At 69.7% G+C, this 56479-nt stretch carries 48 protein-coding genes and 1 tRNA gene; 17 read left to right on the top strand and 32 right to left on the bottom strand.

Annotation, left to right across the window (positions count from 1 at the left end; translation table 11 throughout):
* Nucleotides 1-118: 118 nt before the first annotated feature.
* On the bottom strand, nucleotides 119-1393 hold the full coding sequence (locus tag WAT24_RS10900; protein ID WP_336807893.1) for a nucleotide sugar dehydrogenase: 1275 nt from the start codon (nucleotides 1391-1393) through the stop codon (nucleotides 119-121).
* Nucleotides 1394-1596: 203 nt separating this feature from the next.
* Here WAT24_RS10900 and WAT24_RS10895 point away from each other — a divergent pair, with 203 nt between their 5' ends.
* From WAT24_RS10895 to WAT24_RS10885, 3 genes are all read left to right on the top strand, one after another.
* The gene (locus WAT24_RS10895) at nucleotides 1597-2631 is read left to right on the top strand and encodes an aminoglycoside phosphotransferase family protein (RefSeq protein ID WP_336807892.1); all 1035 of its coding nucleotides are present in this window, start codon (nucleotides 1597-1599) and stop codon (nucleotides 2629-2631) included.
* Nucleotides 2628-3365: an N-acetylmuramate alpha-1-phosphate uridylyltransferase MurU gene (gene murU / locus WAT24_RS10890; RefSeq protein ID WP_336807891.1), complete on the top strand. Its 738-nt coding sequence runs from the start codon at nucleotides 2628-2630 to the stop codon at nucleotides 3363-3365. The genes WAT24_RS10895 and murU overlap by 4 nt, the downstream gene beginning before the upstream one ends.
* Nucleotides 3366-3498: 133 nt before the next feature.
* Nucleotides 3499-4938: a sensor histidine kinase gene (locus WAT24_RS10885; protein ID WP_336807890.1), complete on the top strand. Its 1440-nt coding sequence runs from the start codon at nucleotides 3499-3501 to the stop codon at nucleotides 4936-4938.
* A gap of 3 nt (nucleotides 4939-4941) precedes the next feature.
* On the opposite strand, the gene motB is transcribed toward WAT24_RS10885, so the two are convergent.
* The 7 genes from motB to WAT24_RS10850 form a co-directional block, all read right to left on the bottom strand.
* The gene (gene motB, locus WAT24_RS10880) at nucleotides 4942-6003 is read right to left on the bottom strand and encodes a flagellar motor protein MotB (protein ID WP_336807889.1); all 1062 of its coding nucleotides are present in this window, start codon (nucleotides 6001-6003) and stop codon (nucleotides 4942-4944) included.
* Nucleotides 6000-6869, bottom strand: coding sequence for a flagellar motor stator protein MotA (motA, locus tag WAT24_RS10875; RefSeq protein ID WP_336807888.1), 870 nt, complete (start codon nucleotides 6867-6869; stop codon nucleotides 6000-6002). The genes motB and motA overlap by 4 nt, the downstream gene beginning before the upstream one ends.
* A 218-nt stretch (nucleotides 6870-7087) precedes the next feature.
* The gene (secF, locus tag WAT24_RS10870; protein WP_336807887.1) at nucleotides 7088-8059 is read right to left on the bottom strand and encodes a protein translocase subunit SecF; all 972 of its coding nucleotides are present in this window, start codon (nucleotides 8057-8059) and stop codon (nucleotides 7088-7090) included.
* A 13-nt stretch (nucleotides 8060-8072) separates the two neighbouring features.
* On the bottom strand, nucleotides 8073-9953 hold the full coding sequence (secD, locus tag WAT24_RS10865) for a protein translocase subunit SecD (protein WP_336807886.1): 1881 nt from the start codon (nucleotides 9951-9953) through the stop codon (nucleotides 8073-8075).
* A gap of 73 nt (nucleotides 9954-10026) precedes the next feature.
* On the bottom strand, nucleotides 10027-10359 hold the full coding sequence (gene yajC, locus WAT24_RS10860; RefSeq protein ID WP_336807885.1) for a preprotein translocase subunit YajC: 333 nt from the start codon (nucleotides 10357-10359) through the stop codon (nucleotides 10027-10029).
* A 267-nt stretch (nucleotides 10360-10626) separates the two neighbouring features.
* Nucleotides 10627-11751, bottom strand: coding sequence for a tRNA guanosine(34) transglycosylase Tgt (gene tgt, locus WAT24_RS10855; protein ID WP_336807884.1), 1125 nt, complete (start codon nucleotides 11749-11751; stop codon nucleotides 10627-10629).
* 95 nt (nucleotides 11752-11846) lie between these two features.
* The gene (locus tag WAT24_RS10850) at nucleotides 11847-14666 is read right to left on the bottom strand and encodes a S8 family serine peptidase (RefSeq protein WP_336807883.1); all 2820 of its coding nucleotides are present in this window, start codon (nucleotides 14664-14666) and stop codon (nucleotides 11847-11849) included.
* 215 nt (nucleotides 14667-14881) lie between these two features.
* On the opposite strand from WAT24_RS10850, the gene WAT24_RS10845 reads away from it, so the two are divergent.
* The 5 genes from WAT24_RS10845 to WAT24_RS10825 all read left to right on the top strand — a co-directional run bounded on the left by WAT24_RS10845 (nucleotide 14882) and on the right by WAT24_RS10825 (nucleotide 21687).
* A complete protein-coding gene (locus tag WAT24_RS10845; RefSeq protein WP_336807882.1) occupies nucleotides 14882-16060 on the top strand; it encodes a thiolase family protein in 1179 nt (392 codons plus the stop codon).
* Nucleotides 16061-16229: 169 nt separating this feature from the next.
* Nucleotides 16230-16646 (top strand): hypothetical protein, encoded by a 417-nt coding sequence (locus WAT24_RS10840; protein ID WP_336807881.1) that lies wholly within the window; start codon nucleotides 16230-16232, stop codon nucleotides 16644-16646.
* Between the two features lie 187 nt (nucleotides 16647-16833).
* On the top strand, nucleotides 16834-18441 hold the full coding sequence (locus WAT24_RS10835; RefSeq protein ID WP_336807880.1) for a carboxyl transferase domain-containing protein: 1608 nt from the start codon (nucleotides 16834-16836) through the stop codon (nucleotides 18439-18441).
* A 121-nt stretch (nucleotides 18442-18562) separates the two neighbouring features.
* Nucleotides 18563-20251, top strand: a complete 1689-nt coding sequence (locus WAT24_RS10830; protein ID WP_336807879.1) for an Hsp70 family protein — start codon at nucleotides 18563-18565, stop codon at nucleotides 20249-20251.
* On the top strand, nucleotides 20251-21687 hold the full coding sequence (locus WAT24_RS10825) for a J domain-containing protein (protein ID WP_336807878.1): 1437 nt from the start codon (nucleotides 20251-20253) through the stop codon (nucleotides 21685-21687). The genes WAT24_RS10830 and WAT24_RS10825 overlap by 1 nt, the downstream gene beginning before the upstream one ends.
* 1 nt (nucleotide 21688) lies before the next feature.
* Here the strand turns inward: WAT24_RS10825 and WAT24_RS10820 are convergent, their stop codons facing one another.
* Genes WAT24_RS10820 through WAT24_RS10810 form a run of 3 tightly spaced genes read right to left on the bottom strand, consistent with a single transcriptional unit; the run spans nucleotide 21689 to nucleotide 24080 of the window.
* Nucleotides 21689-21994, bottom strand: coding sequence for a DUF6587 family protein (locus tag WAT24_RS10820; RefSeq protein ID WP_336807877.1), 306 nt, complete (start codon nucleotides 21992-21994; stop codon nucleotides 21689-21691).
* A complete protein-coding gene (gene feoB, locus WAT24_RS10815) occupies nucleotides 21991-23841 on the bottom strand; it encodes a ferrous iron transport protein B (protein ID WP_336807876.1) in 1851 nt (616 codons plus the stop codon). The genes WAT24_RS10820 and feoB overlap by 4 nt, the downstream gene beginning before the upstream one ends.
* Nucleotides 23838-24080, bottom strand: coding sequence for a FeoA family protein (locus WAT24_RS10810; RefSeq protein WP_336807875.1), 243 nt, complete (start codon nucleotides 24078-24080; stop codon nucleotides 23838-23840). Before WAT24_RS10810 ends, feoB begins: the two co-directional genes overlap by 4 nt.
* A gap of 153 nt (nucleotides 24081-24233) precedes the next feature.
* Here WAT24_RS10810 and WAT24_RS10805 point away from each other — a divergent pair, with 153 nt between their 5' ends.
* Nucleotides 24234-25028, top strand: coding sequence for an enoyl-CoA hydratase/isomerase family protein (locus WAT24_RS10805; protein WP_336807874.1), 795 nt, complete (start codon nucleotides 24234-24236; stop codon nucleotides 25026-25028).
* Nucleotides 25029-25063: 35 nt separating this feature from the next.
* On the opposite strand, the gene WAT24_RS10800 is transcribed toward WAT24_RS10805, so the two are convergent.
* From WAT24_RS10800 to WAT24_RS10780, 5 genes are read right to left on the bottom strand one after another with little or no spacing between them, the layout of a single operon-like run.
* Nucleotides 25064-25666, bottom strand: a complete 603-nt coding sequence (locus WAT24_RS10800; protein WP_336807873.1) for a response regulator transcription factor — start codon at nucleotides 25664-25666, stop codon at nucleotides 25064-25066.
* On the bottom strand, nucleotides 25663-26847 hold the full coding sequence (locus tag WAT24_RS10795) for a sensor histidine kinase (RefSeq protein ID WP_336807872.1): 1185 nt from the start codon (nucleotides 26845-26847) through the stop codon (nucleotides 25663-25665). The genes WAT24_RS10800 and WAT24_RS10795 overlap by 4 nt, the downstream gene beginning before the upstream one ends.
* Complete coding sequence (locus tag WAT24_RS10790) at nucleotides 26844-28040, bottom strand: sensor histidine kinase (protein WP_336807871.1); 1197 nt, start codon at nucleotides 28038-28040, stop codon at nucleotides 26844-26846. Before WAT24_RS10790 ends, WAT24_RS10795 begins: the two co-directional genes overlap by 4 nt.
* Nucleotides 28041-28078: 38 nt before the next feature.
* Nucleotides 28079-28858, bottom strand: coding sequence for an ABC transporter permease (locus tag WAT24_RS10785; protein WP_336807870.1), 780 nt, complete (start codon nucleotides 28856-28858; stop codon nucleotides 28079-28081).
* 1 nt (nucleotide 28859) lies between these two features.
* Entirely contained in the window at nucleotides 28860-29786 is a 927-nt protein-coding gene (locus WAT24_RS10780; protein ID WP_336807869.1) for an ABC transporter ATP-binding protein, read from the bottom strand.
* A 259-nt stretch (nucleotides 29787-30045) separates the two neighbouring features.
* Between WAT24_RS10780 and WAT24_RS10775 the strand changes: the two genes are divergently transcribed.
* Nucleotides 30046-31542: an aminotransferase class III-fold pyridoxal phosphate-dependent enzyme gene (locus WAT24_RS10775; protein ID WP_336807868.1), complete on the top strand. Its 1497-nt coding sequence runs from the start codon at nucleotides 30046-30048 to the stop codon at nucleotides 31540-31542.
* 79 nt (nucleotides 31543-31621) lie between these two features.
* Nucleotides 31622-32260: a uracil phosphoribosyltransferase gene (gene upp, locus WAT24_RS10770; protein ID WP_336807867.1), complete on the top strand. Its 639-nt coding sequence runs from the start codon at nucleotides 31622-31624 to the stop codon at nucleotides 32258-32260.
* Between the two features lie 113 nt (nucleotides 32261-32373).
* On the opposite strand, the gene pip is transcribed toward upp, so the two are convergent.
* On the bottom strand, nucleotides 32374-33330 hold the full coding sequence (pip, locus tag WAT24_RS10765) for a prolyl aminopeptidase (RefSeq protein ID WP_336807866.1): 957 nt from the start codon (nucleotides 33328-33330) through the stop codon (nucleotides 32374-32376).
* Between the two features lie 73 nt (nucleotides 33331-33403).
* Nucleotides 33404-34789, bottom strand: coding sequence for an FAD-binding oxidoreductase (locus WAT24_RS10760; RefSeq protein WP_336807865.1), 1386 nt, complete (start codon nucleotides 34787-34789; stop codon nucleotides 33404-33406).
* 120 nt (nucleotides 34790-34909) lie between these two features.
* Here WAT24_RS10760 and serA point away from each other — a divergent pair, with 120 nt between their 5' ends.
* Complete coding sequence (gene serA / locus WAT24_RS10755) at nucleotides 34910-36142, top strand: phosphoglycerate dehydrogenase (protein ID WP_336807864.1); 1233 nt, start codon at nucleotides 34910-34912, stop codon at nucleotides 36140-36142.
* Nucleotides 36143-36248: 106 nt separating this feature from the next.
* On the opposite strand, the gene WAT24_RS10750 is transcribed toward serA, so the two are convergent.
* From WAT24_RS10750 to thrS, 10 genes are all read right to left on the bottom strand, one after another.
* Nucleotides 36249-39257 (bottom strand): TonB-dependent receptor, encoded by a 3009-nt coding sequence (locus WAT24_RS10750; RefSeq protein ID WP_336807863.1) that lies wholly within the window; start codon nucleotides 39255-39257, stop codon nucleotides 36249-36251.
* Nucleotides 39258-39591: 334 nt separating this feature from the next.
* A tRNA-Pro gene (locus WAT24_RS10745) sits at nucleotides 39592-39668 on the bottom strand.
* A gap of 99 nt (nucleotides 39669-39767) precedes the next feature.
* Entirely contained in the window at nucleotides 39768-40124 is a 357-nt protein-coding gene (locus WAT24_RS10740) for a MerR family transcriptional regulator (RefSeq protein WP_336807862.1), read from the bottom strand.
* Entirely contained in the window at nucleotides 40105-40404 is a 300-nt protein-coding gene (ihfA, locus tag WAT24_RS10735; RefSeq protein WP_091333672.1) for an integration host factor subunit alpha, read from the bottom strand. The genes WAT24_RS10740 and ihfA overlap by 20 nt, the downstream gene beginning before the upstream one ends.
* A gap of 1 nt (nucleotide 40405) precedes the next feature.
* A complete protein-coding gene (gene pheT / locus WAT24_RS10730) occupies nucleotides 40406-42784 on the bottom strand; it encodes a phenylalanine--tRNA ligase subunit beta (protein WP_336807861.1) in 2379 nt (792 codons plus the stop codon).
* A 21-nt stretch (nucleotides 42785-42805) separates the two neighbouring features.
* Nucleotides 42806-43801, bottom strand: coding sequence for a phenylalanine--tRNA ligase subunit alpha (gene pheS, locus WAT24_RS10725; RefSeq protein WP_336807860.1), 996 nt, complete (start codon nucleotides 43799-43801; stop codon nucleotides 42806-42808).
* A gap of 291 nt (nucleotides 43802-44092) precedes the next feature.
* Nucleotides 44093-44452: a 50S ribosomal protein L20 gene (gene rplT / locus WAT24_RS10720; protein ID WP_209618427.1), complete on the bottom strand. Its 360-nt coding sequence runs from the start codon at nucleotides 44450-44452 to the stop codon at nucleotides 44093-44095.
* Between the two features lie 15 nt (nucleotides 44453-44467).
* Nucleotides 44468-44665 (bottom strand): 50S ribosomal protein L35, encoded by a 198-nt coding sequence (rpmI, locus tag WAT24_RS10715; RefSeq protein WP_026635107.1) that lies wholly within the window; start codon nucleotides 44663-44665, stop codon nucleotides 44468-44470.
* A gap of 250 nt (nucleotides 44666-44915) precedes the next feature.
* On the bottom strand, nucleotides 44916-45455 hold the full coding sequence (gene infC, locus WAT24_RS10710) for a translation initiation factor IF-3 (RefSeq protein ID WP_425605297.1): 540 nt from the start codon (nucleotides 45453-45455) through the stop codon (nucleotides 44916-44918).
* A gap of 31 nt (nucleotides 45456-45486) precedes the next feature.
* On the bottom strand, nucleotides 45487-47388 hold the full coding sequence (gene thrS, locus WAT24_RS10705; RefSeq protein WP_336807859.1) for a threonine--tRNA ligase: 1902 nt from the start codon (nucleotides 47386-47388) through the stop codon (nucleotides 45487-45489).
* 244 nt (nucleotides 47389-47632) lie between these two features.
* Between thrS and WAT24_RS10700 the strand changes: the two genes are divergently transcribed.
* Both WAT24_RS10700 and WAT24_RS10695 read left to right on the top strand, forming a co-directional pair.
* Entirely contained in the window at nucleotides 47633-48643 is a 1011-nt protein-coding gene (locus WAT24_RS10700) for an NAD-dependent epimerase (RefSeq protein ID WP_336807858.1), read from the top strand.
* 76 nt (nucleotides 48644-48719) lie between these two features.
* A complete protein-coding gene (locus tag WAT24_RS10695; protein WP_336807857.1) occupies nucleotides 48720-50066 on the top strand; it encodes an alpha/beta hydrolase family protein in 1347 nt (448 codons plus the stop codon).
* Nucleotides 50067-50112: 46 nt separating this feature from the next.
* Here the strand turns inward: WAT24_RS10695 and WAT24_RS10690 are convergent, their stop codons facing one another.
* The 3 genes from WAT24_RS10690 to WAT24_RS10680 form a co-directional block, all read right to left on the bottom strand.
* A complete protein-coding gene (locus WAT24_RS10690; RefSeq protein WP_336807856.1) occupies nucleotides 50113-50982 on the bottom strand; it encodes a hypothetical protein in 870 nt (289 codons plus the stop codon).
* 556 nt (nucleotides 50983-51538) lie between these two features.
* Nucleotides 51539-51988: a CopD family protein gene (locus WAT24_RS10685; protein ID WP_336807855.1), complete on the bottom strand. Its 450-nt coding sequence runs from the start codon at nucleotides 51986-51988 to the stop codon at nucleotides 51539-51541.
* 325 nt (nucleotides 51989-52313) lie between these two features.
* Complete coding sequence (locus WAT24_RS10680) at nucleotides 52314-52772, bottom strand: helix-turn-helix transcriptional regulator (RefSeq protein WP_336807854.1); 459 nt, start codon at nucleotides 52770-52772, stop codon at nucleotides 52314-52316.
* Between the two features lie 111 nt (nucleotides 52773-52883).
* Here WAT24_RS10680 and WAT24_RS10675 point away from each other — a divergent pair, with 111 nt between their 5' ends.
* The 3 genes from WAT24_RS10675 to WAT24_RS10665 all read left to right on the top strand — a co-directional run bounded on the left by WAT24_RS10675 (nucleotide 52884) and on the right by WAT24_RS10665 (nucleotide 55174).
* The gene (locus tag WAT24_RS10675) at nucleotides 52884-53525 is read left to right on the top strand and encodes a class I SAM-dependent methyltransferase (protein ID WP_336807853.1); all 642 of its coding nucleotides are present in this window, start codon (nucleotides 52884-52886) and stop codon (nucleotides 53523-53525) included.
* 119 nt (nucleotides 53526-53644) lie between these two features.
* Nucleotides 53645-54040 carry a cupin domain-containing protein gene (locus WAT24_RS10670; RefSeq protein WP_336807852.1) on the top strand — a complete coding sequence of 132 codons (396 nt, stop codon included), beginning with the start codon at nucleotides 53645-53647 and terminating at the stop codon, nucleotides 54038-54040.
* A 159-nt stretch (nucleotides 54041-54199) separates the two neighbouring features.
* Nucleotides 54200-55174 carry a lysylphosphatidylglycerol synthase transmembrane domain-containing protein gene (locus tag WAT24_RS10665; RefSeq protein WP_336807851.1) on the top strand — a complete coding sequence of 325 codons (975 nt, stop codon included), beginning with the start codon at nucleotides 54200-54202 and terminating at the stop codon, nucleotides 55172-55174.
* A gap of 12 nt (nucleotides 55175-55186) precedes the next feature.
* Here WAT24_RS10665 and WAT24_RS10660 read toward each other — a convergent pair whose 3' ends face one another.
* Entirely contained in the window at nucleotides 55187-56254 is a 1068-nt protein-coding gene (locus WAT24_RS10660; protein ID WP_336807972.1) for an RNA polymerase sigma factor, read from the bottom strand.
* Nucleotides 56255-56479 lie beyond the last annotated feature (225 nt).

Raw genomic sequence — 56479 nt, 5'->3', positions numbered from 1 at the left:
CGGACACGGCAAGCCGGCCGGCACCTGCAGGAGCGAGCTTGCCGGCGTTGCTCTTGCTTGGTTCCATGCCCATCAGCAAAGGCGTCGCGAGCAAGCTCGCCCCCACCATGCTGCCGCCCTACAGCCGGCCGTCGACCGCCTCCTGCGGCAGCACCGACTTGACGTCGTAGATCACCGCCCCGGGCCGGCCCAGCGCACGAATGCGCTCGGCGCCCATGTCGCGGAACTGGCGGTGCGCCACGGCGACGATGATCGCGTCGTAGCCCTCGCCCGGCTGCTCCACCAGCCGCACGCGGTAGGCGCGCTCGGCCTCGACCGGGTCCACCCAGGGGTCGTACACGTCCACCTGCGCGGCGGAGGACTCCAGCTCGCGCACGATGTCGATCACCCGCGTGTTGCGCAGATCCGGGCAGTTTTCCTTGAAGGCGAAGCCCAGCACCAGCACGCGCGCGTCGACGATGTGCAGGCGCCGCTCGCTCATCAGGCGGATCACGCGGTCGGCCACGTAGCTGCCCATGCGGCTGTTGATGCGCCGCGCGGCCAGGATCAGCTCCGGGTGGTAGCCGGTCACCTCGGCCTTGTGGGTGAGGTAGTACGGGTCCACGCCGATGCAGTGGCCGCCGACCAGACCCGGGCGGAACGGCAGGAAGTTCCACTTGGTGCCGGCCGCGGTGAGCACCTCCTCGGTGTCGATGCCGAGCCGGTGGAAGATCAGCGCCAGCTCGTTGACCAGCGCGATGTTGACGTCGCGCTGCACGTTTTCGATCACCTTGGCCGCCTCCGCCACGCGGATCGACGAGGTCTTGTGCGTGCCGGCGCGGATGATGGTGCGGTAGAGCGCGTCGACCCGCTCGGCCGCCTCGGGGGTGGAGCCGGAGGTCAGCTTGACGATGTCGGTCACGCGCCGCGCGTGGTCGCCCGGGTTGATCCGCTCCGGACTGTAGCCGCAGAAGAAGTCCACGTTGAAGCGCAGCCCCGAGCCGGCGGCCAGCAGCGGCACGCAGACCTCCTCGGTGGTGCCGGGATACACGGTGGATTCGAAGACCACCACGTCGCCGCGCCCGAGCAACGGCCCGAGCATGCGGCAGGCCGCCTCCAGCGGCTTGAGGTCCGGCCGCTGTGCCTCGTCGATGGGCGTGGGCACGGTGACGATGTAGACGTTGCAGCCGGCCAGGTCCTGCGCCCGCTCCGTGAAGCGCAGCCGGGTGGCCGCGCGCAGCTGTTCCGGGCTGGTTTCCAGCGTGTGGTCGCTGCCGCCGCGCAGCTCCGCGATGCGCGCCGCGTCGATGTCGTAACCCAGCGTGTCGAAGTGGCGGCCGAACTCCACCGCCAGCGGCAAGCCGACGTAGCCCAGTCCGATGATGCCGATGCGCGCGGGGGTGTGGGATTCCATGGAACCTGGATGCAGCCGAAATGCGTTGAGGGTACAGGAAGCCGGGTGGCTTGAGCCCCTCGCCGGTCGGGAGTGGGATGGATGAGGGTCGGGTCAGCCTCCGCGTGCTGCATCGCCGCCTTGGGCGCCCCTCCCGGAGGGAGAGGGAACAGCAGACGCGTTGGCCGCGCTAAGCTTTGGCCTTCCCCCTCGTTACCGTGCCCATGACCGTCCCCGACCGCGCCGCCGAACGCCTCGCCTGGACCCGCGCCACCCTCGGCGATCCCACGCTGGTCCTCGCGCCGGCCTCGGCCGACGCCAGCTTCCGCAGCTACTGGCGCACGCGGCACGGAGAGCGCAGCTGGATCGTGATGGACTCCCCGCCGGCGCTGGAGGACCCCGCCCCCTGGCTGGCGATCGGCCGGCGCCTGCATGCCGCCGGGCTGCACGTGCCGGCGGTGCACGCGCACGACCTGGCGCAGGGCTTCCTGCTGATCGAGGACCTCGGCAACCGTCCGTACCTGCCCGCCCTGGACGAACGCAGCGCCGACGCGCTGTACGGCCGGGCGATGGACGCGCTGCTGCGCATCCAGACCGCCGTCGACGGCGCCGACCTGCCGCCGTACAACCACGCCTTCCTGCAGCGCGAGCTCGAGCTCATGCCCGAGTGGTTCCTGCAGCGCCACCTAGGCTACACGCCCGCGTGCGAGGCATGGGACGTGATCGAGGGTGCGTTCACCACGCTGCTGCACAACGCCGCGGAACAGCCACGGGTGTTCGTGCACCGCGACTTCCACAGCCGCAACCTGATGCTGGTCGATCCGCCGGCCGGCAGTGAACCGCCGTGGTGGAACCCGGGCATCATCGACTTCCAGGGCGCCCTGCACGGCCCGCTGGCCTACGACCTGGCCTCGTTGCTGCGCGACTGCTACATCGCCTGGGACGAGGCGCGGGTGGCCCGCTGGGTCGAGGCCTACCGGACCCGCGCAGTCGCGGCAGGGCTGCTGGATGCCTCGCTGGACCCCGCGCGCTTCACACGCTGGTTCGACCTGATCGGCCTGCAGCGGCACCTCAAGGTGCTCGGCATCTTCTGCCGCCTGTGGTACCGCGACGGCAAGCGCGGCTACCTGGCCGACCTGCCGCGCGTGCTCGACTACGTGCTCGCCGTGGCGCGACGCTACCCGGAGCTGGCCGACCTCGCCGCGCTGATCGACCGCGCCGTGGGGCAGCGCGACCTCACCGTGCCGGCCGCCGCATGAGGCACGCATTGATCTTCGCCGCGGGGCTGGGCGAGCGCATGCGCCCGCTCACCGAGCACACGCCCAAGCCGCTGCTCGAGGCCGGCGGCAAGTCGCTGATCGTGTGGCATCTGGAAAAACTCGCCGCCGCCGGCGTGCACTACGTGGTGATCAACACCTCGCACCTGGCCGAGCAGTTCCCGGAGCGGCTCGGCGACGGCAGCCGATGGGGGCTGCGCATCCGCTACGCCTACGAGGGTCCCGCGCCACTGGAGACCGGCGGCGGCATGCTCAATGCGCTGTCCCTGCTCGGCGAGGGGCCGTTCCTGGCGATCAACGGCGACATCCACAGCGACGTCGACTACGCCGCCCTGCCGGCAGCGCCGCAGGGCCTCGCACATCTGGTAATGGTGGACAATCCCGCCCATCATCCGGACGGCGATTTCATGCTCGACGGCGACGGTCGCCTGCACGCGACCGGCACCCGGCGGCTGACCTTCAGCGGTATCGGCGTCTACCGGCGTGAGTTGCTACGTGACTGGCCCGCACTGGTCGGGGACGCGCCGGGCGCCGCCGAGCGCCCGCCCCGATTCCGGCTCGCGCCGCTGCTGCGCGCGGCGATGGATGCCGGGCTGGCGCACGGTACGCACCACCGCGGCGCCTGGACCGATGTGGGCACCCCCGCCCGCCTCGCCGAGCTGGATCGCCACCTTCGCGGCGAGCTGGCGCGCACGCGTCGCCCCGGGGGCGCCTGACCGGGGGGCCGGACCTGCCTGGCGCCGGCATAACGAGCCATACATGGATGGCTTTCTACAGTGGAAAGAATAGAGTCACCCGAGAAGCGCCCCACGCATGGATCACGACGAACGGACGCAGGATCGGCCCAGGATGATCGAACGCGTGCGCGCGTACGACTGGTCGTCCACGGCCCTGGGGCCGATGGCACAGTGGCCGCAGGCGCTGCGCACCGCGGTGGACATCACGCTGGCGTCCAACCTGCCGATGACGATGGTCTGGGGGCCGGATGCGCAGATCATCTACAACGACGCCTACGCCGGATTCGCCGGTGCCCGCCATCCGTACCTGCTGGGCCTCAACGTGCTCGCCGCCTGGCCGGAAGTGGCCGATTTCAACCAGCACGTGCTGGACGTGGCGCTGACCGGCCGCTCGCTTTCGTACAAGGACAAGCCGCTGGTGCTGTTCCGCAACGGCCATGCCGAGACCGTCTGGCTGGACCTGGAGTACACGCCGCTGCGCGACGCCGACGGGACCCCGCGCGGCTTCCTCGCCATCGTGGTGGAGACCACCGCGCGCGTGCTGGCCGAGCGCGCCTACCGCCGCGCGCGCGAGCAGGTCGAGCTGGCGCTGGACTCCGGCGCGGTCATCGGCACCTGGCTGTGGGACGTGCAGACCGGCAAGGTCACCGCCGACAGCCGCTTCGCGCGCAGCTTCTCGCTCGACCCGGCCGAGGCCGCCGCGGGGCTGCCGGCACGCACCTTCCTCGAGCGGGTCCATCCGCAGGACCTGCCCGAACTGGAGGTGCGCATCGACGAGACCATGCGCCGCAAGGCGCCGTTCCGCTGCCAGTACCGCATCCGCCAACCGGACGACGGCTACCTGTGGGTCGAGGCGTCCGGGCGCTGCGAGCACGACGAGCAGGGCCACCCGACCTGCTTCGCCGGCGTGATGGTCGACGTGCAGGAGCGCAAGCTCGCCGAACAGCAGCAGCGCACCATGATCAACGAGCTCAACCACCGGGTGAAGAACACCCTGGCGATCGTGCAGTCGCTGGCGGCGCAGTCCTTCAGCGGGGCCGACTCGGTGGAGAGCGCCGCGGAGGTCTTCAACGCCCGCCTGATCTCGCTTTCCCACGCCCACGACGTGCTCACCCGCGAGCACTGGCAGAGCGCCCTGCTGAGCGACCTGGTGGCGCAGATGGCGCGCTCGCACAACTTCCGCGGCAGCGAGCGCTTCGAGATCGACGGACCGCGCGTGCGGCTGTCGCCCCAGCACGCGCTGTCCTTCGCGCTGGCCTTGCACGAGCTGGCCACCAACGCGATCAAGTACGGCGCGCTGGGCGACCGTGGCGGCGGCGTGCGCATCCACTGGCGGGTCGGCGAGGATTCCACCGGCCGGCGCATCCTGCACCTGGCCTGGATCGAGCACGACGGCCCGCCGGTGCGTCCGCCCACCCGCAAGGGCTTCGGTACCCGGTTGATCGAACGCAGCCTCAATCCGGCGAGCAACGGCGCCGTGAGCATCGATTACCGCGAGAGCGGGCTGGTGTGCCGCATCTCGGTGCCGCTGCCGGAGCTGGACGAGGAGTAACCCTCAACGGCCGGCCGGCTTCAGGGTCGGCGGCACCGGCAGGGCCGTGGCGGCGACCGGCGTCGCCCGCGCCGCCGCTGGCCCGGGTTCGCCGGCCGGAGCGGCCGATGGTGCATCCGCGCCGGACGCCTGGGGCGCCTGGCTCGCGGTCGGTGCGGCGGCGCCGGCCGGATCGGTGCGGGTGTCGACCACGTCCTGCGAGAGCGCGGCCGCTTCCGCCTCCTTGGTCATCACGATGATGCTGATGCGCCGGTTGATCGGGTTGTCCGGATGGGCCTTGTCCAGCGGCACCGACGCGGCCAGGCCGACCACCCGCGCGGTCTTGCCCTTGAGCATGCCGCCGGCCAGCAGCGCGCGGCGCGCGGCGTTGGCGCGATCGGTGGACAGCTCCCAGTTGCTGTAGTCGCGATCGTTGGCGTAAGGGGCGTCGTCGGTGTGGCCGGTGATGCTGATGTGGTTCGGCACGCGGTTGATGAAGCCGCCCAGCTCGCCGAGGATCGCGCGCGTGTAGTCCTTCAGCTGCGCGCTGCCCAGGTCGAACATCGGCCGGTTCAGCTTGTCCACGATCTGGATACGCAGCCCCTCGGACGTGATGTCGAGCAGCAACTGGTCCTTGAACGGAGCCAGCGCCTGGCTGTTCTGGATCGCCGCGTGCAGCTGCTTCATCAGCTCCTGCAGGCGCTCCTTCTCCCGTTCGCGCGCCTGCCTGTCCAGTTCGGCCTTGGTGGCGGTACGCGGTGGCCCATTGTGACGGTCCTTGCCGGGACCGTGCGAGAGATCCATTGCGCCGCCCAGCTTGATGGCGGCGTCGCTGGCGCCGCCGGGGCCGACCTTGCCGGGCGGGGCGATGGTCGCCGTGCCGGGCGTGCCGCTGGGGTTGCGGAAGTACTGCGAGATCGCCGCCTTCTGCTCGCGCGTGCCCGCGCCGATGATCCACATCACCAGGAAGAAGGCCATCATCGCGGTCACGAAGTCGGCGTAGGCCACCTTCCAGGCGCCACCGTGGTGGCCGTGCGGGCGCTTCCTGACCCGCTTGATGACGACCGGGGCGCCGCCCTCGCTCATGCACCGGCCCCCGCTCGGGCACCCTTGAGGTGGTCTTCCAGGTCCTGGAAGTTGGGACGCGAATGCGCGGACAGCACCTTGCGCGCGAACTCGACGGACACCTTGGGGTTGTAGCCGCGCAGGTTGGCCAGCAGGGCGACCTTGACGCACTCGTAGGCCTTGCCGTCCTCGCGCACGCGGCTCTCCATTGCCGCCGCCAGCGGGCCGATGAAACCGTAGCAGAGCAGGATGCCCAGGAACGTCCCCACCAGCGCGCCGGCGATGTGCTCGCCGATGCGCGAGGTATCGCCGCCCAGGTTGGACATGGTGGTGACGATGCCGAGCACCGCCGCGACGATGCCGAAGCCCGGCAGGCCGTCGGCCATCTTGGCGACCGCGACCGAGGGGGCCTCCGCCTCGTGGTGATGGGTTTCCACCTCGGCGTCGAGCAGCGCCTCCAGTTCGTGCGCCTCCATGTTGCCGCCCACGATCAGGCGCAGGCAGTCGGTGATGAACTCGACCAGATGGTGCTCGCGGAGCAGCCGCGGATAGGCGGAGAACACCGAGCTGGCCTGCGGGTCCTCGATGTGCGACTCCATCCCGAGCACGCCTTCCTTGCGCATCACGCCGAAGATGTCGTACAGCAGGGCGAGCAGGTCGACGTAGTCCTGCCTGCGGTATTTCGGTCCCTTGATCAGGCCGGCCGCGTCGCGCAGCGCGCCCTTGACGATCTTGGCGGGGTTGGCCGCCAGGAACGCGCCGATCGCGCCGCCGAAAATGATCAGCAGCTCATAGGGTTGCCACAGGGCCAACAGCTGCCCGTGCGACATCACGTAGCCGCCGAGCACGCAGCCCAGCACGATCAACGACCCAACCAGAACCAGCATGACCTACTCCGGGCGGCGTGGCGCCTTGCATTCCGGTTTATCGGTCGGCCGGCCGGAAAATTGAACGCGCGGGGCGCGCCGGGACGCGAGCTGCGTCACTCTTCCGCGTGCAGCGGGACGCCGCGGAAGGCCCTCGCTTGCGGGCCGGCCGTGAATCCGCCCCCCCAGAAACGAAAAGCCCGGCTCGGGGCCGGGCTTTCGCGCGCTGCTCGGCGACGTCAGGGTCGCCGTGCCAGCTCCGGATTGTCGCGGGTCTGCGGCATCAGGTCCTTCTTCGACACGCCCAGCCACAGCAGGATCGGGCTGGCCACGAAGATCGAGGACAGCGTGCCCACCACGATCCCGATCAGCATGGTGATGGCGAAGCCGTGCACTGCCGGGCCGCCGAAAAAGTACAGCGCCGCCATGGTGATGCCGGTGAACAGCGAGGTGATGATGGTTCGCGACAGCGTGGTGTTGATCGAGCGGTTGAGGATCTCCTCCGGGTCGGCCTTGCGGGCGAGGCGGAACAGTTCGCGGATACGGTCGAACACCACCACCTTGTCGTTGATCGAGTAGCCGATCACCGCCAGTACGGAGGCCAGCACGGTCAGGTCGAACTCGCGCTGCACCAGCGCGATCACGCCGAGGGTGACCAGCACGTCGTGCACCTCGGTGGCCAGGGCCGCGATCGCGAAGCGCCGCTCGAAGCGTATCCACAGGTACACGCCGATACCGATGATCACGAAGACGGCGGCGATGCTGCCGTCGCTCTTGAGCTCGTCGCCCACCTGGGCGGTGACGAAGTTGCGGCTGCTTAGGGTGGCGTCCGGACGCTCCTTCTTCAGCGCGGCCATCACGTTGGCGGCCACCCGGTCGGCCTTGGCCGACTCGCTCAGGTTGGCCGACGCGGCAACGGCCTTGTCGTCCTTCGGCTGCAGGCGGATCACCACCTGGCGCGAACCGCCCAGGCTCTGCACCACCGGGTTCTCGATGCCGGCCTCGGCCAGCGCCTTGCGCACCTCGCCGATGTCGACCGTGCGGTCGTACTTCACTTCGATGGACACGCCGCCGGTGAAGTCGAGCCCGTAGTTGAGGCCCTTGGTGAAGATCAGCACGATCGAGGCGAGCATCAGCAACGCGGCGATCGCGATGCTGACCCTGCGCATGCCAAGGAACGGCACGTTGCTGTTGTGGTTGAAGATTTCCATGCGGTCCCCGCCCTTACACCGAAAGGGTCTTGAGCTTGCGGTTGCCGTGGATCAGCGCGGTGATCGCGTGGGTCACGGTGACCGAGGTGAACATCGAGGTCAGGATGCCGATCAGCAGCGTCACGCCGAAGCCCTTGATCGGGCCGGAGCCCATCGTGGTCAGCGCCAGCGCGGCGATCAGGTGGGTGACGTTGGCGTCGAGGATGGTCGCCCAGGCCTTGTCGTAGCCGGCGCGGATGGCGGCATGCGGACTGGAGCCGTTGCGCAGCTCCTCGCGCACGCGTTCGCAGATCAGCACGTTGGCGTCGATCGCCATGCCCAGCGTCAGCACGATGCCGGCGATGCCCGGCATGGTCAGGGTCACGCCGATCATCGACATCACCGCGACCAGGATCACCAGGTTGAAGAACAGCGCGATGTCCGCCACCAGGCCGAACAGCTTGTAGTAGACCGCCGCCGCCAGCAGCACCAGGCCCAGGCCCAGCAGCACCGCCTGCAGGCCCTGCTTGATGTTGTCCTGGCCCAGGCTGGGACCGATCACGTACTGCGAGACGATGTCCATCGGCGCGGCCAGCGAGCCGCCCTTGAGCAGCAGCGCGAGCTCCGAGGCCTCCTTCGGGCTGGACAGGCCGGTGGTCTGGAACTGCTTGCCGAAGACGCCCTGGATGGTCGCGTCGCTGATGACCTCCTGGGTGGTGTGCGGCACGCGCACTTCCTTGCCGTCGACCATCTTGGTGTCGTAGACGGTCTCCACGTACACCACCGCCATCGGCTTGCCGACGTTGGCGCTGGTGAAGTCGAGCATCTTCTTGGCGCCGGCCGCGCTCAGGGTGACGTCGACCTTGGGCGTGCCGCTCTGCTGGTCGGTACCGGAGGCGGCGTCGACCAGCTCGTCGCCGGTGACGATCACGCGCTTGCTGACCAGCACCGGGCGGTGCGTGCCGCGCTCGTAGTAGAGGTTGGCATCGGGCGGGACGTTGCCGGTGCGTGCCGCCTCGACTGCACGCGGGTCGCCCGGAAAGCCGATGCCGGCGCGGTATTCCAGGGTGGCGATCGCGCCGATCACCTTCTTGGCCTCCGCCGGGTTCTGCACGCCGGCGAGTTCGACCACGATGTGGTCCTCGCCCTGCTGCTGGATCACCGGCTCGGACACGCCCAGCGCGTTGATGCGGTTGCGCAGCGTGCCGGTGTTCTGGCGGATCGCGTTCAGCGCCAGCTCGCGCAGCTTCTCCGGCTTGACCGCCACGTTGAGCAGGAAGCGGTCACCGGTGCTCGCTCCGTCCTGCACCAGCAGGTCCTGGTACTCGGCGCTGATCGCCGCGGCGGCGGCGGAGCGGTCGTCGGCCGAGCGCAGCACCACGTTGATGCCCTGCCCGCGCTGGCTGGCGCGGGTCACCGATTCGTAGCGGATGTTCTTCTCGCGCAGCAGGCTGCGGATGTCGTCCGCATAGCGGTCTTCCTGCTTGTCGATCACCGCGTTCTGGTCGACCGCCATCAGGAAGTGCACGCCACCTTGCAGGTCCAGCCCCAGCGGCATCGAGTTGGCGTGGATGGCGCGCAGCCAGCCGGGCACGGTGGAGGCCAGATTCAGCGCGACGGTGTAGTTGTCGCCCAGCGCGCCCTTGATGACGTCGGCCGCCTTGGCCTGCACGTCGGCATTCGGGAAGTCGGCCACCAGGTGGTCGCCTTCGATCCCCAGGTGGGTGTAGGACACGTTCTGCTGCTTCAGCGCCGCGGCCACCTTCTGCTCGACCGAGCTGTCGACCGCGGCACCCCGGCTGGCGAGCACCTGTACCGACGGCACCGGCGGGAAGGCGTTGGGCAGCGCGTAGACGATGCCGAACAGCAACACGATCGCGACCAGCGCGTATTTCCAGCGTGGGAAGTCACTCATGCCTGGGGAGCCCGTTCTCGTTACTTCTTCAAGGCCGCGGCCCCCTCGGCCGCGGCGGATGGCCTGACCGGCCTCAGGAGGCCTTCAGCGTGCCCTTGGGCAGCACCTGGGAGACGGCGCCCTTCTGCAACTTGATCTTCACGTTCGGCGCGATCTCGACGGTGATGAAGCTCTCGCCCACCTCGTCCACGCGCCCGGCGATGCCGCCGTTGGTGACCACCTCGTCGCCCTTGGCCAGCGCCGCGACCATGTTGCGATGCTCCTTCTGGCGCTTCATCTGCGGGCGGATCATCAGGAAATAGAAGATGACGAACAGCGCGATCAGCGGCAGGAAGCTGAAAAGCGGGTTGCCCGGCGCGGCCGCGGGGGCGGCCTGAGCGATCGTGAGGGACAGCGGCAGACTCATCGTTTCATCCTGCAAGTTGAGGCGCGGACTGGAATTTCCGTCCGCGCCAGGAAAAAGATCTTGGATTATGCCATGCACCCCAAGGGCATGCACGGCGCCTTCACAGGGACGGCACGGAGGCCCGAAAAGTTCCAGCGGCCGGCCCGGGACGCCGCCGGCCGCCATGCGCGGCCACGCCTCTGTGGGAGCGAGCTTGCTCGCGATCCTCTTTCGCCGCGCGCCGAAAGAAAGGAAGGCATCGCGAGCAAGTTCGCCCCTGCAAGACCATCAAGCGACCGCGCCGCGGCGCCGCGCGTAGAAGGCGGCGACGAAATCCTGCAGCGCGCCGGCGGCGATGGAGTCGCGCAGTCCGGCCATCAGCCGCTGGTAATGGCGCAGGTTGTGGTGGGTGGCGAGCTGGCTGGCCAGGATCTCGTTGCAGCGGTCCAGGTGGCGCAGGTAGGCACGGGAAAAGCCGTTGGCGCAGGCGTAGCAGTCGCAGCCCTCCTCGATCACGCGGGTGTCGTCGGCGTACCTGGCATTGCGGATGCGCAAGGTGCCCTCGGGCACGAACAGGAAGCCGTTGCGCGCGTTGCGGGTGGGCATCACGCAATCGAACATGTCGATGCCGCGGCACACCGCCTCGACGATGTCTTCCGGCCGGCCCACGCCCATCAGGTAGCGCGGCCGGTCCGCCGGCAGCAGGGGCAGGGTGAAGTCCAGCGTGCGGTTGCGCTCGGCCTCCGGTTCGCCGACCGCCAGGCCACCCACCGCGTAGCCATCGAAACCGATCTGCACCAGGCCTTCGGCCGAGCGGCGGCGCAACGGCTCGTACACGCCCCCCTGCACGATGCCGAACAGGGCGTTGGGATTCCGAAGCTCGTCGAACGCGCGGCGCGAGCGCTCGGCCCAGCGCAGCGACATCGCCATGGAATCGGCCGCCTGCCTCTCGGTGGCCGGGTACGGCGTGCATTCGTCGAAGATCATCGCGACGTCCGAATCGAGCACCGCCTGGATCTTCATCGAGACTTCCGGCGACAGGAACACCTTGGACCCGTCCACCGGCGAGGCGAAGGTCACGCCTTCCTCGGCCAGCTTGCGCTTGTGCGCCAGCGAGAACACCTGGAAGCCGCCGGAATCGGTGAGCATCGGCTTGTTCCAGCCGACGAAGCGATGCAGGCCGCCGAACTTCTCCACGATGTCCAGGCCGGGCCGCAGATACAGGTGGAAGGTGTTGCCCAGGATGATCTCCGCACCGAGTTCGGTCAGGTCGCGAGGGGTCATCGCCTTGACCGAGCCATAGGTGCCCACGGGCATGAACGCGGGGGTTTCCACCGTGCCGCGGGCGAAGCGGAGGCGCCCGCGGCGGGCGGCGCCGTCGCGGGCAAGCAGATCGAATGTCATGGAAGTCATCGGGGGATTATCGCCGTTCGCGCGGGGCGGCGGCGATCGGCCCGTCCGGTACCCTGGGTTTCGCCGCGCCCCCGGGCCGGGGGCGCGGCGCACGGCTAGAACGACAGCCGGTACGCGAGCGTGGCCGTGCTCGCGTGCTCGCGCTGCGCGAAGCGATGGTCGAGGCCGAAGGACAGGCCCGCGCGCGGCGACATCGCCCAGTCCAGGTTCACGCCCGCCACCCCGCCGTAGCGCGACAGCCCGACGCCACCCAGCGGCGCCCACTGGTCGATGCCGGTGAAGCTCGCCTCGAAGACATCCCCGCGCATCGCGAAGGCGCGCTGCCAGGCCAGGTGCATGCCGAGGTCCAGGTTGCCGCCGCCGGCGAAGCTCCAGCGCCGCGTCGCACGCAGGCCCAGGCCGGCCTGCCAGCGCTCCACGGCATGGGCATCCGCCTTGAGGCCGAAGCCCCAGGCGCCCGACTCGTCGAAGCCGCTGCTGTCGATGCGCGCATACTGCACGCTGGCATAGGGCGTGAGTGCGAGCGCCCCCAGCGAGGCGCGGTAGCCGCTCTCGCCGTAGGCCACGTCGTAGTGCCCGCGGCTGTCGCTCGCCACGCCCGCGAACGCGGGGCCGAGCTCGAGGTTGCGGTGCATGCTCTCGCGGTAGCTGCCGATGCCGATGCGCCCCATCAGGTAAGCCTGGCCGCGCACCACGCCGCCGTAGAGCATGCCCTCCAGCGCGTGGCTGCGACCCTGGTCGGCGCTTTCGGCGAGCCGTCCCAGGCCCCGCGTCTGGCTCAACGCGAAACCGGCCACGCCGCTGCTGCCGATGCGCATGTCCTGGCCGGCGAGGACGCCGCTGAGGTCCACGCCCACGTCGGCGTAGCCGCTGCGCCCCATGTCCCCGTGGTAGCCCAGGCCCTGCGCCCAGCCGCCGGCCGAGGTGCTGTCGAGCAGCTGGTCGAACCGGTCGGACAGGGCGCGGGTGCCGGCGTCGATCGCCTCGAAGGTCATCGCCGCGCTGGCCGCGTGCAGTTGGCCGGAGAGGCTTTCGAGCGAGCGCTGCGCAGTGGCCAGCGTGGCCGCCTGCTGCAGGCTCGCCGCGCCCGCGACGAAACCGCCGGTCGCCGACGCCGATCCGACGCCGGCCGCCGCGAGCCGGGTGTCCAACTGCCCGAAGGCACCTTCCACGCGTTGCGCCGCGTTGTACGAGGCGGCGGTGTAGCTCATGCCCTGGATTGCCGTGACGTCGGCACGGGTGACGTCCAGCCAGGCACTGGTGGCGTCGTAGCCCGGCGTGGCGGTGAGCATCACGTTGGAGGCGGCGTTGATCGCGCCGAAGGTGCCGGTCAGACCGCCGACGGTGTCGATCACGTCGGTGTGCGCATGGGCGACGTAGTCGGAGCGCTTGCCGATGACGTACAGGTCCCCGCCGGCGAGCGTGGCGGTGCCGTCGACGCGCAGCACCGAGCCCAGCTCGAGCGCGAGGCGCCCGGCGCCCTGCTGGACGTAGTCGCCGGAGATGTTCACGTCGGCGCCGCTCACGGTCAGCACGCCCGCGTTGGTCACGCTGCCGCCGATGTCGGTGGCCGAGCCCAGCGTGCCGCCGGCGTCGATCTGCACCGAGGAGGCCAGCGCCTGCACATTGAGGATGCCGCCTTCGATGTGGGTCAGGCCGGTGTAGGTCGCGTCCTGGGTCAGGTCCAAGGTGCCCGGCCCCTGCATGATCAGGCCGCCCAGGCCGGAGATCGGGTTGTTCCAGCTCGACTCGCCGGTGAAGCTGACGGTGACGTCACCCCAGTCGAATTTCGCCGGGCCGTTGACCGCCTTGCCGACGTCCAGCATGCCGTAGCCGAAGGTTGCATCCGGGCCCGGCGCGCCGATGTCGTCGGCGGTGCCGAGCAGGGTCTGACGCACCAGGTCGTTGTCGAAGTACGGATAGGCCTGCCACACCAGCGCGGCAGCGCCGGACACCTGCGGTGCGGCGAACGACGTGCCCGTGACGATCCAGTAGTCCTTGGAAGGATCCGGGTTGGGAAAATCCTTGTCGGCCACGATCACGTCGCCCGGCGCCGTGAGGCAGTAGCGCATGGCCTTGCCGCAGGCATTGGAATAGTCGGCCAGCTTGGTGGCGCCGTCGGCGGCGCTGTTGCTGTCGGCCGCCACCGCGACCAGCCAGCCGCGTTCCAGCTCGGGCGCCAGGTTGGGCAGCGCGGCGATGTCGCTGGGGTCTGCGCGCGAATCGTTGCCGGCGGCGAACACCACCAGCCCGTCGTGGTTCAGCACGAAGTCGTCGTAGGCCTGGCCGAAGGCCTGGTTGATCGAAGCGTCGCTGGTGTCCCAGTAGATGCCGCCCCAGGAGTTGTTCTGGATGCGCACACCGGCGTTGATCAGGTCCGGGTTGAGCACCTGACCGAAGAAGTCGGCATCGGACGCGCCCACCGCGTTGCCCTGGCCGGAGCCGTCGTCCGTGGGCTCCTTGTCCGCGATGATGCGCGCGGAAACCAGCGTCGCCCCCGGCGCGATGCCGCCGGGGAACCGGTCGAAGGCCTGGCCGGCGGCGATCTCCGAGACCCAGGTGCCGTGGCCGACCACGTCGTCGATGCTGGTGTTGTTGGTCGCCGGGTCGACGTAGACCAGCTCCTGGCTCACCCGGCCGGTCAGCGCCGGATGATTGCGCATCACTCCACTGTCTACGATGCCGATGGTGACGCCGGCGCCGGTGTAGCCCTGCGCATGGGCCGCATAGGTGTCGGTCAACGCCAGCTGGGCATCCAGCGGCGGCTGCGCGGTCGGCGTGGTCGGGGGCGGCTCCGGCGGCGGCGTGACGGGCGTGGGACGGATATTGCCGCCTCCGCCTCCGCACGCTCCCAGCCCCAACGCGACGAAAATGCCCAACGCCACTTCCCGGTGGCGCAAACCCTGCCGTTTCATATGCACGCTCCCCTCGCTCGCCTCGCATCCTTGCCGGCCGCCCGCGCGATTGCGCGGACCCCAAAGCCCGCAAGTGACCCCAGTGTGGCACAGCGGCGGGGGCGGCGAAGCAGGCGCGGCCGGCGGCCGCCGTTTGCCGCACTGCGGCATGGACTGCGATAATGGGTGAACACCCACGGCGCGGCCCGTCGCGCCCAGTCTTCGGAGAATGCCCCATGTCCGACGTCGTCATCGCCGGCGCCAAGCGCACCGCCATCGGTTCCTTCCTCGGCCAGTTCACCGGCGTGCCGACGCCTACCCTCGGTGCGGCGGCGATCGGTGCCGCGCTGCAACAGTCGGGAATCGCTCCGGCCGACGTCAGCGAAGTGCTGATGGGCTGCGTGCTGCCGGCCAACCTCGGCCAGGCCCCCGCCCGCCAGGCCGCGCTCGCCGCCGGCCTGCCGCCCGGCACCGGCTGCACCACCATCAACAAGGTATGCGGCTCGGGCATGAAGGCAATCATGCTGGGGCACGACCTGATCAAGGCCGGCTCGGCCGCGATCGTGGTCGCCGGCGGCATGGAGTCGATGACCAATGCGCCGCACATGGTCGCTGCACGTACCGGCATCCGCTACGGCGACGGCCAGCTGGTCGACCACATGGCCTGGGACGGCCTGACCAATCCCTACGACGGCAAGGCCATGGGCGTGTTCGGCGAGCAATGCGCCGACAAGTACCAGTTCAGCCGCGAGGAGCAGGACGCCTACGCGATCGAGTCGGTCAAGCGCGCCCAGGCGGCGCAGGCGTCCGGCGCCTTTGCCGAGGAAATCGTCCCGGTCACGGTCAAGGGCCGCAAGGGCGACGTCACGGTGGACACCGACGAGCAGCCGGGCCGCTCCGACATCAACAAGATCCCCAGTCTCAAGCCGGCCTTCCGCAAGGAGAACGGCACCATCACCGCCGCCAGCTCCTCCAGCATCTCCGACGGCGCCGCCGCGGTGGTGCTGCTGTCGGCCGACGATGCCAAGGCGCGCGGCCTCGCGCCGCTGGCGCGTATCGTGGCCCATGCCACCCATTCGCAGGAGCCGGAGTGGTTCACCACCGCCCCGGTGGGCGCGATCCGCAAGGTGCTCGACAAGGCCGGCTGGAAGGTGGACGACGTCGACCTGTTCGAGGTCAACGAGGCCTTCGCGGTCGTGGCCATGACGCCGATGCGCGAACTGGGCATTCCGCACGAAAAGCTCAACGTCAATGGTGGCGCCTGCGCCCTGGGCCACCCGATCGGCGCCAGTGGCGCGCGCCTGATGGTCACCCTGCTCAACGCCCTGAAGACCCGCGGCCTCAGGCGCGGCGTGGCGTCGCTCTGCATCGGCGGCGGCGAGGCCACGGCGATCGCCGTCGAGCGGCTGGATTGACCGGCCCGGGTGCGCGAACCGTCACCTCCCCTCCACGAAACGAATGAAAGCCGCTTAACCGGGTTTTTAATATGTACTGAAGGCGACGCCATAAACCGGTGGCGCGCTTTAAGGGAAAGCGTTATTAATACGCGGCCAAAACGGCATTCCACGGCAAAGGAGATCCACCATGAAGTTCACGCGTACCCTACTCGCCTCTGCGCTCGTCGCGCTGCTGGCGGCTTGCAGCAACGGCGCGCAGGATTCCGCGCAGGACGCCCAGCAGTCCGCCGACCAGGCCCAGCAGTCCGCTGACCAGGCCCAGCAGGCTGCCGCGCAGACCCAGAGCCCGGCTGCCGACCAGGCTGCCCAGCAGGCCACCACCGAGGCCAACGCCGCCGGCCAGGCCGCCGACCAGGCCCAGCAGGCCGCTGCCGCTGCTTCGGCTGCCGCCCCGGCCAACAGCGACGCTTCGCACGATGCGATGTCGCAGGCCAAGGACGCCGCTTCCAACGCTGCCGACCAGGCCGACAAGGCCGCCGACGCCGCGAAGGATGCCGCCAACAACGCCAAGGATGCCGCCAAGGACACGAACAAGGGCCATTGATCCCGCGTTCGCTTGGAAAAGAAAACCGGCCGTCCGCGGCCGGTTTTTTTTTGCGTGCTTGACGGCGCGCCACGTCGTGGCCGGTTATGATCCGGTGTTTGGCCGGCGCCCGGATCAGCCGCTCGCCACCGCGGCCGGCCCCGTGCACATAACCGCCACCGGCGGCCCGAACGACGAGCCCGTATCCATGAGCATCATCGCCTCGCAGATCGACCCCCGTTCGCCCGACTTCCAGGCCAGCAGCGCCGCGTTGCGCGCCCTGGTGGACGACCTCCGGCAGCAACTTGCGCGCAGCGCGGACGGCGGCGGCGCCAGGGCGCGGGAGAAGCACACCGCACGCGGCAAGCTGCTGCCGCGCGAGCGCATTCGCGCATTGCTCGATCCCGGCTCCCCCTTCCTCGAGCTCTCGCCACTGGCGGCGCACGGCATGTACGACGACGCGGCTCCGGCCGCCGGCATCATCACCGGCATCGGTCGGGTCGACGGCATCGAGGTCGTGGTGGTCGCCAATGACGCCACGGTCAAGGGCGGCACCTATTTCCCGATGACCGTGAAGAAGCACCTGCGCGCGCAGGAGGTCGCGCTGGAGAACCGGCTGCCGTGCATCTACCTGGTCGATTCCGGCGGCGCCTTCCTGCCGCTGCAGGACGAGGTGTTCCCGGACAAGGAGCACTTCGGCCGCATCTTCTACAACCAGGCGCGCATGTCCGCCCTCGGCATCCCGCAGATCGCCGTAGTGATGGGCTCGTGCACCGCCGGCGGCGCCTACGTGCCGGCGATGAGCGACGAGACCGTCATCGTGCGCGAGCAGGGCACCATCTTCCTGGGCGGCCCGCCGCTGGTGAAGGCGGCCACCGGCGAGGTGGTCGACGCCGAAACGCTGGGCGGCGCGGACGTCCATACGTCCGTCTCGGGCGTGGCCGACCACTACGCCGAGAACGATGCGCACGCCCTGGCCATCGCGCGCGACATCGTGGCCAGCCTCAACCGCAGGAAAACCATGCCTCTCGCCGTGCGCGCGCCGATCGAGCCGCGGTATCCTGCCGAGGAGCTCTACGGCATCGTTCCGCAGGATGCGCGCCGCCCCTTCGACATCCGCGAAGTGATCGCGCGCATCGTCGACGGTTCGGAGTTCCACGAGTTCAAGGCACGCTACGGCAAGACGCTGGTCACCGGTTTCGCGCACATCCACGGCTACCCGGTCGGTATCGTCGCCAACAACGGCATCCTGTTCGCCGAGAGCGCGCTCAAGGGCGCGCACTTCATCGAGCTGTGCAACCAGCGCAACGTGCCGCTGGTGTTCCTGCAGAACATCACCGGCTTCATGGTCGGCAAGAAGTACGAGCAGGCCGGCATCGCCAAGGACGGTGCCAAGATGGTCACCGCCGTGGCGTGCTCGCACGTGCCCAAGTTCACCGTGGTGATCGGCGGCAGCTTCGGGGCCGGCAACTACGCCATGTGCGGCCGCGCCTACGGCGCCCGCTTCCTGTGGATGTGGCCCAACGCGAGGATCAGCGTGATGGGCGGCGAACAGGCCGCCAGCGTGCTGGCCACGGTCAAGCGCGACGGCCTGGAGGCCGCCGGCAAGAGCTGGAGCGCGGAGGAGGAAGAGGCCTTCAAGGCGCCCATCCGCGAACAGTACGAACGCCAGGGCCATCCGTACTACGCCAGCGCGCGGCTGTGGGACGACGGCATCATCGACCCGGCCGATACCCGCCGCGTGCTCGGCCTGGCCATCTCCGCCTCGCTCAACGCCCCGATCGAACCGCAGCGCTTCGGCGTGTTCCGCATGTGACCGACGGCGCGGCCCGGCGCGCGGCCGCGCACCTCGCGGTCACGCACGGGCGCCTCCTGCAAAGGCCCGTTCGAGTGCCCGCCCGGCGCTGTGTACACTCTCCCCGACAGGGAGGACAGGGATGATCGTCGGTATCGACCTTGGCACGACCCATTCGCTGATCGGCTGCTACGGAGAATCCGGTCCGCGTCTTTTCACCAACGCCCTGGGCGAGTTCCTCACGCCCTCGGTGGTCAGCATCGACGCGGACGGGCATGCCCTGGTCGGGCAGGCAGCCCGCGATCGCCTGGTCAGTCATCCGCACGCCAGCGTGGCCAGTTTCAAGCGCTGGATGGGTACTGCACGCGAGACGCGGCTGGGCGAGCGCACGTTCCGCCCGGAGGAGCTCTCGGCGCTGGTGCTGCGCTCCCTGCTGGCGGACGCCGAGGCGGCCACCGGCGAGAAGGTCACCGAGGCGGTGATCAGCGTGCCTGCCTACTTTTCCGACGCCCAGCGCAAGGCCACCCAGGCCGCCGGCGCGCTCGCCGGCATTCGCGTGGAACGCCTGATCAACGAGCCCACTGCGGCCGCCCTCGCGTACGGCCTGCAGGAGCGACCGGACGGCTCGCGCTTCCTGGTGTTCGACCTCGGCGGCGGCACCTTCGACGTCTCCGTGCTCGAGATGTTCGACGGCGTGGTCGAAGTGCACGCGAGCGCGGGCGACAACTTCCTGGGCGGCGAGGATTTCCTCGACCTGCTGGAGAAGGCGTTCCTGGCCGACCGGGGCCTGCGCGCGCAGGATCTGGACGCGACGGCACGCGGCACGCTGCGCCAGCGCCTGGAGACCGCCAAGCGCAGTCTGGCCGGCCAGCCGGTGGCGGAGGTACGCGTCACGCTGGGCGACACCACGCAGGAGTGGAGCATCGACGAGGCGCGCTTCGCCCAGCTGGCCGAGCCGCTGGTGCAGCGCATGCGCGCCCCGCTCGAGCGCGCCATGCGCGATGCCCGGCTGCAGCCCTCGCAATTGAGCGAGATCGTGCTGGTCGGCGGCGCCAGCCGCATGCCGCTGGTCGCGCGCATGGTCTCGCGCATGTTCGGCCGCCTGCCCCTGCGCCACGTCAACCCGGACCAGGCGATCGGCCTGGGCGCCTGCGTCGCCGCCGGCCTCAAGGCGCGCGACCGGCGCCTGGACGAGGTGGTACTGACCGACGTGTGCCCCTACTCGCTCGGCACCGCCGTGGCGCGGCGCGATGCGCAGGGCCGGATCCAGGGTGGCTTCTTCGAGCCCCTCATCCACCGCAACACGGTGGTGCCGGTCAGTCGCGAGCAGGAGTTCCTGCCGATCAGCGAAGGCCAGAAACACCTGCGCCTGGACGTCTACCAGGGGGAAAGCCCGCTGGTGGAAAAGAACATCAAGCTCGGCGAGCTGGAAGTGGCGATCGACCCGTCGCGCACCATCCAGGAGAACGCGGTCGCCGTGCGCTTCACCTACGACGTCAACGGCGTGCTGCAGGTCGAAGCCCAGGTGCGTTCCAGCGGCCAGCGCTACGAGCTGGTGCTGGAGCAGAACCCGGGCCTGCTCGACGCGGCGCAGATCCGCCAGCGGCTGCAGGCGCTGCAGGACATCAAGATCCATCCGCGCAGCAAGCAGGAGAACCTCGCCGTGCTTTCGCGCGCCGAGCGGCTCTACGAGGAATACCTGCACGCCCGCGCGCAGGTGCAGGCCTGGATCGCCCAGTTTCGCGCCGTACTCGAGACCCAGGACGAGATGCTGATCCGCGAACACCGGCTGGAGCTGGGGCGCGCCCTGGACGCGCTGGAGACCATCTGATGTCGCCGTTCGCCGAGCTCGGGCTCGAGGCCGACGCCGACGAGCGCGCGATCAAGCGCGCCTATGCCGCGCGCCTGCGCCAGACCCGGCCGGAAGACGACCCGCAGGGCTTCCAGGCGCTGCATGCGGCCTACCAGGCGGCACTGGCGCACTGCCGGCAGCGCGAATCCGGGGCGGTCGCGGCGGAGGCGGCACGACCGGTGGTGCCGGTCCCCGCGCCCGAACCGGCACCCGTACCGATCCAGCCCGAGGCGTGCGCCCCGCCTGCCACCGCGCCGGTCCCGCGCCGCCTCGCCGTGCCGCCGCTACCCGTCCCCCGCTTCGAGCTCGGCGCGTTCGTGCAGGAAGCGATCGCGCGGGCCGGCGCGGGCGATGCGGCCGCCCTGGAGCGCTGGCTGCACGGTGTCGAGGCGCTGTGGTCGCTGGATACCAAGGCGCAGGCCGGCCATGCGCTGGTGACCGCGATCTACCGCCAGGCGCCACCGATGCCCGAGGCCTGCCTGGACACGCTGCTGGCGTTCTTCGGCCTGGACCATGCGCGGGCCGGCCACGACCCGCTGGCCCTGCAGCAGTTGCGCCGCCGTGTGGACCTGGCCTGGCACCTGGCACCCGCGCAGCGCGGCCGGCTCGCCCTGGCACTGCGCATGAGCGAGCGCTCCGCGCGGCGCAAGCTGGACGCCGCCCTGCGCCAACTGCAGCGACCGTTCCACTGGTCGCAGGCGTTGTTTCGGGGGCTCCCGCCGGCCTTCGTACAGGGCACGGCCCGGCTGGTGCAGCGCCTGTGCGGGGGACACCTCGACCTGCTGCCCGCCAGCGTCGACCGGCGCCAGCTGGCCTTCTGGCTGGCGGCCGCCGATGCTCGCCACGTCAGCCGGCCGCGCCTGGCATTGGCGGGCGCACGCATGCTGGCGGCACTGCTGTCCAGCCTGCCGCTGGGCCTGTTGTTCGGCTGGGTCGCGAACGGTCCGGGCACAGGCATCGACCCGGGACCGGTCGGCGTCACGGCAACCTGCGTGCTTTTCCTCGGCTTGCTGGTGTTCGCCTTTGCCGCCTGGGCGCAACTGGTGCGGTGGCAGGCGGATCCCATGCCCGCGGGACGATGGACCGGCCGGATCCATGCGGGCCTGATCCCGCTGCTCGTGGGCGTCGGCCTGGCCATCGGCGCCCTGGCGGACGCTCCGTTCGCCGGCTGGCCGGTGCTGCTGCTGACTGCATGGCTGGCCGTGGCGCGCAGCCTGCGTGGCCGGGCGATTCCGCCCGGCGCGCGCGGATTGCTGTGGATCGGCTTCGTGCTGGCCTCGCCGCTGGCGCGATCGCTGGCCGAGGCGGACGTCCGGCCGGCATGGTTCACCGCTCTGTTCGCTGCCGTTGCACTGGGCGCCTGGGGTGTCGACCTGGCCCGCCGGCGCCCGTGGCGGCTGGTGCGGGCCCGCTGAGTCAGCGACCGCGCGGGCGGAATTGCAGCGGCATGGTCACCTCGCGCGGCACGGTCGGCGGCGCGCAGCCGCCGCAGGTGGAGCAACCGCCCCCGCTGCCGCAGCCGCCGCTCTTCGCCTCGGCCGGCTGCAGCCAGCGACCGAGCCGTCGTACGGACGCCTTGCGTCCCGGACGATCGAGCGCGGACGACAACCGCGCCTGCATGCGCCTGGCCGTCTGCGGCAGCAGCTTGCGGAACGCGGCCAGCAGGCTGGCCGCCAGGACCAGCGCGAGCACGACTGCCTGCAAGGTGTCGAACACGGTCACGAGAGCACCCGCGCGATCTGGTAGGTGAGCAGCGAGGCCAGGTAGGCCAGGCCGAACAGGTAGCCGGCCGTGATCGCCACGTTGCGCCACGAGTTGGTCTCGCGGCGGATCACCGCCAGCGTGGACATGCACTGCGGCGCGAACACGTACCAGGCCAGCAGGCTGAGCGCGGTGGCCAGCGACCAGTCGTGCGCGATCAATGGCCCGAGCTGGCTGGCCAGGGTGTCGTCGCTGCCGGCCATGGCGTACACCGTGCCCAGCGCGGATACCGCCACCTCGCGGGCGGCCAGGCCCGGCACCAGCGCGATGCAGATCTGCCAGTTGAAGCCGACCGGGGCGAACACGTAGTGCAGCGCGTGGCCCAGCCGCCCGGCCAGGCTGTAGTCGATCGCCGGCCCCGCGGCGCCGGGCGGCGGCGCGGGAAAGCTCGAGAGGAACCACAGCAGCACGGTGAGCGTCAGGATGATGCCGCCCACGCGCTTGAGGAAGATCTTGGCGCGCTCCCACAGGCCCAGCGCGATGTCGCGCGGATGTGGCAGCCGGTACGAGGGCAGTTCCATCAGCAGCGCATGCTCGCTCTTGTCGCGGCGCATGCGCTTGATCACGAAGGCCACCGCCAGCGCGCTGGCGATGCCGGCCACGTACAGCGCGAACAGCACCACGCCCTGCAGGTTGAACAGGCCCCACACCGTGCGTTGCGGAATGAAGGCGGCGATCAGCAGCGTGTACACCGGCAACCGGGCCGAACAGGTCATCAGCGGCGCCACCAGGATGGTGGTCAGGCGGTCGCGCGGATCGGTGATGCTGCGCGTGGCCATGATGCCGGGCACCGCGCAGGCGAAGCTCGACAGCAGCGGGATGAAGGCGCGTCCGGTCAGCCCCGCCTTGAACATCAGCCGGTCGAGCAGGAACGCCGCGCGCGGCAGGTAGCCGGACTCCTCCAGCACCAGGATGAACAGGAACAGGATCAGGATCTGCGGCAGGAACACCAGCACCGCGCCGAGGCCGGCGAAGATGCCGTCGTCGAGCAGGCTGTGCAGCGCGCTGTGCGGCGGCAGCGGCGCGGCGACCCGGCCGCCCAGCGTGGTCACAGCGGCCTCGATCGCATCCATCAGCGGCTGAGCCCAGGAGAACACCGCCTGGAAGACCAGAAACATCAGCACGGCGAGGATGCCCAATCCGAACACCGGGTGCAGCGCCCAGCGGTCCAGCGCGTCGTCCAGCGCGTCGGTGGCGCGTGGCATGGTCACGGTGGCGGCCAGCAGCGCGCGCACCTGCGCGTGCAGGTCGCTGCGACTGGCCGGGTCGTCCGGCTGCGCGGCCACGGCAGGCGGAAGCTCGCCGTCGACGCGCGCGACCAGCGCCCTGGCACCCCCACGCCGGACCGCGACGGTCTCCACCACCGGCACGCCCAGCCGCCGCTGCAGCTCCGGCACGTCGATCACGATGCCGCGGCGGCGCGCGGTGTCCATCATGTTGAGCGCCAGCACCACCGGGCGCCCCAGGCGCATCACCTCGAGCACGAAGCGCAGGTGCAGGCGCAGGTTGGTCGCGTCGGCCACGCAGACGATCAGGTCCGGCGCCGGCTCGCCCGGGTAGCGGCCCTCGCAGACGTCGCGGGTGATCTGCTCGTCCGGGCTGGCCGCGTCGAAGCTGTAGGTGCCGGGCAGGTCGAGCAGCTGCAGCACGCGTCCCGAGGGCGCGACGAAGCGGCCCTCCTTGCGTTCGACGGTGACGCCGGCGTAGTTGGCGACCTTCTGTCGTCCGCCGGTGAGCAGGTTGAACAGCGCGGTCTTGCCGCAGTTCGGATTGCCGACCAGGGCGATGCGCAGGCCCTGCGCGCTCATGCGGCTTGCCCGCGCACGAGCACGCGCGCCGCCTCGCTGCGGCGCAGCGCGAAGCGGGTGGAACCGATCTGGATCAGCAACGGGTCCGCCCCCAGCGGGCCGCAGGCCACCACGCGCACCGGCTCGCCATCGACGAAGCCGAGGTCGCGCAGGCGTTGGGCAATGGGGTCGCCGGCGCGGGCGTCATCCACGCGGTCGACGAAGGCGGGCGAACCTTTGGGCAGGTCGGACAGGCGCACGGGCGCATTCTCAAATAAGAATGGTTCGCATTATAAGACCAAAAGGTGGGCCGCGGGTTCCTCGTCACCGCAGCGCTGCGTCGCGCCCCGAGCGGCTTGCGCGGAGCCGTGCCGCGGGGCTCTACAATCGGGCGTTTCGCAGGAGCCGATCGCATGCCCGCCATCCTCGTCACCGACCGCGGCCCCGTCCGCCAGATCGCGCTCAACCGGCCCGAGGTGCACAACGCGTTCGACGACGGCCTGATCGCCGAACTGACCGCCGCGCTGGTGGAGGCCGGCAACGATCCGGCCGTGCGCGCGCTGGTGCTCACCGGCACGGGAGCGAGCTTTTCGGCCGGCGCCGACCTGAACTGGATGCGCGGCATGGCCGCCGCCAGCGAGCAGGAGAACCTCGAGGACTCGCTGCGCCTGGCCGCCCTGGTGCGCACGTTGCAGTTCCTGCCCAAGCCCACCCTCGCCCGCGTGAACGGCGCGGCCTACGGCGGCGGCGTGGGGCTGATCGCCGCGTGCGACATCGCCATCGGCGCGGAGGGTGCGAAGTTCGGCCTGACCGAGGTGAAGCTGGGGCTGGTGCCGGCGGTGATCTCGCCCTACGTGATCGCGGCCGTCGGCGTGCGCCAGGCGCGCCGGCTGTTCCTCACCGGCGAGATCTTCGACGCGGCCGAAGCCTGCCGCATCGGCTTGCTGCACCGCGTGGTCGGGGCCGAGGTGCTGGACGCCACGGTCGATGCCACCCTCGAACTGCTGGCCAAGGCCGGCCCGCAGGCGCAGCGCGAGGCCAAGGACCTGGCATTGCGCATGGGCGGGATCGCGGCGGCGGACGCGGAGCGGGTCGACCGCGGGAACGCACGGCTGATCGCACGACTGCGCGTGTCGGAGGAGGGCCAGGAAGGCCTGGGGGCATTCCTGGGCAAACGCGCCCCCGCATGGATCCCCTCCGCCCCCTGACCCTGTAGGAGCGGGCTTGCTCCTACCCGTCGCTGTTACAGCCAGCCCTTCTGCCGCGCCAGGCGGAATGCCTCGATGCGGTTGCCGGCGCCCAGCTTGCCGATCGCCTCGGAAAGGTAGTTGCGCACGGTGCCGTGCGAGAGGTTGAGGCGCGTGGCGATGTCGCCGGCGGACAGCCCCTCGCCGGCCAGACGCAGCACCTGGCGTTCGCGGTCGTTGAGCGGGTCGGCCTCGGTCCAGGCCTCCAGCGCCAGTTGCGGATCGATCGCGCGGCCGCCGCGATGGACGGTGCGCAGCGCCTCGGCCAGGTTCTCCGCCGGGGCGTCCTTGAGCAGGTAGCCGGACACGCCCGCGTCCAGCGCGCGGCGCAGGAAGCCGGGGCGGGCGAAGGTGGTGACGATGATCACCTTGATCGGCAGCTCGTGGCGCTGGATGCGCTGGGCCAGCTCCAGGCCGGTCAGCCCCGGCATCTCGATGTCGGTGACCAGCACGTCCGGCTTGAGCCGCTGCAGGTCGCGCCAGGCCGCCTCGCCGTCGGCGGAGGAGCCGAGCACCTCGATGTCGCTCTCCAGGTTGAGCAGCGCCGACAGCGCGCCGCGCACCATCGCCTGGTCCTCGGCCAGCAGCACGCGGATCATGCGGCGCTCCCGGTGGCGGGGAGGGCGGGCCTCGCGATGCCTCGGGCTTCCACGGGTACGGCCGCCTGCATCGGGAGCGGTACGCGGATCGACAGCATCGTGCCCCGCCGCGGCGGCGAATCGATCGACAAGGTGCCGCCCAGCGCGTGCACGCGCTCGCGCATGCCGCTCACGCCATTGCCGTGGGCGGTCAGTCCGCCACGCCCGTTATCGCCGATCCGCATGTGGAGCATATGGTCCTCGATGGAAACGCTCACGGCGGCGCGACCGGCACGCGCGTGGCGGTGGATGTTGGTGACCGCCTCGCGCAGCACCAGCGCAAGCGGTGCCTCGATCGCCTGCGGCAGCTCGAAACCGTCCGGCAGGCCGCCTTCGAAGGCCACGCCGGAGGCCTCCAGCATGAGCCGGGCCGAGGTCAGCTCGGCGGCCAGATCGCCGCGGCGCATGCCGGTCACCGCCGCGCGCACTTCGGTGAGCGCGTGGCGCGCCACGCGCTCGACCTCGGCCATTTCCCGCTGCGCGCGTCCCGGTTCGGCCAGCGCCAGGCGCCTGGCCAGCTCCGACTTCAGCGCCACCAGCGACAGCGTGTGCCCGAGCAGGTCGTGCAGGTCACGGCCGATGCGCTCGCGCTCGGCCAGGACCGCCAGCCGCCGCACTTCGGCCTGCGACAGGCGCAGCTCGGCATCCTTGCGGGCGCTGCACACATAGGCCACGTTGCTGAAGCCGCCGAACAGCCCGGCCATGGCCACCGCCAGCGCCTGGCCCAGCGGGTCGCCGAAGATCCATGCCTTGCCCAGCGCCAGTGCGCCGATCACCGCCACGTTGGCCAGCCAGCGTCGCCAGGACTCCGCGAACGCCGACAGCACGGCGGCGAGCGCCAGCAGTACGAAGGCGAACGGGTTGCTGACCCACAGCACGAGCGCGACGGCGGTCATGCCGGCGACGTACCACTGCACGTACCGGCGTGGCGCCAGGTAGACCCGCGAGTAGAGGTACACGAACAGCGGTACCGCCAGCAGCGTGGGCGCCAGCCATGCCCCGACGGGATGCCGCAGCGCCAACGGTCCCTGGAACACCGCCACCAGCGCGAACAGCGAGAGACCGGCCTGCCAGCGCATGTAGAGCGGCGACCGCAGCTGGCCGAGCAGCGAGTCCGGCGCTGGCGCGAACAGCCGCTTCACGGGCGGGCCTCCGCCGCCATCGAGCTGCCGCCGCTCACCGTGGCCACGCCGTGGGGCGCCGTGGCCTGTACCTGGACCGCCAGCGGCACCACGACCCGCAGGCGCGTGCCCCGTCCCTGCTGCGAATGGATCTGCAGGCGACCGCCGAGGGCCCGGATGCGCTCGCGCATGCCGGTGAGGCCGTTGCCTTCCTCCTCGACCCCGCCGCGGCCGTTGTCGGCGATGGTCAGGCACAGGCCGCCGTCGATGCATTCGAAGGTCACGCCCGCCCGCGTCGCCGCCGCGTGGCGCGCGATGTTGGTGGCCGCCTCGCGCAGCACCAGCGCCAGTGCGCGCTCGATTTCGGCGGGGATGCAGGGCGGCTGGCCGTAATCCAGGTGAACGGAAGACGATTCCAGCAGCAGCCGCGCCGAAGCCAGCTCGGCGGCGAAGTCCGTGGCGCGGATGCCGGTCACCGCCGCGCGCACCTGGGCCAGCGCATGGCGCGCGACCTTCTCCGCCTCCTCCACCTCGCGCCGTGCCGCCGCGGTGTCGCGGTCGAACAGCTTGCGCGACAGCTCCAGCTTCAGCGTGATCAGCGACAGCGTGTGGCCGAGCAGGTCGTGCAGGTCGCGGCCGATCCGCTCGCGTTCGGCGGTGGCGGCCAGGCGGCGCACCTCGTCGTGCGACAGCTTGAGCGCCGCGTCCTTCTCGTGGCCGATGCGCTCCACGTGGGTCACCAGGCCGATGGTCACCGTCATCAGCGGGAAGGCCACCAGCGCCTGCCACGGGTAGCCCGTCTGCCAGGCGATCAGCAGGAACAGCGTGTTGAGGCAGAGCAGGCGCAGCAGGAACGGTGCCACGCGCCGGCTGCTCAGGCTGCAGGAAACGCAACCGTAGATGAAGTAGCTGACGGCGCCCGAATAGAACGGCACCAGCGCGATGCCGAACATCGCCAGCCCCATGCCGTAGCGCGAGGCGGTGTGGCGCGAGGCCAGCATCGACTTGGCGAACAGCGCCACGAACAGCGGATAGGTCAGCAGCGTGAGCAGCGCCCAGCGCCAGGTGTAGCCGCGATCGAACAGCGGCGTGACGAAGATCCACACCGACCACAGCAGGTGCACCGCTTCCATGCGCGGCGACTTGCCCTGCTGGACAACCTCGCTGATGCGCGATCCCGGCTCGGGCGAAAACCAGGCAGTCAGGCGATTCATGGAGCCCCATCCATGTTGCGAACCGCCGCCATGCTACTTCAACCGATCCGGCGCAGACGGCGCGCCGCCAGCAGCAGGAAGGCGCCGGTGAAGCCGAGCAGCGCCAGCACGTGCGGCAACAGCGCGCCCTGCCCCATGCCCACCGCCGCCAGCGCGAGCCGGTCCAGGTGGAAGCTGGGCCACAGCGGCGCCAGCTGCTGCAGCCCCTTGGGCAGCATCGGCAGCGGGAACCAGAGCCCGGACAGGAAGGACATCGGCAGGTAGATCAGGTTGAGCATGCCCGGCGCGCCCTGCCCCTTGATCAGCGTGCCGACGAACATGCCCAGCGCGCAGAACGGCAGCACGCCCAGCACGCCGGTCGCCAGCAGCGCGGCGGCCTGGGCCGGCGCCAGCGCCACGTGACCGACCCGCGACAGCACCAGCAGGAGCAACGCCACGCAGGCGGCCGCCACCATCGCCATCAGCATCTTGCCGAGCAGGTAGGCACCCGCCGGCATCGGCAGCGCCCGCTTGAGCGTGAGCAGGCCGCCGTCGCGCTCCAGCGCCAGCGAGACGCCGAAGCCGAACAGCCCCGGGCTCATCACGCCGAAGGTCAGGTAGCTGGCGAGCAGGTAGCGCGCCGCTTCGCCGCCCCCGCCCCTGGCCATCAGCACGCCGAACACCAGGTAGAACATGCCGGGGAACAGCATGATCGGCAGCATGAAGCCCGGCGCACGCAGGTAGCGCAGGCATTCGCTGCGCGCCTCGGCCAGGTAGGCGCCGAGTACGCGGCGGGACGGCATCTCGTCCGACGGGACGGCGGTGATCAGGGAGTCCATGTCAGGCAGCCTCGCGCTGGTCGGTGGACGCCTCGGCGGCATCGCGGGTCAGTTCCGTGAAGGCTTCGGCCAGGCCGGCGCGCTGCACCTCCAGTTCGCGCAGGTAGGCGTCGTTCTGCAGCAGGCGCAGCACCACCACCTCGGCCTCCGCGGTGGCCAGGTGCAGGCGCCCGGCCTCCACGCGTGCCTCGGCCACCTCGGGCCAGCCGGCGACCAGCTCCGGGGGCAGCGTGCTGAGGCAGCGGATGCGCTTCATCGACACGCGGGCACGCAGTTCGTCCACCGTGCCTTCGTGGATCGCACGCCCGCGCGCCATCACGCAGACGCGGTCGGCCAGGGCCTCGGCCTCCTCCAGGTAGTGCGTGGTCAGCAGCACCGAGCAGCCCTCGTCGACCAGCCGGCGGATCGCCGCCCACAGCGCCTGGCGCGCCTCGATGTCCATGCCGACGGTCGGCTCGTCCAGGAACAGCAGGCGCGGGCGCCCGCAAAGGGCCAGCGCGAACTGCACGCGGCGCTGCTGGCCGCCGGAGAGCTTGCCGTAGGGCCGGTCCAGCAGGTCGGCGATCGCTGCCAGTTCGGCCGACTCCTGCAGCACGCGCGGCACCGGGTAGTAGCTGGCGGTCAACCGCAGCAGCTCGCGCACGCGCAGGGTCGCCGGCAGCGAGGCGTTCTGCAGCATCACGCCGATGCGCCGTCGCGCCTCGATGCGCTGGGGGTCCTGGCCGAACAGTTCGACCCGGCCCGCATCGGCGCGGTGCAGGCCGAGCAACAGCGCGATGGCGCTGGACTTGCCGGCGCCGTTGGGCCCCAGCAGCGCGAGCAGCTCGCCGTGGTGCAGGGTCAGGCCCAGGCCGTCGACGGCGGTCAGCCCGCCGTAGCGCTTGACGGCGCCGTGCAGGCGCGCAACCGGGATGGCGGACGTATCCATGGCAACCTCCTTGGTATGTCGCAAACGGTAGGCGCGCCAACGCCTTGCAACCACTGGTCGACGTCAGCCCGCGGGCGTGACAGCCGTCATGCGGGGTTACGGCGAAGGCGGGGGCACGCTATCCTTGAGCCCTCGTCCGGCCCGCAACGCGTTGTTTCACGGCGCAATGACGGGCTCCGCAACCGCATGCGCCTGCCGCGCGTGCCCGCATTCACCGCCAGCCGCGCCCGGGGCGCCGCCGGCATCGAGGAGGACTGCCATGGGTGTGATCGACCAGCTGCGCGAACTGCGCGAATTCGGCGGCAAGCCGCGTACCGTCGGCCTGGACGACGCCAGCATCGAGCGCATGGCCGCGCGCCACCCCGAGCTGGTGCAGGCGGTCGACGAGGCGGTGGCGCGCCACCGCGAACTGCGCGCGGAACTGGGCGATTTCCTCAAGCTGGACGAGGCCGAGCAGCTGGCCAAGGCCCAGGCAGGCTACGTCAACTTCTATCCGGACGATGCCATCAACCCGTACCTTCCCGCCGCCGCGCGCGGTCCGTGGATCGTCACCCTGAAGGGCGCGGTGCTGCACGACAACGGCGGCTACGGCATGCTCGGCTTCGGCCACAACCAGCCGGCGATCCTCGAGGCACTCGCCAGGCCGCAGGTGATGGCCAACGTGATGTCGCCCAGCGTCTCGCAGCTGCGCTTCACCCAGGCGATGGAGAAGGAGCTCGGCCATCGCCGCGGCGCCAATCCCTACCACCACTACCTGTGCCTGAACTCCGGCTCGGAGGCGGTCGGCCTCGCCTGCCGCATCGCCGACGTCAACGCCAAGCTGATGACCGATGCGGGCGGCCGCTATGCCAACCGCACGATCAAGCGCCTGTCCGTGCGCGGCGCCTTCCACGGCCGCACCGACCGGCCGGCGCTGTACTCGGATTCCACCCGCAAGACCTACCTGCAGCACCTGGCGAGCTATCGCCACGAGGACACCCTGCTCACGGTGGCGCCCTACGACGTGGCGCAGCTCGAAGCCGTGTTCGCCGAGGCCGACAAGCACGGCTGGTTCATCGAGGCGATGTTCCTGGAGCCGGTGATGGGCGAAGGCGACCCGGGCCGCGCGGTGACGCCTGCGTTCTACAAGGCCGCCCGCGAGCTGACCGAGGCGCACGGCACGCTGCTGCTGGTCGACTCGATCCAGGCCGGGCTGCGCGCGCACGGCGTGCTCTCGATCGTCGACTATCCGGGCTTCGAGAACCTGCCGCCGCCGGACATGGAGACCTTCTCCAAGGCGCTCAACGCAGGCCAGTACCCGCTCTCGGTGCTGGCGGTCGGCGACCGTGCCGCGGGCCTGTACCGCAAGGGCATCTACGGCAACACGATGACCACCAACCCGCGCGCGCTGGACGTGGCGCTGGCCACGCTGGCGCTGCTCACCGACGAGGTGCGCGCCAACATCCGCGCCCGCGGCGAAGAATTCGTCGCCAAGCTCGACAAGCTCAAGGACGAACTGGGCGGCCTGATCACCAAGGTGCAGGGCACCGGTCTGCTGTTCTCCTGCGAACTGGCGCCACAGTTCAAGTGCTACGGCGCCAACTCCACCGAGGAGTACATGCGCGAGCACGGCATCGGCGTGATCCACGGCGGCGCCAATTCGCTGCGCTTCACCCCGCACTTCAACATCACCAGCGACGAAGTGGACCTGGTGATCGACCACGTGCGCCAGGCGCTGCTCAAGGGGCCGCGCAAGCAGACCGCCGAGGCGGCCTGAGCGCCAGGCATCCGGGGCGCGTCGGCGACGGCGCGCCCTTTTTCGTGCCCGGCTCCCGCCCCACCATCGAGGATCGACCATGCCCGTGATCGAAGTCCGCCACCCGCTGATCCGCCACAAGCTGGGCCTGATGCGCCGCGCAGGCATCAGTACCAAGGAATTCCGCGAGCTCGCCTCGGAGGTCGCCGCGCTGCTGACCTACGAGGCGACCAAGGACCTGGAGACGCTGGAGGAGACCATCGAGGGTTGGGCGGGGCCGGTCCGCGTCGAGCGCATCAAGGGCAAGAAGATCACCATCGTGCCGATCCTGCGCGCCGGGCTGGGCATGCTGCCGGGGGTGCTCGACCTGATCCCTTCGGCCAAGGTCAGCGTGGTCGGCGTGCAGCGCGACGAGGCCACGCTCGCCCCGGTCGCCTACTACGAAAAGCTCAGCGGCAGCATGCACGAGCGCACCGCGTTGATCGTCGACCCCATGCTCGCCACCGCCGGCACGCTGGTCGCCGCCGTGGACATGCTCAAGGCGGCCGGCTGCCGGCGCATCAAGGGGCTGTTCCTGGTCGCCGCGCCCGAAGGCCTCGCGCGGGTCGAGGCGGCGCATCCGGACGTGGAGATCTACACGGCCTCGATCGACCAGCGGCTCAACGACAAGGGCTACATCCTGCCCGGACTGGGCGACGCGGGCGACAAGATCTTCGGCACCAGGCAATTGCCCGGTTGACCCCGGTCCGCACGGCTTTTTTTTAAGAGCGAGCTGCTCGCGAAGCTTCACTGGCACACGAACGCCAGAGCCAAAGCATCGCGAGCAAGCCCGCTCCTACACGGCCACCGCGCTCAGGGCCTGAAGCGGTCGGTGGCCCCGACCAGCTCGTGGGTGATGCCCGGCTCGAACGCCGAATGCCCGGCGTCCTGCACGATGCGCAGATCGGCCTCCGGCCAGGCACGATGCAGGTCCCAGGCGCTGCGCATGGGGCAGACCACGTCGTAGCGGCCCTGCACGATCACGGCAGGAATGTGGCGGATGCGGCCGACGTTGCGCAGCAGCTGGTCGTCGTGCTCGAAGAAGCCGCCGTGCACGAAGTAGTGGCATTCGATCCGCGCGAAGGCGAGCGCGAATTCGTCCTCGCCGCTGCTGGCGATGTAGGACGGGTCCTGGTACAGGAAGCTGGTGCCGGCCTCCCAGGTGGACCAGGCGCGCGCGGCGGCGAGCCGGGCCTGCGCATCGGTGCCGGTCAGGCGGCGATGGTAGGCGCTCATCAGGTCACCCCGTTCGGCTTCCGGAATCACCGACAGGTACGCCTCCCAGGCGTCCGGATAGAGCGCTTCGCAGCCTTTCTGGTAGAACCATTCCAGTTCCCAGCGGCGCAGCATGAAGATGCCGCGCAGTACCAGCTCGGCGACCCTGTCCGGGTGGGTCTGCGCGTAGGCGAGCGCGAGCGTCGATCCCCACGAGCCGCCGAAAACCTGCCAGCGCGCGATACCCAGGTGCTCGCGCAGCCGCTCGATGTCGGCGACCAGGTCCCAGGTGGTGTTGTCGGTGAGCTCGGCGTGCGGCGTGGACCGGCCGCAACCGCGCTGGTCGAACAGCACGATGCGGTAGGCGGCCGGGTCGAAGAAGCGCCGGCAGCGCGGGCTGGCCCCCGCGCCCGGCCCCCCGTGCAGGAACACCACCGGCTTGCCGTCGGGATTGCCGCTCTGTTCGTAGTAGATCGTGTGCAGCCCGGACACCGGCAGCATGCCGCTGTCGTAGGGCTCGATCTCCGGATACAGCGCGCGGCGCTCCTGGGACATGCCTCGGGTCTCCGTGGAGTGGGAAACGGCAGAGGCTAGCACGCCCGGCCCCGGACCGAAGCCGGGGGCCGGCTCAGTCGAAGAGCTTGCCCGGGTTGAGGATGCCGTGGGGGTCGAACACGCCGCGCACGCCGCGCATCAGGGCGATCTCCGCGGCGCTGCGCGTGCTGTCCAGGTAGGGCCGCTTGACCAGTCCGATGCCGTGTTCGGCGGAAATGCTGCCGCCGTGGCGCCGCAGCGTGTCCGCAAGCAGCCGCGTCACCCGCTCGCACTCGGCGAGGAAGGCGGCCTGCTCCATGTCCTCCGGCGGCAGCACGTTGATGTGCAGGTTGCCGTCGCCGACGTGGCCGAACCAGACCACCTCCATGCGCGGGTACTCGTGCGCCAGCAACGCCTGCATCTCGTGCAGGAACGCGGGCATCGCACTGATCCGCAGCGCGATGTCGTTCTTGTACGGCTGGCGCGGCGCCAGGCTCTCGGTGAGGCCCTCGCGCAGGCGCCAGAGCGCGGCGGCCTGCGCCTCGCTCTGCGCGATCACGCCGTCGGCGATCCAACCCTCGCGCACGCCGTCCTCGAAGACCAGCAGCGCCACCTGCTGGTCGCACTCCTCCGTCGCGTCGTACTCGGCCACCACATAGAACGGCTGGTCGGCATCCAGTGCGCGCTGTGCGCCGTGCGCCAGCACGTAGCGCAGCGCCACGTCGGTGAAGAACTCGAACGCCTGCAGCCTGAGCTGCGCACGGAACAGCCCGAACACCTTCATCAGCGCGTCCATGTGCGGCAAGGCCAGCAGCATGGTCTGCGCCGGCGGCGGCGGGTCGGTGAGCTCGAGCTGCGCCGACACCACCACGCCCAGGGTGCCCTCCGAGCCGACCATCAACTGGCGCAGGTCGTAGCCGCTGGAGTTCTTGACCAGCCCGCGATTGAGCTCCAGCAATTCGCCGTTGCCTGCGACCACGGTGAGCCCGGCGATCCATTCGCGCGTGGTGCCATAGCGAACCACCCGGATGCCGCCGGCATTGGTCGCCACGTTGCCGCCGATGGTGCAGGAACCGCGCGCGGCGAAGTCCACCGGATACAGCAGCCCGTGTCCGCGCGCCACCTCGTGCACCGCCTGCAGCGTGATGCCGGCTTCCACCTCGAGCAGGCGATCGGTCGGGTCGAAGCCGAGCACGCGGTTCATCCGTTCCAGGCTCAGCACCAGTTCGCCGCGGGCGGCCACGGCGCCGCCGGAGAGGCCGGTGCGACCGCCCGAAGGCACGATCGCCACGCCGCGCTCGTTCGCCCAGCGCACGGTCGCCTGTACCTCGGCGATGGTCGAAGGCAACGCCACGGCCAGTGGCGCGGGCCCCCAGCGGCGGGTCCAGTCGCGCCCGTAATGGATCAGGTCGGCGAGCTCGGTAAGCAGTCGCAGCCCGGCGACGCGGGCGGCGAGATCGGCGAGGCGGGGATCGGTCATGGACGCTCCGGAGGCGAACGCGCAGCCTGCCAGAGGCACGCCGCCGCGGTCCAGTGCTGCATTGCGGCAAAGCCGGCGGGACCTCTGGCATAGTAGCCGCTCGCCACCCGTGGACCGCCCATGAAGACCTCGTTTCCGAAGCAGGACATCCGTGTGCTGTTGCTGGAAGGCATCAGCCGCAGCGCGGTGGAGACCTTCCGCCAGGCCGGCTACAGCCAGGTCGAGCTGCACCCCAAGGCACTGCCGGAAGCGGAGCTCAAGGCGCGCCTGGCCGAGGCGCACATCGTCGGCATCCGCTCGCGCACGCAGCTCACGCCTGCGCTGCTGGAGCAGGCGCGGCGGCTGATCGCGGTGGGCTGCTTCTGCATCGGCACCAACCAGGTCGACCTGGCCGCCGCACGGCGGCTGGGCGTGCCGGTGTTCAACGCGCCCTATTCCAACACCCGCAGCGTGGCCGAGCTGGTGGTCGCCGAGGCGATCATGCTGCTGCGTGGCATTCCACAGAAGAACGTGCTGTGCCACCGCGGCGGCTGGACCAAGTCCGCCGAGGGCAGCTACGAGGCGCGCGGCAAGGTGCTGGGCATCGTCGGCTACGGGCACATCGGCACGCAGGTGGGCGTGCTGGCCGAAAGCCTGGGCATGCGCGTGCTGTTCCACGACATCGAGGCCAAGCTGGCGCTGGGCAACGCACGCGCCGCGGCGAGCCTGGACGACCTGCTCGAATGCGCCGACGTGGTCACCCTGCACGTGCCCGACACGCCCGCGACGCGGATGATGATCGGCGCCGAGCAGCTCGCCCGCATGCGCCAGGGCGCCCTGCTCATCAACGCCTCGCGCGGCACCGTGGTGGACATCGATGCCCTGGCCGCGGCGCTGTTGCGGGGCCACCTGGCCGGAGCCGCGGTGGACGTCTTCCCGATCGAACCCAAGGGCAACGACGACCGCTTCGCCTCGCCGCTGGTCGGGATGGACAACGTGATCCTCACGCCGCACATCGGCGGCAGCACGCTCGAGGCACAGGAGAACATCGGCATCGAGGTGGCCAGCAAGCTGGTGCGCTACAGCGACAACGGCTCGACGCTGTCGGCGGTGAACTTCCCGGAGGTCGCGCTGCCCGAGCATCCGCACAGCCGGCGCCTGCTGCACATCCATCGCAACGTGCCCGGCATGCTCTCGCGCATCAACGAGGTGTTCTCGGCGGGCAACGTGAACATCGACGCCCAGTTCCTGCAGACCGACGCCGAGGTCGGCTACGTGGTGATCGACGTGGCCGCCGACGTGGTGCAGGCGCAGGCGCTGAAGGACCGCATGGCGGCGATCCCGGGCACGCTGCGCACGCGCGTGCTGTACTGACCGTTCCTTCAAAAAAAAACGGCCGCCATGTCCTTGGCGGCCCAGCTCAGGGGAGATCGGGCACCGCGACGGCGTCGCGGTGCCTCCACTTCTTGTTATGCGGTGCTCAGAAGTCGTAGCGCACGCCGAACTGGACGTAGCGCGCCTTCTGGAAAGCGATCGGACGCTGGTACTCCCGGCTCTTGATCGGGCGACCCTGGGCGTCGACCGCGCCGGTCTCGCCCACCTCGATGATGCCGATCTCCTCCTGCTTGCCGAGCACGTTGTAGACGTTCACCGTGAAGGCGAGCGGCTGCGAGGCGCCGGCCCAGAGCGGGCGATACTCGGTGTTGAGGTTGAGCTGGTAGGTCCAGGGCAACCGGCCACGCGAGCCGCGCGGGCTCGGCTGGAAGTTGCACTCGAAGTACGAGGCGCCGTACTGGATGGCATCGACCGGATCCACGCCGATGCAGTTCTTCGGACGACCCGAGGCGACCGACACGTTCGCGCCGAACAGCCATTCGGGCGTGGCCTGGAAGTAGCCGTACGCCTTCAGCTGATGCGTGCGGTCGTTCGGCAGCGGACCGTTCGTGTACTGCATGATCTCCGGAGCGTCCCAGTCCTGCGTCACCGACGGATCGAGCTGGCCGATGTCGGACTTGAGCTGGCCTTCCGAATTGCCGTAGCTGCGCGAGAAGGTGTAGTCGACGCGGCCGTACCACTTGTCGTTGAACTGGTGCTCGAGGTACAGGTCGAGCGCGTAGTACTTGCGCTTGAGGTCGGGGAAGCCGACGCCTTCGGGCGTCACGAAGTCCTGCTTGGTGAGCTTGAACGGTACCAGCGTGCCCTGCCCGTCGACGTCGACGAGGAAGGTGTTGCTCTCGCCCGGATTGAACAGGTAGCAGCCGGGGATGCTGGCGTTGCTGATGTCGATGCCGTTGCGCTCGGCGTACTTCTCGAACGGACGCGAGTCGCAGAAGTCGTCGATCGAGCTGAGCAGCTTGCGATAGGTCAGCTTGGCACCCCAGGTCCAGTCGGTTCCCAGCGTCTTGTCGAAGCCGAGGATGTACTCGTCCTGGTAGTAGGCCTTGAGGTTCTTGGCGGCCACCGTCTGCGGATTCGGCGTGGTGCCGTCCTCGCCGTTGAGGTAGATGCGGCTGCCGAGCTGCTGCAGATTCAGCGGTTCGCCGTTGGGGCCCACGCCGTCGTACAGGTAGTACTCGCTGTAGTAGGTGGAGGCCGAGGCGCCACGGATCGCCACGTTGGAGGGGATCGCCAGGTGGTAGCGGCCCGCGTTGGCGTACATCTTGAACGAGGAGTCGCCGAAGACGTCCCAGGTCAGGCCCAGGCGCGGTGCCAGCTGGTGGCGCTGCGCGACGTAGGTCTGGCCGTCGCCGTTGAGGTTCTTGAACTGCTCGTTGCGCAGGCCGAGGTACAGCATCCAGCGGTCGTTCATCTGCCACCGGTCTTCGATGAACTGCGCTTCCTGCTCGGTGCGCACGGCGGCACCGGTCTGGAACAGGCGCTTCTCGACGAAGTACTGCGTGCCGGCCGGCGGCTGGATGTCGGGCCGGCCCGGCACGGTACCCGCGTTACGGTAGACCCAGCGGTAGCCACCCTCGTACTGGCGGCCGCTGTAGGACTCCAGGGTCTGGTTGTCCACGCCGGCGCGCAGGTCATGCGAGCCCAGCTGGTACTCGACGTCGAAACGCCAGCCGTGCGTCTTGTCCTTCGCGCCCGGGCCGAGCACGGTGCCGTTGACCATGCCGCAGCCGACGATCACGCTGGACGCATCCGAACGCGAGTCGGTGATCCAGGGGCAGTTGGAGGAGCCGGCATAACCGAGCCTGCGCTCGTGGTCGGTCTCGCTGCGGCCGTACAGCGCGTTGATGGTGAGCGAGTCGGTGAGGTAGCCGGTGTACTTGCCGATGTAGACGTCGCCGCCGGGGGCCGAACCGGGGCCCGCGTCGTAGTTCTTCAGCTTGTCGGTACCGAGGTAGTTGGTCGCCTGCAGCGTGCTGTAGTTGTACGCGTAGATGCTGCGGTCGATGTCGGTCTGGTCCGAGATGCCGGTGAACTCGACGATGTGGTTGTCGGTGATGTTCCAGTCGACCTTCGCCAGCCACTTGGTCGCCTTGGAGACTTCACCGGCGTCCTGCGGCGCCAGGATGGTGCCCACCGTGTGGCCGGTGGTGCGGGTGAAATCACCGGCACCATAGAAGAACAGCTTGTCCTTGATCAGCGCACCGCTGAGGTAGCCGGTGTACTGCATCGCGGAGGTCTTGTTGCTGCCGCGATACTGGTAGAGCTGGCCGTTGGTGCGGTAGACGCTGCGCGGCGACTGGGCGAAGTACTGCGGCGTCACGTACATGCCGACGCCTGCCTTCCACTCGTTGCCGCCGCGCTTGGTCACGATGTTGACCACGCCGCCGGTGGAGCGGCCGTATTCCGCGCCGTAGCCGCCGAAGAAGATCTGCTGCTGGTCGATGGCGTCGAACGGCAGGCTGGTGAAACCCAGACCGGTAAGCGCGTTGGTGACCGCGTAGCCGTTGATGTAGTACTGGTTCTCCGAAGCCGAGGCGCCGCCGAACGAGGCCACGTTGCCGTAGCGGCTGTCACCGGCGATGACGCCCGGCGCCAGCAGCGCAGCGGCGGTGACGTCGCGTGCCACCGGCAGCTTCTGCAGCTGCTCGGCGGTGAGCACCGTGCGCGAGTCGACCGACGAGACGTCGATCGCCGGCAGCGAGTTGCCGGTCACGGTGATGCCTTCCAGGGTCTTGGCGGCCGCGGCGCCCTCCTCGAACGACACGTCCACGCCGCCGCCCAGCGTGACCTGCACGTTGTCACGGCTTTCCACCGTCTGGCCGTCACGCTCGATGGTCACGCGGTAGCGCCCGACGGGCAGCGACGCCGCGCGGTAGCGGCCCTGGCTGTCCACGCCGATTTCACGGGTCAGGCCCGTGTCCAGGTTCTGGATGCGCACGGTCGCGCCTTCAGGCTGGGCGAGGTGGCCGAAGATGACGCCGGAGGCGTTGGACTGGGCGAATGCGGCGCTGCTGCCCATGGTCAAGGCCAAGGCGAGCGCCAGCCTGGTCAATCTGGGCCGGCGCGATGGATCGGAAAGGCGGTGATGCATGGGTTCTCCCCGTGAAAAAGTGATCGGACGGCAACGTGCCGTTGCCTTGCGCCGAGCCTTTCTCGAAAGTGACGCTTCGTCCGGTCTGGTGCCTGTCGACACCCCTGCCCACCAGCCAGAAGCTCCACGCCCCTTTCACCCGGCCTATCCAAGCTCCCATGTTTCGTAATTTCTTGCAACAAGATCTTACGAATCGTGCGCACCGGTTCCTCTTCCCTCGACGGGGCAAGGAAAGCTGCTCGGACATGTGGTTATGCCCGGACACGGGCAGGTGACGCCCCGTGCGCGGAGGCCAGCGACGGCGCGTCGGAACGCGCCCGGGAGAAGGGTGGAATGGTCGGGGCGGCCGGATTCGAACCGACGACCCTCTGCCCCCCAGGCAGATGCGCTACCAGGCTGCGCTACGCCCCGACTTGGACTCGGCTTGAGCGACCGTGCGATCGCAGGGATGGCGCCTTGGGAGGCGGCGCCTCAAGCAGAAGAGAAACTATAGCAGAAGCTTCGCGGTTTTCAGCGACGCAGGAGCGCGAGGATTTCCTCCAGTTCCATGCGCACCTGGCGCACGATCTGGTGGGAGATGCTCGATTCCATGCGCGCCTGCGGGCCTTCCAGCCGCGCGCGGGCACCGGTGATGGTGAAGCCCTCGTCGTACAGCAGGCCGCGGATCTGGCGGATCATCAGCACGTCGTGGCGCTGGTAGTAGCGGCGGTTGCCACGGCGCTTGACCGGGTTGAGCGCGGGAAATTCCTGCTCCCAGTAGCGCAGCACGTGCGGCTTGACCCCGCACAGCTCGCTCACCTCACCGATGGTGAAGTAGCGCTTGGCCGGGATCGGGGGCAGTTCGGTGTTATTCCCTTGGTCCAGCATAGCTCTCGACTCGCACCTTGAGTTTCTGCCCCGGACGGAACGTCACCACGCGGCGGGCAGAGATCGGAATCTCCTCGCCCGTCTTGGGGTTGCGGCCGGGTCGCTGGTTCTTCTGACGCAGGTCGAAGTTGCCGAAGCCCGACAGCTTCACCTGCTCGCCCCTTTCCAACGCTTCGCGGACGACCTCGAAATAGGCGTCCACGAATTCCTTCGCCTCACGCTTGTTGAGGCCTACCTCGAGGAAAAGGCGCTCGGCCATCTCCGCCTTGGTCAGCGCCATCTCAACCTCGCAACTTTGCCTTGCATGTCGTTTCCAACGCGGCCACCGCATCACGCACGCAGCGGTCCGCGTCGTCGTCGGTAAGCGTGCGTGAAGCGTCCTGCAAAATCAAGCCCATAGCGAGACTCTTTCGGCCGGTCTCGACCCCCTTGCCGCTGTAGCGGTCGAACAGCTTGACTTCCTTCAGCACGCTGCCGAGGCTGCCTCGAACCGCCTGTTCGATCTGTGACCAGCGCACCTCTTCGGGCACCTCGACGGCGATGTCGCGGCGCACCGAGGGGAAGCGCGGCACCGGCCGCGCTCGCGGCAGGCGGCGCTCCAGCAGCGGGGCCAGGGCCACCTCCAGGACGTGCACGTCCGGACCGAGATCCAGCGCCTTGGCCAGCTGCGGGTGCAGCGCACCGAGGTAACCCACCGTCTCACCATCGCACGCGACGCGGGCGCCGCGACCGGGATGCAGCCAGGCCGGCAGGCCATCGGCGTGCAGCGACCAGCGGTCCGCCTTGCCGCCCCAGGCCAGCAGCGCGTCCAGCTCGCCCTTGAGATCGAAGAAGTCGAGGGCGCGGGCCGGTTCGGCCCACTGCTCGGCATGCGCGCTGCCGCAGGCGGCGATGGCCAGGCTGGGCGTCTCGGCCGGCGGATCGCCGGCCGCGAACACCCGGGCGACCTCGAACAGCCGCACCCGCTCCTGCTGGCGAGCGCGGTTGTGGCGCAGCGCCTCGACCAGGCCCGGCAACAGCGAAGGGCGCATTACGGCCAGGTCGGCCGACAGCGGATTGGCCAGCGGCACCAGATCGTGCGCGTAACCCCAGTGTGCGAGCAGCTCGGCGCTGACGAAGGAGAGGTTCACCGCCTCGTAGAAATCACGCGCGGCGAGCTGCTCGCGCAGCGCCAGTTCGCCGATGCGCGCCTCGGGCTCGGGCGACAGTGCCAAAGCGCCGGCGGGCGTGTGGGTGGGGATACGGTCGTAGCCGTAAACGCGCGCGACCTCCTCGATCAGGTCCTCCTCGCGCTCGATGTCGAAGCGGCTGGTCGGCGCGGTGACCTGCCAGCCTTCTGCCGTTGCCTGCACGGCCATGCCCAGCGCGGTGAAGATGCGGGCGACTTCCGCGTCCGGCACGCCGAGGCCCAGCACGCGCGCCAGGCGCGCGCGACGCAGGGCGACCGTGGCGGGCCGGGGCAGGTCGGCCGGGTTCTCGGCAGCCAGCACGGGACCGGCCCGGCCACCGGCGATGGCCAGCAGCAGCTCGGTGGCCCGCTCCAGCGCGCGGCGCGGCAGCTCCGGGTCGACCCCGCGCTCGAAGCGGTGAGAGGCGTCGGTGTGCAGGCCCAGCTTGCGCGCGCGGCCCATGATCGCCGCTGGTGCGAAGTGCGCGGACTCGAGGAACACGTTGCGGGTGGCGTCGGTCACGCGCGAATCGTGGCCGCCCATGACGCCGGCCACGGCCAGGCCCTTCCGGTCGTCGGCGATCAGCAGGAAGCCCTCGTCCAGCGCCGCCTCGCTGCCGTCGAGCAGCTTCAGCGTCTCGCCGGCGCGTGCGTGGCGCACCACGACGTCGCCCTCGAGGCGGTCGTTGTCGAAGGCGTGCAACGGCTGGCCGAGCTCCAGCATCACGTAGTTGGTCACGTCGACCACCGCGCTGATCGGGCGCAGGCCGGACCGCCGCAGCCGCTCGGCCAGCCACAGCGGCGTGCGCGCGGCGGCATCGATGCCCTCGATCACGCGGCCCAGGTAGCGCGGCGCGTCCTTGCCGGCCTCCAGGCGGATGCCGCGGCGGGCGTCGGACGTCACCGGCGCGGGCGCCTGCGCGGACACCCGCACGCGGCTGCCGAACAGCGCGGCCACGTCGTGTGCCAGGCCGAGCAAGCCCAGGCAGTCCGGACGGTTGGGAGTGAGCTTGAGTTCGATGCTGGCGTCGGGCAGGCCGAGGAACTCGGCCAGCGGCTGGCCGACCGGCGCGTCCGTCGGGAGCTCCATCAGACCCGAGGTGTCGGCGTCGATGCCCAGCTCCTTGGCCGAACACAGCATGCCGGCCGATTCCACGCCACGCAGCCTGGCGTCCTTGATCGTGATGCCGCCCGGCAACACGGCGCCGACCGTCGCCAGCGGTGCCTTCAGCCCCACGCGCGCGTTGGGCGCGCCGCAGACGATCTGCAGCGGCTCGCCCTGCCCCGCGGCGACCCTGCAGACCTTCAGCCGGTCGGCTTCCGGGTGTTTCTCGGCGGCGAGGATCTCGCCCACCACCACGCCGGCCAGTCCTTCGCCCAGCACGGTGAAGTCTTCCACCTCCAACCCCGCCATGGTCAGCGTATGGGCGAGGCGCTCGCGGTCGGCCTCGATCTCGACCAGCTCGCGCAGCCAGTTCTCGGAAAATTTCATCGTTCAGGATCCCTTGCCGGCTTACGCGAACTGCTTGAGGAAGCGCAGGTCGTTCTCGAAGAACGCGCGCAGGTCGGAGACGCCGTAACGCAGCATGGCGAAGCGCTCCACACCCAGGCCGAAGGCGAAACCGGTGTAGCGCTCCGGATCGATGCCGCAGTTGGCCAGCACGCTGGGGTGCACCATGCCGCAGCCGAGCACTTCCAGCCAGCGAGGGGAGCCGTCCTCCGCGTCCCAGCGGATGTCCACCTCGGCCGAGGGCTCGGTGAAGGGGAAATAGCTGGGGCGGAAGCGCATCTCGAAGTCGCGCTCGAAGAACGCGCGCACGAACTCGGCCAGCGTGCCCTTCAGGTCGGCGAAGCTGGAGGTCTCGTCGACCAGCAGGCCCTCGATCTGGTGGAACATCGGCGAGTGCGTCTGATCCGAGTCGCTGCGGTAGACCTTGCCCGGCGCGATGATGCGGATCGGCGGCTGGCGGCCCTGCATGGCGCGGACCTGCACCGGCGAGGTGTGCGTGCGCAGCAGGCGCCCGTCGCCGAAGTAGAAGGTGTCGTGCATGGCGCGCGCCGGATGGTGCGGCGGGAAGTTCAGCGCCTCGAAGTTGTGCCAGTCGTCCTCGATCTCCGGGCCTTCGGCGCGCTGGTAGCCCAGGCGCGCGAAGATCGCCGCGATGCGCTCGAGCGCGCGGGTGATCGGATGGATGCCCCCACGGACGCCGTCGCGCCCCGGCAACGTGATGTCCAGCTTCTCGGAGGCCAGGCGACGATCGAGTTCGGCCTGCTCCAGCGCCTGCTTGCGGGCAGCAAGCGCGTCGGCCAGGCGGTCCTTCACACGGTTGACCTCGGCGCCGCGAGCCTTGCGCTCCTCCGGCGCGAGCGTGCCGAGCGACTTCAACGCGGCGGTGACGATGCCGCTCTTGCCGAGCAGGCCGACGCGCAGTGCTTCGAGCGCATCGAGCGAGGCGGCCTTTTCGATGTCGGCCAGCGCCTGGGTTGCGCGGCTATCCAGATCGTCCATCGGTGCGAATTCCGCTTGGTTTGGCTTTCGAGCTCCCTGTCCCCTCCGGGGATGAGGATGGGGCCAGGGGCCGCTCTTGCTTCGATGGATCCAGGGCATGCCCTGGCCCTTGACCTCGATCCTCTCCCCCTTCCTTGATCAAGGACGGGGAGAGGAGGCAAAAGCGAGAAGCGACGTTATCAAACAAAAACGGGGAGAAGGCGTCGGCCTTCTCCCCGCGAACGTTCCGCTCTTCCTTTCGGAGTGCGGCCACGCAGGGCCGCCTCCTGATCTTCAGGATGAGCGCACAAATTACGCCGCCAGACTGGCCTTCGCCTTTTCCGCGATCGCGCCGAACGCCTTGATGTCGTGCACCGCGATGTCCGCCAGCACCTTGCGGTCGATCGTGATGCCGGCCTTGTTCAGGCCGTTGATCAGGCGGCTGTAGGACAGGCCGAACTGACGGGCCGCTGCGTTGATACGCACGATCCACAGCGCGCGGAACTGGCGCTTGCGCTGCTTGCGGCCGATGTAGGCGTACTGGCCGGCCTTGATGACGGCCTGGTTCGCTACGCGGAAGACCTTGCGACGGGCGTTGTAGTAGCCCTTCGCGCGGCCGATGATCTTCTTGTGACGACGACGGGCGGTGACGCCACGCTTGACACGAGCCATGGTGTTCTCCTCGCCTTAGACGTACGGCAGCATGCGCGCCACACCCTTGGTGTCGCACGCCTTGACGTGATTGGTGGCGCGCAGGTTGCGCTTACGCTTGGTCGACTTCTTGGTCAGGATGTGCGACTTGAAGGCGTGACCGGCCTTGAACTTGCCCGACGCGGTCTTGCGGAACCGCTTGGCGGCCGCGCGGTTGGTCTTGATCTTGGGCATGGGAATGCTCCATGAGTGGGCTGGGTGCCCGGTTTCTGACTGATTCGGCGGTGGCCGGGGGGCCACGCTTTCCATCCTGCCGACATCGGTTCACGACCCGTCCATGTGGGTCGAACCGGCGATTATACGGGCGCTTCACGGCCAGCGCCAGCACCGTGCACGCGACCGGGATCCCGGGAAGGCCTCCCGACGAGGTAGGAGCCCGCTCCGCGGGCCAAGCGAAACGGCGGCCCCGAGGCCGCCGTTCGATTCACTTCTTCTTCGGTCCGATCATCATGACCATCTGGCGCCCTTCCAGTCGGGGGAAGGATTCCACCTGACCGTTCTCGCCGACGTCCTCCTGGATCTTCCGGGCCAGGTTCTGGCCCAGGTCCTGGTGGGACATCTCGCGACCGCGGAAGCGGATGGTGACCTTGACCTTGTCGCCCTCTTCCAGGAAGCGGAGCATGTTGCGCAGCTTGATCTGGTAGTCGCCCACGTCCGTGACCGGACGGAACTTCACTTCCTTGATCTCGACCTGCTTCTGCTTCTTCTTGGCGGCCTGGGCCTTCTTCTGGGCTTCGAACTTGAACTTGCCGTAGTCCATGATGCGGCAGACCGGCGGGTCGCCGTTGGGCTGGATCTCGACCAGGTCGAGCCCGAATTCCTCGGCCGTGCGCAAGGCCTCGTCGCGCGAAAGAATGCCCAGCTGCTCCGAATCCGGCCCGATCACGCGCACGCGCGGGACGCGGATTTCATGGTTGCGGCGGTTGCCCTTGTTGTCGGTGGTAGCGATACCACTATCCTCCAGAAGAAGTAACGGAATTAGACCCGGCGGACGATCAACGTCGCGTCTCGGTCTCTAGGCGCTCGATGAAGGCGGCCAGCGGCATGCTGCCCAGATCCTCACCGGAACGCGTACGCACGGAAACGGCCCCCGCTTCCTTCTCGCGGTCACCGACCACGAGGAGATAAGGGACCTTCTGCAACGTATGCTCGCGGATTTTATAGCCGACCTTTTCGTTGCGCAAATCGGCCTGGACGCGGAAGCCTTTGTCCACAAGGGCTTGCGTCACCTCGCGGACATAACCGGCCTGGGCGTCGGTAATCGAGAACACGGCCCCCTGCACCGGCGCCAGCCAGGCCGGCAGGTTGCCGGCGTGGTGCTCGATCAGGATGCCGATGAAACGCTCCATCGAGCCCACGATGGCGCGGTGCAGCATGACCGGGTGGCGCTTCTGCGAGTGCTCGTCCACGTACTCGGCGCCCAGGCGCTCGGGCATCATGAAGTCCACCTGCATGGTGCCGACCTGCCAGGCGCGACCGATCGAGTCCTTCATGTGGTACTCGATCTTGGGGCCGTAGAAGGCGCCCTCGCCGGGCAGCTCCTCCCACTGCACGCCGGCGGACGAGAGCGCCTTGCGCAGCGCCTCCTCGGCACGGTCCCACACCTCGTCCGAGCCGATGCGCTTGTCCGGGCGCAGGGCGATCTTCAGCGCGATGTCCTGGAAGCCGAAGTCCGCGTAGACCTGCATCGCCTGCTGATGGAACGCGGTCACCTCCGGCTCGATCTGCTCCGGCGTGCAGAAGATGTGGCCATCGTCCTGGGTGAAGGCGCGCACGCGCATGATCCCGTGCAGTGCGCCCGACGGTTCGTTGCGGTGGCAGCCACCGAACTCGCCATAGCGCACGGGCAGCTCGCGGTAGCTGTGCAGGCCGGTGTTGAAGATCTGCACGTGGCCCGGGCAATTCATCGGCTTGAGCGCATAGGTGCGCTTCTCCGACTCGGTGAAGAACATGTTCTCGGCGTAGTTGTCCCAGTGGCCGGACTTCTTCCACAGCGACACGTCCAGCACCTGCGGGCAGCGCACCTCCTGGTAGCCGCTCCGGCGGTAGACGCGGCGCATGTACTGCTCCACCTGCTGCCAGATCGCCCAGCCGTTGGGGTGCCAGAACACCATGCCGGGGCTTTCCTCCTGCTGGTGGAACAGGTCCAGCGCCTTGCCGATCTTGCGGTGGTCGCGCTTCTCGGCCTCCTCCAGCTGGTGCAGGTAGGCCTTGAGATCCTTGTCGTTGAGCCAGGCGGTACCGTAGATGCGGGTCAGCATGGCGTTGTTGGCGTCGCCGCGCCAATAGGCGCCGGCCACCTTCATCAGCTTGAAGGCGCGCAGCCTGGAGGTGTTGGGCACGTGCGGGCCGCGGCATAGGTCGGTGAACTCGCCCTGGGTATAGAGCGAGAGCTCCTCGTTGGCCGGAATCGACTCGATGATCTCGGCCTTGTAGATCTCGCCCAGGTCGCGGAAGAACTTCACCGCCTCGTCGCGCGACTTCACCGAGCGGGTGACCGGCAGCGCCTCCTTGACGATCTTCTCCATCTCCGCCTCGATCCTGCCCAGGTCCTCGGGCGTGAAAGGCCGCTCGTAGGCGAAGTCGTAGTAGAAGCCGTTGTCGATCACCGGGCCGATCGTCACCTGGGCGCCCGGATACAGCCGCTGCACGGCCTGCGCCAGCAGGTGCGCGGTGGAATGGCGCAGGATCTCCAGCGCCTCGGGGCTCTTCTCGGTGACGATCTCCACGCGGGCGTCATGGTCGATCGGGAAGCTGGCGTCGACCAGCTTGCCGTCGACCTTGCCGGCGAGCGTCGCCTTGGCCAGGCCGGCGCCGATGGAGGCAGCCACGTCCTGCACGGTCACGGGATGGTCGAACGGCTTCTTGCTGCCGTCCGGGAGCGTCACTTCGATCATGGAAACCCCAGAAATCAAAAAAGGGCGAAACGCCCTTTCGTGTACGGAACAAAGGCGTCGGGAGATCAGCGATGGAAAACGGTAGTCGCCATGTCGCACGCTCGACCGGCGCTTACGCGCGGGCCACCTCGCATCCGGGCAGAGCCGCTAGTCTAGCCGAAGAATCCGGCGCGTGAACGCTCTACGCCCGGCGCTCACGGTCGCGCCCGCTAGAATCACCCATCCTCTCCAGGAACCGTAACGGATGCGCATCCTCGTCACCGGCACCGCCGGCTTCATCGGCTCCGCGCTCGCCCAGCGCCTGCTGGCGCGTGGCGACGAAATCCTCGGCATCGACAACCACAACGACTACTACGATCCGGCACTGAAGGAAGCGCGCCTGGCGCAGTTCGCCGGCCACCCGGCCTACACCCACCTGCGCGCGGACCTGGCCGATGCCGACGCGGTCGACCGCGCATTCGCCCAGTTCCAGCCACAGCGCGTGGTGAACCTGGCCGCGCAGGCCGGCGTGCGCTACTCGCTGAAGAACCCGCGCGCCTACGTGCGCAGCAACCTGGACGGCTTCCTCAACATCCTGGAAGGCTGCCGCCACGGCCGGGTCGAGCACCTGGTCTACGCCTCCTCCAGTTCCGTCTACGGCGCAAATCGCAAGCTGCCGTTCGCGGTGGAGGACGCGGTCGACCATCCGGTCAGCCTGTACGCCGCCAGCAAGAAGGCCAACGAGCTGATGGCGCACGCCTACAGCCATCTCTACGGCCTGCCCACCACCGGCCTGCGCTTCTTCACCGTGTACGGCCCCTGGGGCCGGCCGGACATGTCGCCGATGCTGTTCGCCGAGCGCATCAGCCGCGGCGAGCCGATCGACGTGTTCAACCACGGCCACCACAGCCGCGACTTCACCTACATCGACGACATCGTCGAGGGCGTGATCCGCACCCTGGACCACCCCGCGCAGCCCGACCCGGCCTACGACGCCGAGCAGCCGAACCCCGGCACCTCCAGCGCACCCTACCGCGTCTACAACATCGGCAACGACCAGCCGGTGCAACTGCTGCGCTTCATCGAACTGCTGGAGCAGAACCTCGGCCGCACGGTGCAGAAGCGTCTGCTGCCGATGCAGCCCGGCGATGTGCCGGACACCTGGGCCGACGTGTCCGCGCTGCGCCGTGACGTCGGCTACGCACCGGATACGTCGATCGAGGACGGCGTCGCCCGCTTCGTGCGGTGGTATCGGGAATACCGTTCGCTGGACTGACCCGCTTCGGCGAGTTGCAACCGGGAAGCGGCCGGGCGTCTCTCTGGTGCCCGCGACCACCCTTCCGGAGCCACTCATGATCCTCGCCCTTGCGCGACGTCCGCCCAGGCACGCCCTGCTCGCACGCGGCCTGTCCCTGCTCCTTGCGACCGTGCCGCTGGCCGTCCACGCCGGCGAGCGTTGCGAAGTCGGCGTCTACCGCCTGGCCGACGGCCAGGTGGTAGACATCGCGCCGTCCGACGGCGACACGATGCGTTGGCGTGAACTGGATGGCCGCACCGGTGCACTTCGCCAGGTCACGCCGGGCTATTGGCAGAGCAGCTACGGCTGGACCGGCCGGCCCGACGGCCTCGTGGTGACGTTCGATAGCTGCCCCTCGGCAAGCCTTCGCTTCGCCGGTCAGCACGGGCGGCGCATTCCGCTGCGGATCGCCGAGACGACGTTCGTTTCGCACGGCACACGCCTGGCCGGCCGGTTGCTACTGCCGCCCGGCCACGCGCGTGTCCCGGTAGTCGTGCTGGTGCACGGCGCCGAGCACGACTCGGCACGCCGCATCTACGCCCTGCAACGCCTGTTGCCGGCCCAGGGCGTGGGGGCGTTCGTCTACGACAAGCGCGGCACCGGCGACTCGGGCGGCCGCTACACGCAGGACTTCGGGCTGTTGGCCGACGACGCCATCGCCGCGATGCACGAAGCCCGCCGCCTGGCGGGCGACCGGCTGGGCCGCATCGGCTACCAGGGCGGCAGCCAGGGTGGCTGGGTGGTCCCGATCGCCGCCCGCCGCGAGCCGGTCGATTTCGCGATCGTCAGCTTCGGCCTCGCCGTCTCGGTGATCGACGAGGACCAGGAGGAAATCGCCCTGGAGATGCGCCTCAAAGGCTACGGCCCGGAAGTCGTCGCCCAGGCCCAGGCCATCGGCGCGGCGGCCGAGCGGGTGATCGCCAGTGGCTTTACCGAGGGTTTCGACGCGTTCGACGCGATCCGCGCCCGGTATCGCCACGCCCCCTGGTACCAGGACGTGCACGGCAACTACACCTGGATGCTTCTGCCGCTGAGCCGCGAGGCGCTGCGGGCCAAGGCGCCCGACTTTCGCTGGAACACGCCGTTCCACTACGACCCGATGCCGACCTTGGCCGCGGTGACGGTGCCGCAGCTGTGGGTGCTCGGCGGACAGGACCTCGAGGCGCCGAGCGCCGAAACATCGCGCCGGCTGAAAGGATTGATCGCCCGTGGCCGCCCGATCACCCTGGCGCTCTATCCCCGCGCCCAGCACGGCATGCTCGAATTCGAGACGGGCAGGAACGGCGAGCGCGTGTCCACCCGCTATCCGGGCGGCTACTTCCGCATGCTCGCCGATTTCGCCAAGACCGGACGGCTTCCGGGCACCTACGGCACGGCGCGGATCAGCCGGCCGGCAAAGTAGGCCTCTGCCCCGACAACCCGTTGCGCGGCGATACCGGTTTCGCCCGCTACCCGCTGCGCCTCCCGGGCTCGCCCCGCTCGTGCGGGCGCGGCGTGACGTCCGCGGCGGTTGCCTTCGCGCCGAACGGAGCGCGGCCCGCGGGACGCTGCTCCTGCGGGTCACGGCGCACGCCATCCACCGCTTCCCGCTGGCCATGCGCAGCGGACCGCCAGCCCGTCCGCGCGGCGGCGTCCCGGCTCCAGAGCGCGTGCTGGCTGCGCAGCGCGTGGGCCCGGGGCCATTGCAGCCAGGCCCCTGCCATCGCCAACCCGCCGAAGGTCAGTGGCCCGCCGGGCCAGGCGTGGCTGGGGAAGACGTACATGACGCAGCCCGAACCCGCCAACAGCAGGAGCGGCAGCCAGGGGCGACCTGCACGCCGCAATGACACTGCGGCGGCGACCGCCCCGACCGACAGGGCGACACGGCCGACGAAGGCCAGCAACGGCCGGTTGGTTCCACCCAGGATCGGATGCGTCCATATCGCATGGATCGGCGCCAGCCATGCACCCGGCCTGCCCGAGGCGTGGGCCGACTCGACCAGGCTGCCGACCACCAGCCCCGCGGCGGTGTCGAACACCACGAAACACAAGGCGAATACGAACAAGGCCACCCGGCACACCCGCGCCGGAAAATCATCCCGCGCACGCACCAGCCGCGCGATCGCGAACGCGGACAAGGCGAACAGGGGTACCTGCAGGTAATGGACGACAAGCCAGAGCCGGACGTTCAAGGCCAGCAGATTGCCTGCGTGGGGATGGAAGATCTCCGTAACGGCCAAGGCGGCGGGCGCGGCGGCGACGGGGATGACACCCGGCGCCCGTGGACCATGGCTGCTTGGTGACCCTTCGAATGCAACGGGGTGAGAGAAGAAGTTCATGTGTCGACCCGTGGAAAGGTGGGGCAACCCGCAAGGGCCACTCCAACATGCGGCGTCATAGCCGCGGGTCGGCTTCGCCATCCGTCCGGGCCGTGCTCCTTTGTCGTGTTCGGGACATCCGCGTTTCGCTCGGGGCCACTGCCGGGTATCGCATCGCAGGCATGGCACTGGAAAATGGATGACACGAAGCCGTCTTTCGGGGACGTCGTGGCCACGCCCCGCGCTCCGGTGACGCGGAGATGCTTTTCGCCATCGCGCGAAAAGGTTTGCCGATTGCGTTTTCCGCCCCCTGCCATGCCGCAAACGCTGGCACTGCCACAACGCGCCAAAAACGCTCGCGGTATGCCGGGCCTTACGTGGATTGAACGGGATGAAAACCGGGTGCAGCGCGACCCCGCGGCACCGCGGCGAAGTAGAACGCCCTGTACGTCGATATCCGGTCGATGAAAGTCATGGACGCGAGCGCTAAGCGTCCTCTTCGCCGATTATGTCGGGGATGTTCCCGGGCTTATCCCGGCCGCTCGAGCAACGTTTTGTCGCCGCGCCCTCGATCGATTTAGAACGGTTTGGCGAGCACGAGAAAGATGACGCCGAGCAGCAACAGTACCGGCAGCTCGTTGAGCCATCGCAGCGCCTTGGCCGATGGCAATGCGCGCCCCTCCTCGTGCCCCTTCAGCATTCGCCCCACGCCAATGAAGTACGCCAGCAGGACCGCCACCAGCCCGAGCTTGGCGTCGATCCAGTGCATGCCGGCCACCACGTTCGGCAACGCGTTCGGGAACAGTCGCCACCCCTGCCACAGCGCGAGGCCGAACACGAAGGCGAGGCCGAACATGTTGTGCCCGAACCGGTACAGACGCCGCCCCATCAGCAGCAGCCGCGCGCGCACCGCGGCGTCGCCGCCGGCCTCGGCGAGGTTCACGAGAATGCGCGGCAGATAGAACACCGTCGCCATCCAGGCCATGACGAACAGAAGGTGGAAGGTCTTGATCCAGAGGTAGGTCATGGTCGGCTCGGCGGCAAAGCACCATTGTCACCCAGCGCACGGCCTGCCGCCCGCCCGGTGCCAAACCGGCGGCCGCCAGTGCGAGCGGCCTGAACCTGAACGAATGCAAAACGATCACGCACGATGCGGGAAAATCGCGCCAGGGTACGGACCACTCCATCGGACAAACACAGCGCCTCTTGCCGCCTGCGCGCTGCGTCGTCCGTTGCCTGCGGGATGCGCCCGGTGCCGCCGCACCGGAGGCCGAAACGACTGCGGAGCGACACCGGCCAGGGACGGCCCACTCTTCCGCGGCATGCGGCCTTCACCCGACGAGACGATGCGCTCAACCGCCCGGGCGGCGCGTGAAATAGGCCCGCGGCGCCATGCCGGTCGCGCGGCGGAACATGGTGCTGAAATTCGTTGCCGCGCCGAAGCCCAATTCGTGGGCCACCGTCGTCACCGAGCGCCCCTGGGCCAGCCGCTCCATCGCCGCATGCAGCCGGACCTGGCGCCTGTATTCGCGGAACGGCATGCCCACCTCGCGCTGGAACGCACGGGCAAGCGTGCGCGTCGAGGTCGCCAGTTCCCTCGCCCAGTCCTGCAGCGTACGCGCGTCGCCGGGATCGGCCCCGAGCGCGTCGGCAATGCGCCGCAAGCGGCCTTCCCGGATCGGTGGCAGCGACAGCGGGGGGTGGCCTGCCAGCCGCAACTGGCCGGCGAGCGTGGCGCCGATACGCGGCAGCGGAGTGAGGTCATCGGGACCGGCTCGCTCGCCGGACAGGGCCAGGATCATTTCGCGCATCAAGGGCGAAACCGCCACCACGCCACCCCGGGCCGGGCCGGTTGGCCCCTATCGACGGCGGGACACCGGCGAAAGGATGTGTGCCGATCCGGTAACAGGAGCTTAGCCCCCATGCACCCCTCCATCGACCATCCCGTGCCTGCCGCCAAAGGCATTCGCTGGCCGCGCCTCTACGACCTGCTCGTGTTCGGCATGACCGGCGGCCGCGAGCGACGCTTCCGCCGGGACGTGCTCAGGCTGTCCGGAATCGCTTCCGCACAGCGCGTGCTGGACGTGGGTTGCGGCACCGGCACGCAGGCGGTGGCCATCGCGCGCCAGGTCGGGCCGGACGGCTCGGTCACCGCCGTGGACGTGGCTCCCGAGATGCTCGCGGTCGCACGGCGCAAGGCGGCCAGGGCGCGGGTGCCGATCGAGTTCCGCCTGGCGGAAGCGACCGCACTGCCGTTCCCCGACCGCTCGTTCGACCGCGTGCTGATGTGCATGGCGATGCACATGCTGCCCGAGGCCGAATGGTTCCCCTGCGTCCGCGAACTCGCGCGCGTGCTGGCTCCTGCCGGCCGGCGGGTGCTGATCGACTACGCCGGTCCCCTTGCCGAGCGCGCCAGCCTGATGGCCCGGCACGGGCCGCACGGCCGCTTCGATCTCCGCCGCCTGCGCGAGCCGGTCGAGGCCGCAGGGCTGCGGGCGGTCAGCATCCGGCCGATGGAACGGCTGGACATGCACGTGCTGCAGGGCACCCGGCCGGCCCGCTGATTCGCTACGTCGACGGGGCCGCTTTGCCCGTCTCCTGACCGGCCCGACCCTCTGTAGCAGCACTTGATCGCGCCCCTGCGGCGGACGACGATCGTCGTTTCGTTGCAGGACACGCCCCGATGCCCGAGCCGATCTCACCCGAAGCCATCGCCGCCGCCTTGCCGGAACTGTGGTCGCCCCGCGTGATCGGCGAGGTCGACGACGCCTACGTCAAGGTCGCCCGGATCAAGGGCACGCTCGCCTGGCACAGTCACGATGCCGAAGACGAATTGTTCTACGTGCTCCGCGGCGTGCTGCGCATCGAACTGGAGGGCGACACGGTAGAACTGGGTGCAGGCCAGATGTGGGTAGTGCCCAAGGGCACGCGGCACAACCCGGTGGCCGACGAGGAATGCCTCGTGCTCCTGATCGAACGGAAGTCCACCCTGCACACCGGCGACGTCGTGACCGACAAGACCCGCCCGATCGCGGAACAGCTTCGGGGCTCGCCCTCCGGCGTGGGTCCGGTTCGCTAGTCCGAAAGCGGTCCCTGGCAGCTGGTCGCATCGAACCGACACCCGTCGGGATGCGGGTTCGGCGGTGGACGGTCTTTGCGCTGCCGTCGAGATACGTCACCCCATCCCCTCGCCCACCGTGCTGTGCTCGCCGTCCGACGTCGCCCGGCGAAGCACCCGATGCAATCCTCACCGAGACGCACCCAGGCGTGGCAGGGGGCGAGCTGGCTCCTCGGCCTGATTTCGCTGGCCGCGCTTGCCGGTGTGGTGGCCCGTCGCGGGGACATCGAGCGATTCGCGCGCCTGCTCCATGCGCTGGCTCCCGGCTGGCTGGTGCTCGGGCTGGTGCTGCAAGCGGGCACGTACGCCTGCGTTGCCCTCGCCTGGGATCTGGGCCTGCGGCAGAACGGCATCCATCGTCCGGTGCGCGAACTGCTCGCGCTGGCGTTGGGCAAGCTGTTCGTGGACCAGTCGGTTCCCGTCGGCGGTGTCGGCGGTACCGCGTTCGTGGTCGCCACGCTGCACCGGCACGGCGTGCCGCACGGCGCCTGCCTGGGCACCCTGGTGCTCAATCTGCTCGGACAGTACCTCGCCTACCTGGTGGCCGCCGGCGGCGTGACCGGATCGCTGTGGCTGGCCCACCAGGCCCATGCGTGGATGCTCGGCATCACGGGCGCGTTCGTGCTGGTCTGCGTCGCCGCGCCGCTGGTCATGGTGCTGGTGCTGCGGCTGGGTCGTCGCCTGCCCCGAAGCCTGCTGCGCCTGCCCGGCATGGCCCCCCTCGCCCGAACCCTCGCCGACGTACCGGCAGGCATGCTGCGCAAACGGCGCTTGCCCGCCATCGCGGCGCTCAACCTGGCCCTGATCGCGCTGGACGCCGCCACGTTGTGGGCGATGCTGCACGCGCTCGGCCTGCCCGCGCCGTTCCGCCACGCCCTGCCCGGCTACCTGCTGGCGCTGATGGTGACGACCGTAGCGCCGATCCCGATGGGCCTGGGTGCCTTCGAGGCGACCGGCGTCGCCGCGCTCACCTCGCAGGGCGTACCCATCGAGGGCGCCCTCGCGGCCACGCTGTTGTTGCGGGGCTACACCACCTGGTTGCCGATGCTGCCGGGATGGCTGGTGGCGCACCGTGCGCTGCGGCGCATGCGATGAACCGGCCTGCGCTCAGGGCCTGTCCGCTCCACCCGGGCCCTTCACGGTTTGCTCCAGTCGGCGCTGCAGGAACCGCCGCACCGCTGGGTCGCGCTCCAGCCCGATCGCGCGCTGGTAGGCCGCGAACGCTTCGTCGTGCCGCGCCGAGCGGGCCAGCAACGCCGCCCGCGCCGCCCAGTAGGGCTGGTAGTCGGCCAGTCGCGCGTCGCCGCGCAGTGCGTCCAGCGCGGCAAGCGCGGGTTCGGCGCCACGCGACTGGGCGAGCGCGACCGCACGGTTCAACGCGACCACGGGCGAGCCCGTCAGCGTCTCGAGCGCGGCGTACAGTTGCTCGATCGCCGTCCAGTCGACCGCCCGGCCGAACCGGCGCACGCAGTGCGCCGACTGCACCGCGGCCTCGAGCTGGAAGCGCCCCGGGCGACCGGCGCGCACCGCCTGTTGCAGCAGCGCCTCCGCCTCGTCGATGCGCGCGGCGTCCCACCGCCGCGGATCCTGCTCGGCCAGCGGCACGTAATCGCGCCCCGCCTCGCAGCGTCGTGCGCGGCGCCGCGCATCGGTGTAGAGCATCAATGCGAGCAAGCCCAGCGCCTCGGGTTCGCCGGGCAGCAGCGCGGCCACGACGCGGCCGAGCCAGAGCGCCTCGTCGGCCAGGTTGCGGCGCCGTGCATCGGTGCCGTCGGCATCGAGCCAGCCTTCGGCATAGGCGGCGTAGATCGCGTCGAGCACCGCATCGAGCCGGCCCGGCAGCTCGTCGGTGGCCGGCAACTCCAGCGCAATGCCCGCTTCGCGGATGCGCCGCTTCGCCCGCACCAGGCGCTGGCCCATGGTCGCCGGAGCCACCAGGAAGGCCGACGCGATCGCCGCGGCATCGAAACCGAGCATCGTCTGCAGCATCAGCGGTGCACGCACGGCGGCGTCGATCGCCGGATGCGCGCAGGCGAACAGCAAGCCCAGGCGCCGGTCCGGCAGTTCCTGCCGCACGGGCTCCACGGCCCCGTCTGACAGGAGCTGGAGCTGCGCGGCGCGGCGCTCGTCCTGCGCGCGACGCCGCGTGGCATCGACCAGGCGCCGGCGTACCACCGTCAGCAACCAGGCCTCGGGGTTCGCCGGTACGTCCTGGCGCGGCCAGTCCGCCAGGGCCCGAGGCGAAGGCCTCGGCCAGCGCGTCCTCGGCGCCGGCGATGTCGCGCGTGCGCGCGGCCAGCAACGCCACCAGCTTGCCGTAGCTGTGGCGTGCGGCCGTATCGGCCGCACGCGCCGCGGCCCAGTGCCCAGGAACCACAGAACGCCCAGAGCAACCGAAAT

Source organism: Fulvimonas yonginensis (assembly GCF_037137055.1).
Lineage (GTDB): Bacteria > Pseudomonadota > Gammaproteobacteria > Xanthomonadales > Rhodanobacteraceae > Frateuria_A > Frateuria_A yonginensis.
The sequence above is the reverse complement of the archived record's forward strand: the minus strand, read 5'-3'. Positions and strand labels throughout refer to the sequence as shown.

What these genes read in the sequence shown, in the direction of transcription:
- WAT24_RS10900 (WP_336807893.1), bottom strand. Translation starts at nt 1,393, where the DNA reads ATGGAATCCCACACCCCCGCGCGCATCGGCATCATCGGACTGGGCTAC.
- WAT24_RS10895 (WP_336807892.1), top strand. Translation starts at nt 1,597, where the DNA reads ATGACCGTCCCCGACCGCGCCGCCGAACGCCTCGCCTGGACCCGCGCC.
- murU (WP_336807891.1), top strand. Translation starts at nt 2,628, where the DNA reads ATGAGGCACGCATTGATCTTCGCCGCGGGGCTGGGCGAGCGCATGCGC.
- WAT24_RS10885 (WP_336807890.1), top strand. Translation starts at nt 3,499, where the DNA reads ATGATCGAACGCGTGCGCGCGTACGACTGGTCGTCCACGGCCCTGGGG.
- motB (WP_336807889.1), bottom strand. Translation starts at nt 6,003, where the DNA reads ATGAGCGAGGGCGGCGCCCCGGTCGTCATCAAGCGGGTCAGGAAGCGC.
- motA (WP_336807888.1), bottom strand. Translation starts at nt 6,869, where the DNA reads ATGCTGGTTCTGGTTGGGTCGTTGATCGTGCTGGGCTGCGTGCTCGGC.
- secF (WP_336807887.1), bottom strand. Translation starts at nt 8,059, where the DNA reads ATGGAAATCTTCAACCACAACAGCAACGTGCCGTTCCTTGGCATGCGC.
- secD (WP_336807886.1), bottom strand. Translation starts at nt 9,953, where the DNA reads ATGAGTGACTTCCCACGCTGGAAATACGCGCTGGTCGCGATCGTGTTG.
- yajC (WP_336807885.1), bottom strand. Translation starts at nt 10,359, where the DNA reads ATGAGTCTGCCGCTGTCCCTCACGATCGCTCAGGCCGCCCCCGCGGCC.
- tgt (WP_336807884.1), bottom strand. Translation starts at nt 11,751, where the DNA reads ATGACTTCCATGACATTCGATCTGCTTGCCCGCGACGGCGCCGCCCGC.
- WAT24_RS10850 (WP_336807883.1), bottom strand. Translation starts at nt 14,666, where the DNA reads ATGAAACGGCAGGGTTTGCGCCACCGGGAAGTGGCGTTGGGCATTTTC.
- WAT24_RS10845 (WP_336807882.1), top strand. Translation starts at nt 14,882, where the DNA reads ATGTCCGACGTCGTCATCGCCGGCGCCAAGCGCACCGCCATCGGTTCC.
- WAT24_RS10840 (WP_336807881.1), top strand. Translation starts at nt 16,230, where the DNA reads ATGAAGTTCACGCGTACCCTACTCGCCTCTGCGCTCGTCGCGCTGCTG.
- WAT24_RS10835 (WP_336807880.1), top strand. Translation starts at nt 16,834, where the DNA reads ATGAGCATCATCGCCTCGCAGATCGACCCCCGTTCGCCCGACTTCCAG.
- WAT24_RS10830 (WP_336807879.1), top strand. Translation starts at nt 18,563, where the DNA reads ATGATCGTCGGTATCGACCTTGGCACGACCCATTCGCTGATCGGCTGC.
- WAT24_RS10825 (WP_336807878.1), top strand. Translation starts at nt 20,251, where the DNA reads ATGTCGCCGTTCGCCGAGCTCGGGCTCGAGGCCGACGCCGACGAGCGC.
- feoB (WP_336807876.1), bottom strand. Translation starts at nt 23,841, where the DNA reads ATGAGCGCGCAGGGCCTGCGCATCGCCCTGGTCGGCAATCCGAACTGC.
- WAT24_RS10805 (WP_336807874.1), top strand. Translation starts at nt 24,234, where the DNA reads ATGCCCGCCATCCTCGTCACCGACCGCGGCCCCGTCCGCCAGATCGCG.
- WAT24_RS10800 (WP_336807873.1), bottom strand. Translation starts at nt 25,666, where the DNA reads ATGATCCGCGTGCTGCTGGCCGAGGACCAGGCGATGGTGCGCGGCGCG.
- WAT24_RS10790 (WP_336807871.1), bottom strand. Translation starts at nt 28,040, where the DNA reads ATGAATCGCCTGACTGCCTGGTTTTCGCCCGAGCCGGGATCGCGCATC.
- WAT24_RS10785 (WP_336807870.1), bottom strand. Translation starts at nt 28,858, where the DNA reads ATGGACTCCCTGATCACCGCCGTCCCGTCGGACGAGATGCCGTCCCGC.
- WAT24_RS10780 (WP_336807869.1), bottom strand. Translation starts at nt 29,786, where the DNA reads ATGGATACGTCCGCCATCCCGGTTGCGCGCCTGCACGGCGCCGTCAAG.
- WAT24_RS10775 (WP_336807868.1), top strand. Translation starts at nt 30,046, where the DNA reads ATGGGTGTGATCGACCAGCTGCGCGAACTGCGCGAATTCGGCGGCAAG.
- upp (WP_336807867.1), top strand. Translation starts at nt 31,622, where the DNA reads ATGCCCGTGATCGAAGTCCGCCACCCGCTGATCCGCCACAAGCTGGGC.
- pip (WP_336807866.1), bottom strand. Translation starts at nt 33,330, where the DNA reads ATGTCCCAGGAGCGCCGCGCGCTGTATCCGGAGATCGAGCCCTACGAC.
- WAT24_RS10760 (WP_336807865.1), bottom strand. Translation starts at nt 34,789, where the DNA reads ATGACCGATCCCCGCCTCGCCGATCTCGCCGCCCGCGTCGCCGGGCTG.
- serA (WP_336807864.1), top strand. Translation starts at nt 34,910, where the DNA reads ATGAAGACCTCGTTTCCGAAGCAGGACATCCGTGTGCTGTTGCTGGAA.
- WAT24_RS10750 (WP_336807863.1), bottom strand. Translation starts at nt 39,257, where the DNA reads ATGCATCACCGCCTTTCCGATCCATCGCGCCGGCCCAGATTGACCAGG.
- WAT24_RS10740 (WP_336807862.1), bottom strand. Translation starts at nt 40,124, where the DNA reads ATGCTGGACCAAGGGAATAACACCGAACTGCCCCCGATCCCGGCCAAG.
- ihfA (WP_091333672.1), bottom strand. Translation starts at nt 40,404, where the DNA reads ATGGCGCTGACCAAGGCGGAGATGGCCGAGCGCCTTTTCCTCGAGGTA.
- pheT (WP_336807861.1), bottom strand. Translation starts at nt 42,784, where the DNA reads ATGAAATTTTCCGAGAACTGGCTGCGCGAGCTGGTCGAGATCGAGGCC.
- pheS (WP_336807860.1), bottom strand. Translation starts at nt 43,801, where the DNA reads ATGGACGATCTGGATAGCCGCGCAACCCAGGCGCTGGCCGACATCGAA.
- rplT (WP_209618427.1), bottom strand. Translation starts at nt 44,452, where the DNA reads ATGGCTCGTGTCAAGCGTGGCGTCACCGCCCGTCGTCGTCACAAGAAG.
- rpmI (WP_026635107.1), bottom strand. Translation starts at nt 44,665, where the DNA reads ATGCCCAAGATCAAGACCAACCGCGCGGCCGCCAAGCGGTTCCGCAAG.
- thrS (WP_336807859.1), bottom strand. Translation starts at nt 47,388, where the DNA reads ATGATCGAAGTGACGCTCCCGGACGGCAGCAAGAAGCCGTTCGACCAT.
- WAT24_RS10700 (WP_336807858.1), top strand. Translation starts at nt 47,633, where the DNA reads ATGCGCATCCTCGTCACCGGCACCGCCGGCTTCATCGGCTCCGCGCTC.
- WAT24_RS10695 (WP_336807857.1), top strand. Translation starts at nt 48,720, where the DNA reads ATGATCCTCGCCCTTGCGCGACGTCCGCCCAGGCACGCCCTGCTCGCA.
- WAT24_RS10690 (WP_336807856.1), bottom strand. Translation starts at nt 50,982, where the DNA reads ATGAACTTCTTCTCTCACCCCGTTGCATTCGAAGGGTCACCAAGCAGC.
- WAT24_RS10685 (WP_336807855.1), bottom strand. Translation starts at nt 51,988, where the DNA reads ATGACCTACCTCTGGATCAAGACCTTCCACCTTCTGTTCGTCATGGCC.
- WAT24_RS10680 (WP_336807854.1), bottom strand. Translation starts at nt 52,772, where the DNA reads ATGCGCGAAATGATCCTGGCCCTGTCCGGCGAGCGAGCCGGTCCCGAT.
- WAT24_RS10675 (WP_336807853.1), top strand. Translation starts at nt 52,884, where the DNA reads ATGCACCCCTCCATCGACCATCCCGTGCCTGCCGCCAAAGGCATTCGC.
- WAT24_RS10670 (WP_336807852.1), top strand. Translation starts at nt 53,645, where the DNA reads ATGCCCGAGCCGATCTCACCCGAAGCCATCGCCGCCGCCTTGCCGGAA.
- WAT24_RS10665 (WP_336807851.1), top strand. Translation starts at nt 54,200, where the DNA reads ATGCAATCCTCACCGAGACGCACCCAGGCGTGGCAGGGGGCGAGCTGG.